General features: G+C 39.1%; 72 protein-coding genes and 2 other annotated features (1 of these 74 only partly in view). Of the genes, 70 read left to right on the top strand and 2 right to left on the bottom strand.

All coding sequences use genetic code 11. The features are described 5' to 3' along the window. The 68 genes from mcsB to B5P42_RS28870 all read left to right on the top strand — a co-directional run. Window positions 1-205, top strand: the end of a protein-coding gene (gene mcsB, locus B5P42_RS29205; RefSeq protein ID WP_002169332.1) for a protein-arginine kinase McsB. 860 nt of this gene lie to the left of the window's left edge; only the last 205 of its 1,065 coding nucleotides appear in the window; the start codon falls outside the window, past its left edge; it ends in the stop codon at window positions 203-205. 22 nt (window positions 206-227) lie between these two features. Beyond that, window positions 228-2,663, top strand: a complete 2,436-nt coding sequence (clpC, locus tag B5P42_RS29200) for an ATP-dependent protease ATP-binding subunit ClpC (RefSeq protein WP_002009819.1) — start codon at window positions 228-230, stop codon at window positions 2,661-2,663. A 94-nt stretch (window positions 2,664-2,757) separates the two neighbouring features. Next, window positions 2,758-4,134, top strand: a complete 1,377-nt coding sequence (gene radA / locus B5P42_RS29195; protein ID WP_002009817.1) for a DNA repair protein RadA — start codon at window positions 2,758-2,760, stop codon at window positions 4,132-4,134. A 3-nt stretch (window positions 4,135-4,137) separates the two neighbouring features. Continuing rightward, on the top strand, window positions 4,138-5,211 hold the full coding sequence (disA, locus tag B5P42_RS29190) for a DNA integrity scanning diadenylate cyclase DisA (protein WP_000392162.1): 1,074 nt from the start codon (window positions 4,138-4,140) through the stop codon (window positions 5,209-5,211). 160 nt (window positions 5,212-5,371) lie between these two features. After that, the gene (locus tag B5P42_RS29185) at window positions 5,372-6,475 is read left to right on the top strand and encodes a PIN/TRAM domain-containing protein (RefSeq protein ID WP_002063406.1); all 1,104 of its coding nucleotides are present in this window, start codon (window positions 5,372-5,374) and stop codon (window positions 6,473-6,475) included. 16 nt (window positions 6,476-6,491) lie between these two features. Further along, entirely contained in the window at window positions 6,492-7,172 is a 681-nt protein-coding gene (ispD, locus tag B5P42_RS29180; protein ID WP_002009811.1) for a 2-C-methyl-D-erythritol 4-phosphate cytidylyltransferase, read from the top strand. A gap of 113 nt (window positions 7,173-7,285) precedes the next feature. After that, window positions 7,286-7,762 (top strand): 2-C-methyl-D-erythritol 2,4-cyclodiphosphate synthase, encoded by a 477-nt coding sequence (gene ispF / locus B5P42_RS29175; protein WP_000488386.1) that lies wholly within the window; start codon window positions 7,286-7,288, stop codon window positions 7,760-7,762. Window positions 7,763-7,851: 89 nt separating this feature from the next. After that, window positions 7,852-9,309: a glutamate--tRNA ligase gene (gene gltX, locus B5P42_RS29170; protein ID WP_002091496.1), complete on the top strand. Its 1,458-nt coding sequence runs from the start codon at window positions 7,852-7,854 to the stop codon at window positions 9,307-9,309. A 47-nt stretch (window positions 9,310-9,356) separates the two neighbouring features. Next, window positions 9,357-9,602 (top strand) — a binding site (T-box leader). Window positions 9,603-9,739: 137 nt separating this feature from the next. Then, window positions 9,740-10,405 carry a serine O-acetyltransferase gene (gene cysE, locus B5P42_RS29165; protein WP_002091498.1) on the top strand — a complete coding sequence of 222 codons (666 nt, stop codon included), beginning with the start codon at window positions 9,740-9,742 and terminating at the stop codon, window positions 10,403-10,405. Then, entirely contained in the window at window positions 10,386-11,783 is a 1,398-nt protein-coding gene (cysS, locus tag B5P42_RS29160) for a cysteine--tRNA ligase (RefSeq protein ID WP_113735879.1), read from the top strand. The genes cysE and cysS overlap by 20 nt, the downstream gene beginning before the upstream one ends. 2 nt (window positions 11,784-11,785) lie before the next feature. Further along, window positions 11,786-12,193, top strand: a complete 408-nt coding sequence (locus tag B5P42_RS29155; protein WP_002063411.1) for a Mini-ribonuclease 3 — start codon at window positions 11,786-11,788, stop codon at window positions 12,191-12,193. Continuing rightward, window positions 12,190-12,933, top strand: a complete 744-nt coding sequence (gene rlmB, locus B5P42_RS29150) for a 23S rRNA (guanosine(2251)-2'-O)-methyltransferase RlmB (RefSeq protein WP_002091503.1) — start codon at window positions 12,190-12,192, stop codon at window positions 12,931-12,933. Before B5P42_RS29155 ends, rlmB begins: the two co-directional genes overlap by 4 nt. 3 nt (window positions 12,934-12,936) lie before the next feature. After that, entirely contained in the window at window positions 12,937-13,449 is a 513-nt protein-coding gene (locus B5P42_RS29145) for an NYN domain-containing protein (RefSeq protein WP_002009801.1), read from the top strand. A gap of 67 nt (window positions 13,450-13,516) precedes the next feature. Further along, window positions 13,517-14,176, top strand: coding sequence for an RNA polymerase factor sigma-70 (locus tag B5P42_RS29140; protein WP_002009799.1), 660 nt, complete (start codon window positions 13,517-13,519; stop codon window positions 14,174-14,176). A gap of 128 nt (window positions 14,177-14,304) precedes the next feature. Further along, the gene (gene rpmG, locus B5P42_RS29135; protein WP_012260172.1) at window positions 14,305-14,451 is read left to right on the top strand and encodes a 50S ribosomal protein L33; all 147 of its coding nucleotides are present in this window, start codon (window positions 14,305-14,307) and stop codon (window positions 14,449-14,451) included. A 32-nt stretch (window positions 14,452-14,483) separates the two neighbouring features. Beyond that, on the top strand, window positions 14,484-14,663 hold the full coding sequence (secE, locus tag B5P42_RS29130; protein ID WP_002009797.1) for a preprotein translocase subunit SecE: 180 nt from the start codon (window positions 14,484-14,486) through the stop codon (window positions 14,661-14,663). A 131-nt stretch (window positions 14,664-14,794) separates the two neighbouring features. Next, entirely contained in the window at window positions 14,795-15,328 is a 534-nt protein-coding gene (nusG, locus tag B5P42_RS29125) for a transcription termination/antitermination protein NusG (protein WP_002009795.1), read from the top strand. 168 nt (window positions 15,329-15,496) lie between these two features. Next, window positions 15,497-15,922 carry a 50S ribosomal protein L11 gene (gene rplK, locus B5P42_RS29120; RefSeq protein WP_001085872.1) on the top strand — a complete coding sequence of 142 codons (426 nt, stop codon included), beginning with the start codon at window positions 15,497-15,499 and terminating at the stop codon, window positions 15,920-15,922. A 180-nt stretch (window positions 15,923-16,102) separates the two neighbouring features. Then, window positions 16,103-16,795, top strand: coding sequence for a 50S ribosomal protein L1 (rplA, locus tag B5P42_RS29115; RefSeq protein ID WP_002009792.1), 693 nt, complete (start codon window positions 16,103-16,105; stop codon window positions 16,793-16,795). A 49-nt stretch (window positions 16,796-16,844) separates the two neighbouring features. Continuing rightward, window positions 16,845-16,990 (top strand) — a sequence feature (ribosomal protein L10 leader region). Between the two features lie 39 nt (window positions 16,991-17,029). Next, on the top strand, window positions 17,030-17,530 hold the full coding sequence (rplJ, locus tag B5P42_RS29110; protein ID WP_002009790.1) for a 50S ribosomal protein L10: 501 nt from the start codon (window positions 17,030-17,032) through the stop codon (window positions 17,528-17,530). Window positions 17,531-17,597: 67 nt separating this feature from the next. Then, window positions 17,598-17,957, top strand: a complete 360-nt coding sequence (gene rplL / locus B5P42_RS29105; RefSeq protein WP_002009788.1) for a 50S ribosomal protein L7/L12 — start codon at window positions 17,598-17,600, stop codon at window positions 17,955-17,957. A 76-nt stretch (window positions 17,958-18,033) separates the two neighbouring features. Continuing rightward, complete coding sequence (locus tag B5P42_RS29100; protein WP_113735878.1) at window positions 18,034-18,633, top strand: class I SAM-dependent methyltransferase; 600 nt, start codon at window positions 18,034-18,036, stop codon at window positions 18,631-18,633. A 291-nt stretch (window positions 18,634-18,924) separates the two neighbouring features. Beyond that, a complete protein-coding gene (gene rpoB, locus B5P42_RS29095) occupies window positions 18,925-22,458 on the top strand; it encodes a DNA-directed RNA polymerase subunit beta (RefSeq protein WP_002113316.1) in 3,534 nt (1,177 codons plus the stop codon). Between the two features lie 37 nt (window positions 22,459-22,495). Then, a complete protein-coding gene (rpoC, locus tag B5P42_RS29090; RefSeq protein ID WP_002009783.1) occupies window positions 22,496-26,107 on the top strand; it encodes a DNA-directed RNA polymerase subunit beta' in 3,612 nt (1,203 codons plus the stop codon). Between the two features lie 113 nt (window positions 26,108-26,220). After that, window positions 26,221-26,469, top strand: coding sequence for a 50S ribosomal protein L7ae-like protein (locus tag B5P42_RS29085; protein WP_016089671.1), 249 nt, complete (start codon window positions 26,221-26,223; stop codon window positions 26,467-26,469). 114 nt (window positions 26,470-26,583) lie between these two features. Beyond that, the gene (gene rpsL, locus B5P42_RS29080) at window positions 26,584-27,006 is read left to right on the top strand and encodes a 30S ribosomal protein S12 (RefSeq protein ID WP_001142341.1); all 423 of its coding nucleotides are present in this window, start codon (window positions 26,584-26,586) and stop codon (window positions 27,004-27,006) included. Window positions 27,007-27,035: 29 nt separating this feature from the next. Continuing rightward, the gene (gene rpsG, locus B5P42_RS29075; RefSeq protein WP_001137492.1) at window positions 27,036-27,506 is read left to right on the top strand and encodes a 30S ribosomal protein S7; all 471 of its coding nucleotides are present in this window, start codon (window positions 27,036-27,038) and stop codon (window positions 27,504-27,506) included. 206 nt (window positions 27,507-27,712) lie between these two features. Beyond that, window positions 27,713-29,791, top strand: a complete 2,079-nt coding sequence (gene fusA, locus B5P42_RS29070) for an elongation factor G (protein ID WP_002113318.1) — start codon at window positions 27,713-27,715, stop codon at window positions 29,789-29,791. Window positions 29,792-29,908: 117 nt separating this feature from the next. Then, window positions 29,909-31,099, top strand: coding sequence for an elongation factor Tu (tuf, locus tag B5P42_RS29065; protein WP_002009778.1), 1,191 nt, complete (start codon window positions 29,909-29,911; stop codon window positions 31,097-31,099). A 400-nt stretch (window positions 31,100-31,499) separates the two neighbouring features. Next, window positions 31,500-31,808, top strand: coding sequence for a 30S ribosomal protein S10 (gene rpsJ / locus B5P42_RS29060; RefSeq protein ID WP_001040595.1), 309 nt, complete (start codon window positions 31,500-31,502; stop codon window positions 31,806-31,808). 34 nt (window positions 31,809-31,842) lie between these two features. Then, entirely contained in the window at window positions 31,843-32,475 is a 633-nt protein-coding gene (gene rplC / locus B5P42_RS29055; RefSeq protein ID WP_000160209.1) for a 50S ribosomal protein L3, read from the top strand. Window positions 32,476-32,500: 25 nt separating this feature from the next. Beyond that, a complete protein-coding gene (rplD, locus tag B5P42_RS29050) occupies window positions 32,501-33,124 on the top strand; it encodes a 50S ribosomal protein L4 (protein WP_001127261.1) in 624 nt (207 codons plus the stop codon). Further along, window positions 33,124-33,414 carry a 50S ribosomal protein L23 gene (rplW, locus tag B5P42_RS29045; RefSeq protein ID WP_001205557.1) on the top strand — a complete coding sequence of 97 codons (291 nt, stop codon included), beginning with the start codon at window positions 33,124-33,126 and terminating at the stop codon, window positions 33,412-33,414. Before rplD ends, rplW begins: the two co-directional genes overlap by 1 nt. A 28-nt stretch (window positions 33,415-33,442) precedes the next feature. Next, the gene (gene rplB / locus B5P42_RS29040; protein ID WP_000511584.1) at window positions 33,443-34,273 is read left to right on the top strand and encodes a 50S ribosomal protein L2; all 831 of its coding nucleotides are present in this window, start codon (window positions 33,443-33,445) and stop codon (window positions 34,271-34,273) included. A gap of 60 nt (window positions 34,274-34,333) precedes the next feature. Continuing rightward, the gene (rpsS, locus tag B5P42_RS29035) at window positions 34,334-34,612 is read left to right on the top strand and encodes a 30S ribosomal protein S19 (RefSeq protein ID WP_000124452.1); all 279 of its coding nucleotides are present in this window, start codon (window positions 34,334-34,336) and stop codon (window positions 34,610-34,612) included. Window positions 34,613-34,629: 17 nt separating this feature from the next. Then, window positions 34,630-34,971, top strand: a complete 342-nt coding sequence (gene rplV / locus B5P42_RS29030; protein WP_002009773.1) for a 50S ribosomal protein L22 — start codon at window positions 34,630-34,632, stop codon at window positions 34,969-34,971. A gap of 3 nt (window positions 34,972-34,974) precedes the next feature. Further along, on the top strand, window positions 34,975-35,634 hold the full coding sequence (gene rpsC, locus B5P42_RS29025) for a 30S ribosomal protein S3 (RefSeq protein ID WP_002009771.1): 660 nt from the start codon (window positions 34,975-34,977) through the stop codon (window positions 35,632-35,634). 1 nt (window position 35,635) lies between these two features. Further along, window positions 35,636-36,070 carry a 50S ribosomal protein L16 gene (rplP, locus tag B5P42_RS29020; protein WP_000928969.1) on the top strand — a complete coding sequence of 145 codons (435 nt, stop codon included), beginning with the start codon at window positions 35,636-35,638 and terminating at the stop codon, window positions 36,068-36,070. After that, window positions 36,060-36,260, top strand: a complete 201-nt coding sequence (rpmC, locus tag B5P42_RS29015; protein ID WP_002091523.1) for a 50S ribosomal protein L29 — start codon at window positions 36,060-36,062, stop codon at window positions 36,258-36,260. Before rplP ends, rpmC begins: the two co-directional genes overlap by 11 nt. A gap of 20 nt (window positions 36,261-36,280) precedes the next feature. Next, window positions 36,281-36,544, top strand: coding sequence for a 30S ribosomal protein S17 (rpsQ, locus tag B5P42_RS29010; protein ID WP_002091526.1), 264 nt, complete (start codon window positions 36,281-36,283; stop codon window positions 36,542-36,544). A 43-nt stretch (window positions 36,545-36,587) separates the two neighbouring features. Next, the gene (gene rplN, locus B5P42_RS29005) at window positions 36,588-36,956 is read left to right on the top strand and encodes a 50S ribosomal protein L14 (protein WP_000615912.1); all 369 of its coding nucleotides are present in this window, start codon (window positions 36,588-36,590) and stop codon (window positions 36,954-36,956) included. 38 nt (window positions 36,957-36,994) lie between these two features. Continuing rightward, entirely contained in the window at window positions 36,995-37,306 is a 312-nt protein-coding gene (gene rplX / locus B5P42_RS29000; protein ID WP_000558201.1) for a 50S ribosomal protein L24, read from the top strand. A gap of 26 nt (window positions 37,307-37,332) precedes the next feature. After that, the gene (gene rplE, locus B5P42_RS28995) at window positions 37,333-37,872 is read left to right on the top strand and encodes a 50S ribosomal protein L5 (protein WP_002091528.1); all 540 of its coding nucleotides are present in this window, start codon (window positions 37,333-37,335) and stop codon (window positions 37,870-37,872) included. 33 nt (window positions 37,873-37,905) lie between these two features. Continuing rightward, window positions 37,906-38,091 (top strand): 30S ribosomal protein S14, encoded by a 186-nt coding sequence (rpsN, locus tag B5P42_RS28990; protein ID WP_001085700.1) that lies wholly within the window; start codon window positions 37,906-37,908, stop codon window positions 38,089-38,091. Window positions 38,092-38,120: 29 nt separating this feature from the next. Then, window positions 38,121-38,519 (top strand): 30S ribosomal protein S8, encoded by a 399-nt coding sequence (rpsH, locus tag B5P42_RS28985; RefSeq protein ID WP_002009764.1) that lies wholly within the window; start codon window positions 38,121-38,123, stop codon window positions 38,517-38,519. Between the two features lie 32 nt (window positions 38,520-38,551). After that, window positions 38,552-39,091 carry a 50S ribosomal protein L6 gene (gene rplF / locus B5P42_RS28980; protein WP_002009762.1) on the top strand — a complete coding sequence of 180 codons (540 nt, stop codon included), beginning with the start codon at window positions 38,552-38,554 and terminating at the stop codon, window positions 39,089-39,091. A gap of 31 nt (window positions 39,092-39,122) precedes the next feature. Beyond that, the gene (gene rplR, locus B5P42_RS28975) at window positions 39,123-39,485 is read left to right on the top strand and encodes a 50S ribosomal protein L18 (RefSeq protein ID WP_002009761.1); all 363 of its coding nucleotides are present in this window, start codon (window positions 39,123-39,125) and stop codon (window positions 39,483-39,485) included. Between the two features lie 21 nt (window positions 39,486-39,506). Next, window positions 39,507-40,007, top strand: a complete 501-nt coding sequence (gene rpsE / locus B5P42_RS28970; protein WP_002009759.1) for a 30S ribosomal protein S5 — start codon at window positions 39,507-39,509, stop codon at window positions 40,005-40,007. A 13-nt stretch (window positions 40,008-40,020) separates the two neighbouring features. Beyond that, window positions 40,021-40,203 (top strand): 50S ribosomal protein L30, encoded by a 183-nt coding sequence (rpmD, locus tag B5P42_RS28965; protein WP_002009757.1) that lies wholly within the window; start codon window positions 40,021-40,023, stop codon window positions 40,201-40,203. A 33-nt stretch (window positions 40,204-40,236) separates the two neighbouring features. Next, complete coding sequence (gene rplO, locus B5P42_RS28960; RefSeq protein ID WP_002009754.1) at window positions 40,237-40,677, top strand: 50S ribosomal protein L15; 441 nt, start codon at window positions 40,237-40,239, stop codon at window positions 40,675-40,677. Then, the gene (gene secY, locus B5P42_RS28955) at window positions 40,677-41,978 is read left to right on the top strand and encodes a preprotein translocase subunit SecY (RefSeq protein WP_002091534.1); all 1,302 of its coding nucleotides are present in this window, start codon (window positions 40,677-40,679) and stop codon (window positions 41,976-41,978) included. Before rplO ends, secY begins: the two co-directional genes overlap by 1 nt. A 54-nt stretch (window positions 41,979-42,032) precedes the next feature. Beyond that, window positions 42,033-42,683, top strand: a complete 651-nt coding sequence (locus B5P42_RS28950; protein WP_002009751.1) for an adenylate kinase — start codon at window positions 42,033-42,035, stop codon at window positions 42,681-42,683. After that, on the top strand, window positions 42,683-43,429 hold the full coding sequence (gene map / locus B5P42_RS28945) for a type I methionyl aminopeptidase (protein WP_000582542.1): 747 nt from the start codon (window positions 42,683-42,685) through the stop codon (window positions 43,427-43,429). Before B5P42_RS28950 ends, map begins: the two co-directional genes overlap by 1 nt. A 68-nt stretch (window positions 43,430-43,497) precedes the next feature. Then, window positions 43,498-43,716, top strand: coding sequence for a translation initiation factor IF-1 (gene infA / locus B5P42_RS28940; RefSeq protein WP_001029884.1), 219 nt, complete (start codon window positions 43,498-43,500; stop codon window positions 43,714-43,716). A gap of 35 nt (window positions 43,717-43,751) precedes the next feature. After that, window positions 43,752-43,865: a 50S ribosomal protein L36 gene (gene rpmJ / locus B5P42_RS28935; protein ID WP_000868344.1), complete on the top strand. Its 114-nt coding sequence runs from the start codon at window positions 43,752-43,754 to the stop codon at window positions 43,863-43,865. 21 nt (window positions 43,866-43,886) lie between these two features. Continuing rightward, window positions 43,887-44,252, top strand: a complete 366-nt coding sequence (rpsM, locus tag B5P42_RS28930) for a 30S ribosomal protein S13 (RefSeq protein WP_002009746.1) — start codon at window positions 43,887-43,889, stop codon at window positions 44,250-44,252. Between the two features lie 24 nt (window positions 44,253-44,276). Further along, window positions 44,277-44,666 (top strand): 30S ribosomal protein S11, encoded by a 390-nt coding sequence (gene rpsK, locus B5P42_RS28925; protein ID WP_002009745.1) that lies wholly within the window; start codon window positions 44,277-44,279, stop codon window positions 44,664-44,666. Between the two features lie 180 nt (window positions 44,667-44,846). Continuing rightward, a complete protein-coding gene (locus tag B5P42_RS28920) occupies window positions 44,847-45,791 on the top strand; it encodes a DNA-directed RNA polymerase subunit alpha (RefSeq protein ID WP_002009743.1) in 945 nt (314 codons plus the stop codon). Window positions 45,792-45,826: 35 nt separating this feature from the next. Next, window positions 45,827-46,189, top strand: a complete 363-nt coding sequence (gene rplQ / locus B5P42_RS28915; RefSeq protein ID WP_000331490.1) for a 50S ribosomal protein L17 — start codon at window positions 45,827-45,829, stop codon at window positions 46,187-46,189. 104 nt (window positions 46,190-46,293) lie between these two features. Continuing rightward, complete coding sequence (locus tag B5P42_RS28910; protein ID WP_002009740.1) at window positions 46,294-47,136, top strand: energy-coupling factor ABC transporter ATP-binding protein; 843 nt, start codon at window positions 46,294-46,296, stop codon at window positions 47,134-47,136. Beyond that, a complete protein-coding gene (locus tag B5P42_RS28905; RefSeq protein WP_002124690.1) occupies window positions 47,112-47,993 on the top strand; it encodes an energy-coupling factor ABC transporter ATP-binding protein in 882 nt (293 codons plus the stop codon). The genes B5P42_RS28910 and B5P42_RS28905 overlap by 25 nt, the downstream gene beginning before the upstream one ends. Beyond that, entirely contained in the window at window positions 47,981-48,775 is a 795-nt protein-coding gene (locus B5P42_RS28900) for an energy-coupling factor transporter transmembrane component T family protein (protein ID WP_016126450.1), read from the top strand. The genes B5P42_RS28905 and B5P42_RS28900 overlap by 13 nt, the downstream gene beginning before the upstream one ends. 14 nt (window positions 48,776-48,789) lie before the next feature. Continuing rightward, the gene (gene truA, locus B5P42_RS28895; protein ID WP_002124694.1) at window positions 48,790-49,533 is read left to right on the top strand and encodes a tRNA pseudouridine(38-40) synthase TruA; all 744 of its coding nucleotides are present in this window, start codon (window positions 48,790-48,792) and stop codon (window positions 49,531-49,533) included. 152 nt (window positions 49,534-49,685) lie between these two features. Further along, complete coding sequence (gene rplM / locus B5P42_RS28890) at window positions 49,686-50,123, top strand: 50S ribosomal protein L13 (RefSeq protein ID WP_002029337.1); 438 nt, start codon at window positions 49,686-49,688, stop codon at window positions 50,121-50,123. 21 nt (window positions 50,124-50,144) lie between these two features. Beyond that, on the top strand, window positions 50,145-50,537 hold the full coding sequence (gene rpsI, locus B5P42_RS28885) for a 30S ribosomal protein S9 (protein ID WP_002009728.1): 393 nt from the start codon (window positions 50,145-50,147) through the stop codon (window positions 50,535-50,537). Between the two features lie 162 nt (window positions 50,538-50,699). After that, window positions 50,700-51,128, top strand: coding sequence for a DUF2521 family protein (locus B5P42_RS28880; protein WP_002029335.1), 429 nt, complete (start codon window positions 50,700-50,702; stop codon window positions 51,126-51,128). 66 nt (window positions 51,129-51,194) lie between these two features. After that, window positions 51,195-51,908, top strand: a complete 714-nt coding sequence (gene cwlD / locus B5P42_RS28875) for an N-acetylmuramoyl-L-alanine amidase CwlD (protein WP_002009721.1) — start codon at window positions 51,195-51,197, stop codon at window positions 51,906-51,908. A gap of 144 nt (window positions 51,909-52,052) precedes the next feature. After that, complete coding sequence (locus B5P42_RS28870) at window positions 52,053-53,120, top strand: Mrp/NBP35 family ATP-binding protein (protein ID WP_113735877.1); 1,068 nt, start codon at window positions 52,053-52,055, stop codon at window positions 53,118-53,120. A 50-nt stretch (window positions 53,121-53,170) separates the two neighbouring features. On the opposite strand, the gene gerD is transcribed toward B5P42_RS28870, so the two are convergent. Continuing rightward, the gene (gene gerD, locus B5P42_RS28865; RefSeq protein ID WP_002091554.1) at window positions 53,171-53,788 is read right to left on the bottom strand and encodes a spore germination lipoprotein GerD; all 618 of its coding nucleotides are present in this window, start codon (window positions 53,786-53,788) and stop codon (window positions 53,171-53,173) included. Window positions 53,789-53,927: 139 nt separating this feature from the next. On the opposite strand from gerD, the gene kbaA reads away from it, so the two are divergent. Next, window positions 53,928-54,539 carry a KinB signaling pathway activation protein KbaA gene (gene kbaA / locus B5P42_RS28860; protein WP_002124701.1) on the top strand — a complete coding sequence of 204 codons (612 nt, stop codon included), beginning with the start codon at window positions 53,928-53,930 and terminating at the stop codon, window positions 54,537-54,539. A gap of 124 nt (window positions 54,540-54,663) precedes the next feature. Here kbaA and pdaB read toward each other — a convergent pair whose 3' ends face one another. Beyond that, entirely contained in the window at window positions 54,664-55,428 is a 765-nt protein-coding gene (gene pdaB / locus B5P42_RS28855; RefSeq protein ID WP_002029332.1) for a polysaccharide deacetylase family sporulation protein PdaB, read from the bottom strand. Between the two features lie 192 nt (window positions 55,429-55,620). Here pdaB and B5P42_RS28850 point away from each other — a divergent pair, with 192 nt between their 5' ends. After that, the gene (locus B5P42_RS28850) at window positions 55,621-55,839 is read left to right on the top strand and encodes a hypothetical protein (protein ID WP_113735876.1); all 219 of its coding nucleotides are present in this window, start codon (window positions 55,621-55,623) and stop codon (window positions 55,837-55,839) included. The last annotated feature ends 132 nt before the right edge of the window (window positions 55,840-55,971 follow it).

Genomic DNA, 55,971 nt, shown 5'->3' with positions numbered 1-55,971 from the left:
AGCAGCCACTTGTTTATCAGATGTACGGCTTGGTATTGACTTAGGATATATACAAGGTATATCGAGAAATATTTTAACTGAGTTAATGGTTCTTACTCAGCCAGGCATTTTGCAACAATATGCAGGAGGACCTTTAGGACCAGAAGAAAGAGATTATCGAAGAGCAACCTTAATCCGTGAGCGATTACGAATTGAACAAAATTAAGCGCAAGTAGGAGGCGATTTCTATGATGTTTGGAAGATTTACAGAACGAGCACAGAAAGTATTAGCTTTATCTCAAGAGGAAGCAATTCGCATTGGGCATAATAATATTGGAACAGAACATATTTTACTTGGGCTTGTACGCGAAGGTGAAGGAATTGCAGCAAAAGCGTTAATTGCTCTTGGATTAAGTCCAGAGAAAGTTCAAAAAGAGGTAGAAGCATTAATTGGACGTGGAACGGAAGCTTCTCAAACAGTACATTACACACCTCGTGCTAAAAAAGTTATTGAGTTATCTATGGACGAAGCTCGTAAGCTAGGCCATTCCTACGTTGGAACAGAACATATTTTACTTGGTTTAATCCGTGAAGGTGAAGGTGTAGCAGCACGCGTTTTAAATAATTTAGGTGTAAGCCTAAATAAAGCAAGACAACAAGTGTTACAACTCCTTGGAAGTAATGAAGCTAGTTCAGGTCACCAGGGTGGTTCATCAACAAATGCGAATACACCTACACTTGACAGTCTAGCACGTGATTTAACAGTTGTTGCACGTGAAAATCGTTTAGATCCTGTTATTGGACGTAGTAAAGAAATTCAACGTGTAATTGAAGTGTTAAGCCGTAGAACAAAAAACAATCCAGTATTAATTGGAGAACCTGGTGTAGGTAAGACAGCAATTGCGGAAGGATTAGCACAGCAAATTGTAAATAATGAAGTTCCTGAAACTTTAAGAGATAAGCGTGTTATGACATTAGATATGGGTACAGTTGTTGCTGGAACAAAATATCGTGGTGAATTTGAGGATCGTTTAAAGAAAGTGATGGATGAGATTCGCCAAGCTGGTAACATCATTCTATTTATTGATGAGCTTCATACGTTAATTGGTGCAGGAGGGGCGGAAGGTGCAATTGATGCATCGAATATTTTAAAACCATCTTTAGCACGTGGTGAATTACAATGTATTGGTGCAACAACTTTAGACGAATATCGTAAATATATTGAAAAGGATGCGGCATTAGAAAGACGTTTCCAACCAATTCATGTTGATGAACCAAACTTAGAAGAATCAGTTCAAATTTTAAAAGGTTTACGTGACCGTTATGAGGCGCATCACCGCGTATCTATTACAGATGATGCAATCGATGCGGCTGTAAAACTTTCAGATCGTTACATTACAGACCGTTTTTTACCTGATAAAGCAATCGATTTAATTGATGAGGCTGCATCAAAAGTGCGCTTACGTTCTTATACAACACCGCCAAACTTAAAAGAGCTTGAAGTGAAGCTTGAGGAAATTAGAAAAGAAAAAGATGCAGCTGTACAAAGCCAAGAATTTGAAAAAGCTGCTTCCTTACGTGATATGGAACAACGTTTACGTGAAAAGTTAGAAGATACAAAGCGTCAGTGGAAAGAGAAACAAGGACAAGAAAACTCAGAAGTAACAGTAGAAGATATTGCAAATGTCGTTTCCACATGGACACGTATTCCAGTTTCTAAACTTGCACAAACAGAGACAGATAAATTATTAAACTTGGAATCAATTTTACATGATCGTTTAATTGGGCAGGATGAAGCAGTTGTAGCTGTGGCAAAAGCTGTTCGTCGTGCGAGAGCGGGATTAAAAGATCCGAAACGTCCAATTGGCTCATTTATTTTCCTAGGACCTACTGGTGTAGGTAAAACAGAACTAGCAAGGGCATTAGCGGAATCTATGTTCGGTGATGAGGATGCAATGATCCGCATCGATATGTCTGAGTACATGGAAAAGCATTCTACTTCTCGTTTAGTTGGATCTCCTCCAGGATATGTTGGATATGAAGAAGGTGGACAATTAACAGAGAAAGTTCGTCGTAAGCCATATTCAGTTGTCTTATTAGATGAAGTAGAGAAAGCTCATCCTGATGTGTTTAATATTTTACTACAAGTATTAGAAGATGGCCGTTTAACAGATTCTAAAGGACGTACAGTTGATTTCCGTAATACAATTGTTATTATGACGTCTAATGTTGGTGCAGACGCATTAAAACGTAATAAACATCTTGGATTTAACGTACAAGATGAGAGCCGCGATTATTCAGATATGAAAGGTAAAGTAATGGATGAATTGAAAAAAGCATTTCGTCCAGAATTCTTAAACCGTATTGATGAAATTATCGTGTTCCATATGCTTGAGAAAAAACATATTCAAGAAATTGTAACTCTTATGGTGAATCAGTTAGTGAAACGCTTAAAAGAACAAGAGATTGAATTGCACTTAACAGAAGGAGCAATTTCAGCAATTGCTGATAAAGGATTTGATCGAGAGTACGGTGCTCGTCCGCTTCGTAGAGCAATTCAAAAACATGTAGAAGATAGACTATCAGAAGAACTGTTAAAAGGTGCTATTGAGAAAGGACAAAAAGTTATCTTTGATATAGAAGGAGAATCATTTGTCATTCATAGTGCGGAAAAGGTAAAATAAGTATAGACAAACAAAGAGGGCTACGCGATAGCCCTCTTTCTTGTACGAGAAGGATAAACGTTTGTAGATGAAAGTGAAGTGAACTATAAAAGATATGGCTAAAAAGAAAACAAAATTTACATGTCAAGAATGTGGTTATCAGTCGCCAAAATATATGGGGAAATGTCCTGGATGTGGTCAATGGAATACGCTTGTTGAAGAGATGGAACCAGTTGTATCATCAAGACGCCTTAATTATGCCAATGCAATTCAATCAGAAGTAACAAAACCAAGACGCTTAACAGAGGTAGAAACAAAGTCTGAGGCGCGTATTGAAACGAAATTTCAAGAGTTTAACCGTGTACTTGGTGGCGGGATTGTAGATGGATCTTTAGTACTTATTGGTGGAGACCCTGGGATTGGGAAATCAACATTGTTATTACAAATTTCATCGCAATTAGCAGATTCTTCATATGATGTACTATACATATCAGGTGAGGAGTCAGCAAAGCAGATCAAACTGCGTGCAGATCGTTTGCATGTAAAGGGTAGTAATCTATTTGTTGTAGCAGAGACTGATTTACAGAGAATTGCAGCGCACATTGAAGAGATGAATCCAGCTTTTGTTGTTATTGACTCCATTCAGACGATACATTTACCTGAAGTGACGTCAGCCCCAGGGAGTGTAACGCAAGTACGTGAATGTACAGCGGAATTAATGAAACTTGCAAAGACGAAAGGGATTCCTATTTTTATCGTCGGACATGTGACAAAAGAAGGGGCAATTGCAGGACCACGTATGCTAGAACATATGGTTGATGCAGTTCTTTACTTTGAAGGAGATCGTCACCATACATATCGTATTTTGCGAGCTGTGAAGAATCGTTTTGGTTCCACAAATGAAATGGGTATCTTTGAAATGAAGGAACTAGGTCTTGCAGAAGTACTAAATCCTTCTGAAATTTTCCTTGAGGAACGTCCAGTTGGAGTTGCAGGATCCACAGTGGTTGCTTCAATGGAAGGAACAAGACCGGTTTTAGTAGAAATACAAGCATTAATCTCCCCTACTAGTTTTGGAAATCCTCGAAGAATGGCGACGGGAATTGATCATAACCGCGTTTCACTTATTATGGCAGTGCTAGAAAAAAGAACAGGTTTATTGTTGCAAAATCAAGACGCATATTTAAAAGTTGCGGGTGGCTTGAAATTAGATGAACCAGCAATCGATTTAGCTGTCGCCTTAAGTATTGCTTCAAGTTTCAGAGATAAAGCTACTGCACCAGCCGATGCGGTAATAGGAGAAGTAGGCCTAACTGGAGAAATAAGAAGAGTATCAAGAATTGAACAACGTGTACAAGAAGCAGCGAAATTAGGATTTCAACGTGCTATTATTCCTAGAAAAAATTTGGGAGGATGGACAATTCCAGATGGGATTGAGGTAGTAGGTGTTTCTAATTTAGGAGAAGCGCTTCGTTTGACATTAGGAGGCTAGGCTATGGAGGAAAACAAGCAACGTGTCAAAAGTATGATTAATATTCTACAGCTTGTTGCCCCAGGAACACCACTACGCGAAGGGATAGATAACGTACTTCGTGCGCAAACTGGAGGGCTAATTGTTCTTGGGTATAATGAGCAGATTAAAAGTATTGTTGATGGAGGATTTCACATTAATTGTGCATTCTCACCGGCTAGTTTATATGAATTAGCAAAAATGGATGGGGCACTTATTTTAAATGAAACTGGGAGCAAAATTTTAATTGCAAATGCACAATTAGTTCCAGATCCATCCATTGATTCTATTGAAACAGGTATGCGTCACCGAACGGCAGAGCGTGTAGCAAAGCAGACGGCTAGCCTTGTTGTGGCTATTTCACAAAGACGTAACGTAATTACACTATATCAAGGGAACTTACGTTATACACTAAAAGATATAGGTGTAATTTTAACAAAGGCAAACCAAGCTATTCAAACGTTAGAAAAATATAAAGCTGTATGGAATGATGGGATTACGAATTTGGGCATTCTAGAATTTGAAGAGGTCGTTACAATGTCCGAGGTAGTTCACGTTTTACATAGTGTTGAAATGGTACTGCGTATTAAAAATGAAATAGTGAGCTACATTCATGAGTTAGGAACGGAAGGAAGGTTAATTCGTTTACAACTTACAGAATTACTAGCTGACTTAGAAGCAGAGGCAGCGTTATTAATTAAGGATTATTATCAAGAAAAAACGCAGGATCACCATCAAATTTTGAAAAAGTTACAAGATCTTGCAAATACACAGCTTTTAGAGGATAGCGATTTAGTTAAATTGCTCGGCTATCCAGGACAAATGAGCTTAGAAGAAAGCGTGACACCGAGGGGATACCGAATCGCAAGCAAAATTTCTCGTGTTCCACCACTTATCATTGAAAATTTAATTAATCGATTTAAAACATTGCAAGGTGTTTGTCGTGCAACTATTAATGAATTGGATGATGTGGAAGGAATTGGGGAAGTTAGGGCGAAGAAAATACGAGAGGGCCTAAAAAGAATTCAAGAGCATCTCTATATGAGTAGACACAATTAAGAATATTACATTGATTCCATAATATAACGACACTAGAACATTTTTGTTATATGATATGGTATATTGGTAAATAAAACTATTTACAAAAAAACACATCCGCTTTTGCATTCGGCGTTTTGATTAGCAAAACAATGGTTAATAATGAGTAGGAGGTGGTTGGATGTTAAAAAGGATCGTACAGCTCTTCTTTTTAGTGATTGGGGGAGCGTTAGGGATTTTTCTAATCCCAAAAGTTATTAATGTATTGGACGTCGGTGCTGTTCCTTTGCTTGAGGGATCGTACGTTCGTGCAATTATTGGTGCAATTATTTTATTTTTAACAACATTTTGGCTTGTGGATTATATTGTTCAACTTATTAAACATATCGAAGAAGCCCTTGTAAAGGCACCGGTAGCGGATGTTTTATTTGGTACATTAGGGTTGATCTCTGGTCTTATTGTTGCATATTTAATTTTGATACCAATTCGTGAATTCACGATTCCAGTCATTAGTACAGTATTACAAGTGTTCTTTACTCTTTTACTTGGTTATTTAGGATTCCAAGTAGGATTTAAAAAGAGAAATGAATTGCTAGGATTATTTACATTACCCCAGCGTGGAGGTAAGAAGAAAAACAATAGCGAGAACGAAGAGGTAGAGGTAGAAAAATCTACAACTCATTGGAAAATTCTCGATACAAGTGTAATTATTGATGGACGTATTGCGGATATTTGCCAAACGAAGTTTTTAGAAGGAACAATTGTGATTCCACAATTCGTATTAGAAGAGCTTCAGCATATTGCCGATTCTTCTGATGCTTTAAAGCGTAATCGTGGTCGCAGAGGATTAGACATTTTAAATCGTATTCAAAAAGAGCTACCAATTCCGGTGGAAATTTATGAAGGCGATTTTGAGGATATCCAAGAGGTGGATAGCAAGCTTGTAAAGTTAGCTAAAATCACTGGTGGAACTGTTGTAACAAATGATTTCAACTTAAACAAAGTTTCTGAATTACAAGGAGTAACAGTATTAAACATTAACGATTTAGCAAATGCAATTAAACCAGTCGTACTCCCTGGCGAAGAATTAAGTGTTTATGTTGTGAAAGATGGTAAAGAACAAAATCAAGGTGTGGCATATTTAGATGATGGCACGATGATTGTAGTAGAAGACGGTAGAGAATATGTCGGTTCGCAACTTAATGTACTAGTTACAAGTGTGTTGCAAACATCGGCTGGTCGTATGATTTTCGCAAAACGTAAATTATTAGAAAAAGCATTATAAGTAGAGGATTATTAATATGTATACGTTAATTATTCCAGCAGCGGGTCAAGGGAAACGGATGGGTGCTGGCAAAAACAAGTTGTTCTTACTTATAAATGGAGTACCTATCATTGTGCATACATTACGTGCTTTTGAAAAAGATAAAGCATGTAAACGTATTATCATGGCAATTAACGAAGAGGAACGCCCTTATTTTGAGGAGTTAATGCAGAAGTACCCGGTTGAAAAGCAGGTGCAATTTATTCAAGGCGGGGCCGAAAGACAAGATAGTGTGTATAATGCGCTTCAGTATGTGAGTGGTGTTGAATATGTTCTCGTACACGATGGTGCGCGCCCGTTCGTAACGAATAAGATGATGCAAGATGTATTAACTGCAGCAGAGAAATATGGTGCTTCCATTTGTGCGGTGCCAGTGAAGGATACCATTAAGAAAGTAGAACAGGGTGTTGTTGTTGAAACGGTAGAACGTTCTCAGCTTAAAGCGGTTCAAACACCGCAAGGATTTTCTGTTCCTCTTTTATTAGAAGCTCATAGAAGTGCAAAGCAAAGTTGTTTTCTTGGTACAGATGATGCAAGTCTCGTAGAACGTGTAGGGAAGAAAGTAGGCGTAGTAGAGGGGAGTTACTATAATATTAAAGTGACGACTCCAGAGGATTTACTAATTGCTGAAAGTTTCCTTCATGTTCAGAAGAAATAGAAGTGATGGTATTATAGTAAAGAAAAGCTCGGCAGTTGCCGGGCTTTTCTTTATAGAGATAGCAATATAATATAGAATTCATAAAGTAGTTTAGATTGAGGAGGATGTAAAGAATGTTTCGAATTGGACAAGGTTTTGATGTACATGAATTTGCGGAAGGTAGACCGTTAATTATCGGCGGAATTACAATTCCTCATGAAAAAGGATTAATCGGTCACTCGGATGCAGATGTATTGTTACATACGATTGCTGACGCATGTCTAGGAGCAATTGCAGCAGGAGATATTGGAAAACATTTTCCCGATACAGATCCTGCCTTTAAAGATGCGGATTCAGCTGTATTGTTACAAAAGGTTTGGGAATTTGTGCGTGAACAAGGTTATGAGCTAGGGAACCTAGATTGTACAATTATTGCCCAAAAGCCAAAAATGGCACCGCATATTGAAAGCATGCGTAAACGCATTAGTGAACTATTAGAAACGTCTATTGATAATATTAATGTAAAGGCAACAACAACAGAAAAATTAGGATTTACAGGTAGAGAAGAAGGGATTGCTTCTCAAGCGGTTGTTTTATTACAGAAAAAATAGTGGTTTTTAATTCGTAAGATGGATAATCACGTTTTTTTGGTGTACAATTATAGAATGTGTTGACATTAAGATTGGAAGGTGTACCAACTATGGAAAAGCAAGTGAGAGTGCGCTATGCGCCAAGTCCAACAGGACACTTACATATCGGAAATGCGCGTACGGCATTATTTAATTATTTATTTGCTCGTCATCAAGATGGTAAGTTTATTATTCGTATTGAAGATACTGATGTGAAACGTAATGTTGCTGGTGGAGAAGAAAGCCAATTAAAATACTTGAAATGGCTCGGTATGGACTGGGATGAAGGTGTTGATGTTGGTGGTGAATTTGGACCATATCGTCAAACAGAGCGTTTAGATATTTATAAAAAATTATATAAAGATTTATTAGAGCGTGATTTAGCTTACAAATGTTATATGACAGAAGAAGAGCTAGAAGCAGAGCGTGAAGGTCAAATCGCTCGTGGTGAAACACCGCGTTATGCAGGAAACCACCGTGATTTAACTGAGGAGCAAATTAAAGGATTTGAGGCTGAAGGCCGTATTCCAAGTATTCGCTTCCGTGTGCCGGCTGATAGCGACTACACGTTTAAAGATCTCGTAAAAGATGAAGTTGCATTCCATTCAAATGATTTTGGTGATTTCGTTATCGTGAAAAAAGATGGAATTCCAACTTATAACTTTGCGGTAGCGGTAGATGATCACTTAATGGAGATTACACACGTACTTCGTGGTGATGATCATATTTCAAACACGCCAAAACAAATGATGATTTATGAAGCTTTCGGTTGGGATATCCCGAAGTTCGGTCATATGACTTTAATTGTAAACGAAAGCCGTAAAAAGCTAAGTAAGCGTGACGAATCTATTATTCAATTTATTGAGCAATATAAAGAGCTTGGATATCTTCCAGAAGCAATCTTTAACTTTATTGCATTACTAGGTTGGTCACCAGTAGGTGAAGAAGAAGTCTTCTCTCAAGATGAGTTTATCAAAATGTTTGATGCAGCTCGTTTATCAAAATCACCTGCATTATTTGATTCCCAAAAACTAAAATGGATGAACAACCAATATATGAAAAAACAAGATTTAGATACGGTTGTTGAACTAAGCTTACCGCATTTAGTGAAAGCGGGTCGCGTAGGTGAAAACTTAAGCGAACAAGAACAAGCGTGGGTTCGTGATGTAATTGCTTTATATCATGACCAAATGAGCTTTGGAGCTGAAATTGTAGAGCTTTCTGAAATGTTCTTTAAAGATCATGTTGATCATGAAGAAGAGGGACAAGAAGTATTGAAAGGTGAACAAGTACCTGAAGTACTTCGTGCATTTGCCGATCAATTAGAAGCTTTAGAAGCAATGGAGCCAGCGGCAGTTAAGGCGGCTATTAAAGCAGTTCAAAAAGAAACAGGACATAAAGGTAAAAACCTATTTATGCCAATCCGTGTTGCTACTACTGGACAAACACATGGTCCAGAGCTTCCTAACGCTATTGCTCTTCTTGGAAAAGAAAAAGTTTTAAATCGTATTCAAAAAGTAATTGGTTAACATTTTCTAGGTTTAGCAATATAATAAGTATATCTAAAATCTAATAAGGAAAAGCGACGAGAAGGAGAAGTAGAAAATCAGGCTTTTTACAGAGAGAACCACCCTTAGGCTGGAAGTGGTTTATAAGCGGATTTTTGAAATGCCCCTTCGAGTCTTCTGTTGAACAGCGAAGTATTTCGCGGAACGTCTTAGGGCGCAAAGTAAACAGAAGCGGTGTAAACCGTTATCATGGATGAGTTTGAGGCTTCTTTAGCCTAAACAGAGTGGAACCGCGCTTAAAAGGCGTCTCTGTCTATATGACAGAGGCGTCTTTTTTTTATACCATGTAAATGGTGTGAGTATAAGTTTTATCCCCTTGTATAGAGATTTAGGGGGAAGTGGGGAGTTAGTTCACTCGAAAAAAGCAGCCCATAAAGGGGAGGGAACATCGATGTTTAAGAGGCTTCGGGAAGATATTGAAGTCGTTTTTGAACAGGATCCAGCGGCAAGAAGTTATTTCGAAGTCATTTTAACTTACTCTGGATTACATGCAGTTTGGGCCCATCGAATTGCACATGCTTTTTATAAAAGGAATTTTTTCTTTATGGCACGTTGGATTTCGCAAGTTAGTCGTTTTTTTACTGGCATTGAGATTCATCCAGGAGCAACTATTGGTCGTCGCTTTTTCATTGATCATGGAATGGGGGTTGTAATTGGAGAAACGTGTGAAATTGGCGAAAACGTAACAATTTATCAAGGTGTCACATTAGGTGGTACAGGTAAAGAAAAAGGAAAGAGGCACCCTACAATTCAGGATAATGTATTAATTGCAACAGGTGCTAAAGTACTAGGTTCTATTACTATTGGAGAGAATTCTAAAATTGGAGCAGGATCTGTCGTGTTAAAGGAAGTTCCTGCGCATTCTACAGTTGTAGGTATACCTGGCCGAGTCGTTATTCAAAATGGAGTAAAGATTGGTCAAGAATTAAATCATTCTGATCTTCCGGATCCGATTTTTGATAAATTAAAGGTTATGGAAGTAGAACTTGATAAATTGAGAAAGCAACTCGAAGTAAAGGTAGGAAGGAAGGATAAAAATGACTATTCACATTTATAATACGTTAACGCGTCAAAAAGAAGAGTTTATGCCATTAGAGGAAAATGAGGTAAAGATGTATGTGTGCGGACCTACAGTGTATAACTACATTCACATTGGGAATGCAAGACCACCTATGGTGTTTGATACAGTACGCCGTTACTTAGAATATAAAGGATATGATGTGCAGTATGTATCTAACTTTACTGACGTGGATGATAAATTAATTAAGGCGGCAAACGAATTAGGTGAAGATGTGCCGACAATTGCAGATCGTTTTGTTGAAGCTTACTTTGAAGATGTAACGGCACTAGGTTGCAAACATGCAACGGTTCATCCACGTGTAACGGAAAATATGGATATCATTATTGAATTTATTCAAGAACTTGTGAATAAAGGGTATGCATATGAATCAGAAGGTGATGTGTACTTTAAAACGAAAGAATTCGAAGGTTACGGTAAATTATCACATCAACCGATTGCAGACTTACGTCACGGTGCACGTATTGAAGTAGGAGAAAAGAAACAAGACCCTCTTGATTTTGCTTTATGGAAAGCTGCGAAAGAAGGAGAAATCTTCTGGGAAAGCCCTTGGGGAAAAGGACGCCCAGGGTGGCATATTGAATGCTCAGCAATGGCGCGTAAATATTTAGGGGATACAATTGATATTCATGCTGGTGGTCAAGATTTAGCATTTCCTCATCATGAAAATGAAATTGCGCAGTCTGAGGCGTTGACAGGAAAAACATTTGCACGTTATTGGATGCATAACGGATATATTAATATTAATAACGAGAAGATGTCTAAGTCGCTTGGAAACTTCATTTTAGTTCACGATATCATTAAACAATATGATCCACAGTTAATCAGGTTCTTTATGCTATCGGTACATTACCGTCACCCAATTAACTTTAGCGAGGATTTATTGCAAAGTACTAATAATGGACTAGAAAGAATTAAAACAGCTTACGGTAACTTAAAGCATCGTATGGAAAGTAGTACGGATTTAACGGACCATAATGAAAAATGGTTAGCTGAAATGGAAAAGTTCCAGGTTGCATTCGAAGAAGCGATGGATGATGATTTCAATACGGCTAATGCGATTACTGAATTATATAACGTAGCAAATCACGCAAATCAATATTTGTTAGAAGAACATACTTCTAAAGTTGTAATTGAAGCGTATGTAAAACAACTTGAAACATTATTTAGTATTTTAGGATTAGAATTAGCGCAAGAAGAGTTGCTTGATGAAGAAATTGAAGCACTAATCCAAAAGCGTATTGAAGCTCGTCAAAATCGTGACTTCGCACTATCTGATCAAATTCGCGATGATTTAAAAGGACGTAATATTATTTTAGAAGATACCGCTCAAGGTACAAGATGGAAAAGAGGATAAGAATGATTGATGCAAAGCAATTAAACAGCTTAGCTTTAGCATATATGGGTGATGCGGTATATGAGCAATATATCCGCTATCACCTCCTTCAAAAGGGGAAAGTTCGCCCTAATCAATTACATCGCTTAGGGACGAGCTTTGTTTCGGCAAAAGCACAGGCGAAAGTTGTTTATCATTTATTAGAAACGGCATTTTTGACAGAAGAGGAAGAGGCGGTATTAAGAAGAGGGCGTAATGCGAATTCGGGTACTGTTCCAAAAAATACAGATGTACAAACATATCGACACAGTACAGCCTTTGAAGCGCTAATCGGTTATCATCACTTGTTGAATAATCGTGAAAGATTGGACGAGATTGTATATAAGGCGATTGACGTTTTGGAAGAAAAGGAAGGGAGCACATCATCATGAGTAGTGAATATATTATCGGACGTAACCCTGTAATTGAAGCTTTAAGAGCGGGGCGAGATATTAATAAAATTTTGGTAGCGGAAGGTGCTGCCAAAGGACAAGTGCAAATTGTACTAGCATTAGCAAAAGAGAATAAGGTTATTTTGCAACACGCACCAAAGAAGAAATTAGATCAATTGGTTGAGGGTAATCATCAAGGTGTAATTGCTCAAGTAGCTGCATATCAATATGCTGAGTTAGAGGATTTGTTTAAATTAGCAGAAAAACGCAATGAAGATCCGTTCTTCTTAATTTTAGATGAAATTGAAGACCCACATAACTTAGGCTCTATTATGCGTACTGCGGATGCAACAGGGGCTCATGGGGTTATTATTCCAAAAAGAAGAGCGGTGGGGCTTACAGCGTCAGTTGCGAAAGCGTCGACTGGGGCAATTGAATATATTCCTGTTGCACGTGTAACAAATTTATCGCGTACAATTGATGAATTAAAAGAACGTGGACTTTGGATTGCTGGTACAGATGCCAAAGGGAAAACAGATTACCGTAATTTAGATGGTAATATGCCAATCGGACTAGTAATTGGTAGTGAAGGAAAAGGTATGAGTCGTATTATTGGTGAAAAGTGTGATTTCCTAATTACTTTACCGATGGTCGGTAAAGTTACATCCTTAAATGCTTCAGTAGCCGCAAGTTTGTTAATGTATGAGGTATATCGTAAACGTCACGAAATTGGTAAATAAAAAATGAACGATATTTTAATCGTTGACGGTTACAACATTATCGGGGCTTGGGGAGACTTGAAGAAACTGCGGGATGTAGATTTACAGTCATCAAGAGACGCACTTATTGATAAGATGGCGGATTATCAAGGCTATACAGGCACAAAGGTAATGATTGTCTTTGATGCCTATACAGTCTATGGTATTGAAAAAAAGATGAAACAATCACGGGTGGAAGTAATATTCACGAGAAAAAATCAAACTGCAGATGAAAAGATAGAACAACTTGCGATTGAGCTTAGAAATATAAATACACAAATATACGTTGCAACTTCGGATTATACGGAGCAATGGATTATATTTGCGCAAGGTGCACTTCGAAAATCTGCGCGTGAATTAGAGTTAGAAGTGCAAGCGATGGAACAACAAGTAAGAAGGTGTACAAAAGACACGAAAGAAAAGCAACCCGCCATGCGAAAGATATTTAGTGAAGATATTACAGAAAAATTAGAAAAATTAAGAAGAGGAGAGCGTTGAAGCATTGACGCTCTTTATCTTTTTACTGTATAATATTGCTAAATATATAGCGGTCGGAGGGATCAGGGTGGAAGCAGGCTTCGTAAGTGTAGGCGACGTTACATTTCGTGATTTAGAGGATGAGGCAATCGTTGAGTTAGTTCGAAAAGGTAATACTGACGCTCTAGAATATTTAATTCACAAATATAAGAACTTTGTTCGCGCGAAATCAAGATCTTATTTCTTAGTGGGTGCCGATCGAGAAGATATTGTTCAAGAAGGCATGATTGGATTGTTTAAAGCTATTCGTGATTATAAAGGGGACAAGCTGTCTTCGTTCAAAGCATTTGCTGAACTGTGTATCACTCGACAAATTATTACCGCTATTAAAACAGCAACAAGGCAAAAACATATTCCGTTAAATTCGTATGTGTCTTTAGACAAGCCAATTTACGATGAGGAATCTGATCGAACATTATTAGATGTTATTTCGGAATCGAAAGTAACTGATCCAGAAGAGATGATTATAAGTCAGGAAGAATATACAGACATAGAATCTAAAATATCTGAATTATTAAGCGATTTAGAAAGAAAAGTGCTCTCTTTATACTTAGATGGTCGTTCCTATCAAGAAATTTCAGAACAGTTAAACAGGCACGTGAAATCTATTGATAACGCATTGCAGCGTGTAAAAAGGAAATTAGAAAGATATATGGAGATGAGAGAGAGCACAACTTTAAATTCATAGCAAGTGCCGCAGGTGTAAAATAATTCACCTGTTTTCTTTTTGTTAAGAGAGTGAAAGTCATGACATTGACATTGTCTTTTGTTGTATGATACATTTTTAGGGACAATGTTACAAGGTTGGTGTAACTAATGAGGAAAAAAGTTGTACTCTCATGTGAAGAGTGTAAAAATCGAAACTACTCTACGATGAAAGATACGAGCTCAGTAGAGCGACTTGAGATAAAGAAGTTTTGTAAAACATGCAATAAGCATACAGTTCACAAAGAAACAAAATAAATAATTGAAATAATAAACTGGAGGTCCCGTAGATGCGTTTAACGAACTTTTTCGGCGATGTAGGTCGCGAAATGAAAAAAGTAAGTTGGCCTAAAAAAGATGAATTACTCCGATCAACAACGACTGTTATCGCGACAGTTGTGTTCTTTGCGATTTTCTTCGCAGTGGTTGATATGGGCATTTCTTCTTTAATTCGGTTAATTCTTGGTTAATTCTTGAATAAGAAGCACTTATCCATGATATAATGTTATTTATAAGAACTGTGTAAAAGCCCGGTGAACGGGTTTTTTCATTTGCGCAAAAAAATGTACGTCAGGGAGGGAAGGACGCTCGTCCTAAATGAATGGAAAAAAGTTGGTATGTTGTCCATACTTATTCTGGATATGAAAATAAAGTAAAAGCAAACCTAGAGAAACGTGTAGAATCAATGGGTATGCAAGATAAAATTTTCCGTGTTGTTGTCCCGGAAGAAGTAGAAGTAGAAATGAAAAATGGTAAAGAAAAGATAACGAAAAGAAAAGTGTTCCCAGGTTACGTATTAGTAGAACTAATCATGACTGATGATTCTTGGTATGTTGTTCGTAATACGCCAGGTGTAACAGGCTTTGTCGGTTCTTCTGGTTCAGGATCTAAACCATCGCCTCTATTAGAAGAGGAAGTTGTTACCATCATGAAGCATATGGGAATGGACAATGAAGTGGTTGATTTCGAATTTGAACTTCATGAAACAGTGCGTGTAAATGAGGGGCCATTCGCGGATTATACAGGTGCGATTGAAGAAATTGATGTGGAAAAGAAAAAAGTTAGCGTGCTTGTAGACATGTTCGGTCGCGAGACTCCGGTTGAACTTGATTTCCATCAAATTGAAAAATTATAAAATGAAACTTGAAATGAATTGTAAAAAGTGATAATATCTTTTAAGTCAGTACGTCTTCGGTAACGGAGACGTTTTTTGAAAAAGATTTTATCATTATGATAAAATATGAAGTGGGAGGGCAAATCACTGCCCAATTGACCACATCACGGACTTAAGGAGGTGTGTCTCGTGGCTAAAAAGGTAATTAAAATGGTAAAACTTCAGATTCCTGCAGGTAAAGCTAATCCAGCTCCGCCGGTTGGTCCAGCATTAGGACAAGCAGGTGTTAACATCATGGGCTTCTGTAAAGAGTTTAACGCTCGTACAGCTGATCAAGCTGGTCTTATCATCCCTGTTGAAATTACGGTATTTGAAGACCGTTCATTCACTTTCATTACTAAAACTCCTCCTGCTGCTGTTCTTCTTAAGAAAGTAGCTGGTATTGAGTCTGGTTCTGGTGAACCAAACCGTAATAAAGTGGCAACTGTTAAGCGTGATAAAGTACGCGAAATCGCTGAAACTAAAATGCCTGACCTAAACGCTGCTAGCGTAGAAGCTGCAATGCGTATGGTTGAAGGTACTGCGCGCAGTATGGGCATCGTTATCGAAGACTAATTCGATTTGTTTTTTGTAAAAAAGGTTGCGGGTCTGGAATTCCAATTCGCAACCTTTATTATCGTAAATGATCATCATTTTTAAATAAATGGATGGGCGCACATCCTCGGGGGTTCCCGGAATGAAGGCGTAAACGTGGGAGGTTATTCCGCTAAAACCACATTCAAGGAGGAAACAAACATGGCTAAAAGAGGTAAAAAGTACGTTGAAGCTGCGAAGCTTGTTGATCGTGCATCTGCTTACTCTGCAACAGAAGCAGTAGAATTAGTAAAGAAAACAAACACAGCTAAATTTGATGCAACTGTAGAAGCTGCATTCCGTTTAGGTGTTGACCCTAAGAAAGCTGACCAACAAATTCGTGGTGCAGTTGTTCTTCCACACGGTACTGGTAAAGTACAACGTGTATTAGTATTCGCTAAAGGCGAAAAAGCAAAAGAAGCTGAAGCTGCTGGCGCTGAATTCGTAGGCGATGCTGATTACATCGGTAAAATCCAAAAAGGTTGGTTTGATTTCGATGTAGTAGTAGCAACTCCTGACATGATGGGTGAAGTTGGTAAACTTGGTCGTGTATTAGGACCTAAAGGTTTAATGCCAAACCCTAAAACTGGAACAGTTACTTTCGATGTAACTAAAGCTGTTAACGAAATCAAAGCTGGTAAAGTTGAATACCGCGTTGATAAAGCTGGTAACATCCACGTTCCAATCGGTAAAGTATCTTTCGAAGATGCTAAATTAGTAGAAAACTTCAAAACAATTGCTGACACGCTACAAAAAGCTAAGCCAGCTGCTGCAAAAGGTACTTACATGAAGAACGCAACTGTTGCTTCTACAATGGGACCTGGCGTACGCGTAGACGTTTCTACACTTGCGTAAAAATTGGAAGTTGACTTCATAAAGAAGTTTTAATATAATCATTTATGTTGTGAATTTTAATAGTGTACCGTAGACAGTAGGAGTCGATTCGACTTAATTTCCTACCTAGGTGTTAATATACGAAGCGGAATCTTTTTTCTGTGACTATATGCCTCCATGTCTACAAGTTGGGCATGGAGGTTTTTAGTGCACTTTCGGTACATCTTCTATATAATCTACAGGAGGTGTAATAACATGAGCAAAGTAATCGAAACTAAACAACAAGTTGTAACTGAAATCGCTGAAAAACTTCGCGCGAGTAAATCTACAATTGTTGTTGACTACCGTGGTTTAACAGTTTCTGAAGCAACAGAATTACGTAAAAACTTACGTGAAGCTGGCGTTGAGTTCAAAGTTTACAAAAACTCTTTAACTCGTCGTGCTGCAGAGTCTGCTGAAATGGCTGAGTTAAACGAATTCTTAACAGGACCAAACGCAATCGCGTTCAGTAACGAGGATGTAGTTGCTCCTGCGAAAGTATTAAACGACTTCGCTAAAAATCATGAAGCTTTAGAAATTAAAGCGGGCGTAATCGAAGGTAAACTTGTAACACTTGATGAGGTTAAAGCTATCGCTACTCTTCCATCACGTGAAGGCTTACTTTCTATGCTTCTTAGCGTTCTTCAAGCTCCAATCCGTAACCTTGCACTTGCTACTAAAGCAGTTGCAGATCAAAAGGAAGAGCAAGGCGCTTAATTTTTTAAAAGATAATTACTTGTTATCTATAAAACAATACAAACCTATTTAAGGGAGGATATTTACAATGACTAAAGAACAAATCATTGAAGCAGTTAAATCTATGACTGTATTAGAACTTAACGACTTAGTAAAAGCTATCGAGGAAGAATTCGGCGTAACTGCTGCTGCTCCTGTAGCTGTAGCTGGTGGCGCTGGTGAAGCTGCTGCTGAGCAAACTGAATTTGACGTAGTACTTGCAAGTGCTGGCGCTCAAAAAATCAAAGTTATCAAAGCTGTACGTGAAATCACTGGTCTTGGCTTAAAAGAAGCTAAAGAATTAGTTGACAACACTCCAAAAGCAATCAAAGAAGGCGTTACTAAAGAGGAAGCTGAAGAAATGAAAGCTAAACTTGAAGAAGTTGGCGCTGCTGTAGAAGTTAAGTAATTAACTTTTGGTGCTTTAAAAAAAGCTCGCTCTTATGCGAGCTTTTTTTTTAACTGTAAAGAAAAGAGGTGGCCATATGGCAGACCATTATTTTTCTAACGACCCTTCTAGTAAAAGTGATCGTAAACGATGGGAAGTTACACTTCGTGAATCTCGATTTACTTTTTTATCTGACCATGGGGTGTTCTCGAAAAACGAAGTGGACTTTGGTTCTCGTCTTTTAATTGAAGCGTTTCAAATGCCAGATGTTAAAGGTAATGTGTTAGACGTAGGATGTGGGTACGGTCCAATCGGTTTGTCGTTAGCGAAAGAGTTTCAAAATCGTGAAATTCACATGGTGGATGTGAATGAAAGGGCCTTGGGACTTGCAAAAGAAAATGCCGCTAATAACAGAATTGAAAATATACGTATTTTGCAAAGTAGTGTCTATGAAAATGTAGATGGCAGGTATGCTGTTATTCTATCTAATCCTCCAATTCGTGCTGGTAAAGATATCGTGCATGAGATTTTAGAAAAGGCTGTGGAGTATTTAGTTTCAGGTGGAGAATTGTGGATTGTTATTCAAAAGAAACAAGGTGCGCCATCTGCGATGAAAAAACTAGAAGAAGTATTTTCTGAAGTTGAAGTTGTAGAAAAGAAAAAAGGATATTATATCATAAAATCAAAAAAGCGTTGACGGTTATTTTTGGCTATGTTAACATTATACAATGCCAATATATGATTTTCTGCGTTGAGAAAGATGTATATTTTTGCTTCTCTTGGAAAAGATAGTAAAATCAGCAGATTATGAAACAGAATGATGGTTTTCTTATAGAAGCCATTTTTCTTTTTTGAGCAGGTAGAAAGACTCAACGTATCTATCTTTAAGAGAAAAAAACTACGCTAATAGCAGTAGTTGTATTTATTTGTGATTTTGCACAAATTTTTTTGTGCATTTATAATACTCATGATTTGAGGGGTGAAGCAGTTGACAGGTCAACTAGTTCAATACGGACGCCACCGCCAACGAAGAAGTTATGCCCGTATTAGTGAAGTATTAGAGTTACCAAATCTTATCGAAATTCAAACCTCTTCTTATCAGTGGTTTCTTGATGAGGGTTTGCGAGAAATGTTCCAAGACATTTCTCCGATCGAAGACTTTACGGGAAATCTATCGCTTGAATTTATCGACTACAGCTTGGGTGAACCTAAATACTCTGTAGAAGAATGCAAAGAGCGTGATGTGACGTATGCAGCACCACTTCGTGTAAAAGTGCGTCTAATCAACAAGGAAACTGGTGAAGTAAAAGAACAAGATGTGTTCATGGGAGATTTCCCACTCATGACAGAGACTGGAACATTCGTAATTAACGGTGCAGAACGTGTTATCGTTTCCCAGTTAGTTCGCTCTCCAAGCGTATACTATAGTGGCAAAGTGGATAAAAACGGAAAACGTGGTTTTACTGCTACTGTAATTCCAAACCGCGGAGCTTGGTTAGAGTATGAAACAGATGCTAAGGATGTTGTATATGTGCGTATTGACCGTACGCGTAAACTTCCTGTAACTGTTTTGTTACGCGCATTAGGGTTTGGCTCTGATCAAGAAATCACCGAGCTTTTAGGTGATAACGAATACTTAAGCAATACGTTAGAAAAAGACAACACAGATAGCACTGAGAAGGCATTGCTTGAAATTTATGAGCGTCTACGCCCTGGTGAACCACCAACAGTAGAAAATGCAAAGAGCTTACTTGTGTCTCGTTTCTTTGATCCGAAGCGCTACGATTTAGCAAATGTAGGTCGCTATAAGATCAACAAAAAGCTACACATTAAAAACAGATTGTTTAACCAACGTTTAGCTGAAACACTGGTGGATCCAGAAACTGGTGAAATTTTAGCGGCAGAAGGAACAGTCTTAGATCGTCGTACACTGGATCGCATTCTACCTTACTTAGAGAAAAACATTGGATTCAAAACAGCGAAACCAATGGGTGGAGTGGTAGCAGGCGATGTTGAGCTGCAATCTATTAAGATTTATGCTCCAGAATCAGAAGGCGAACGATCTATAAACGTAATTGGGAATGCAAATATTACTCGTGATATAAAACACATCACACCAGGTGATATTCTTGCTTCTATTAGCTACTTCTTTAACTTGCTATATAAAGTAGGGGATACAGATGATATTGACCACTTAGGAAATCGTCGTCTGCGTTCTGTAGGAGAGTTACTACAAAACCAATTCCGTATCGGTCTTTCTCGTATGGAACGTGTTGTTCGTGAGAGAATGTCGATTCAAGATACAAATGCAATTACACCACAAGCGTTAATTAACATTCGCCCGGTTATTGCATCTATTAAAGAGTTCTTCGGAAGTTCTCAGTTATCTCAGTTCATGGATCAAACAAACCCATTAGCAGAGTTAACTCACAAACGAAGACTATCTGCATTAGGACCCGGTGGTTTAACGCGTGAGCGCGCAGGCTTTGAAGTACGTGACGTTCACTACTCTCACTATGGTCGTATGTGTCCAATTGAAACACCAGAGGGACCAAACATCGGTTTGATTAACTCATTATCTTCGTTTGCGAAAGTAAATGAGTTTGGTTTCATTGAAACGCCATACCGTCGTGTTGACCCAGAAACTGGTCTTGTAACAGGGCAGGTTGATTATTTAACAGCAGATGAAGAAGATAACTATGTTGTAGCCCAAGCGAATATGAAATTATCTGAAGTAGGGGAATTCCTTGATGAAGATATCGTAGCTCGTTTCCGTGGTGAAAACATTGTCACAAATAAAGAACGCATCGACTACATGGATGTATCTCCAAAACAAGTAGTGTCGGCAGCGACAGCTTGTATTCCGTTCTTAGAAAACGATGACTCTAACCGCGCACTTATGGGAGCGAACATGCAACGTCAGGCGGTTCCGTTAATAAATCCGGAATCTCCGATTGTAGGTACAGGTATGGAGTACGTATCAGCAAAAGACTCAGGTGCTGCAGTAATCTGTAAACAGCCTGGTGTTGTTGAGCGCGTAGAAGCACGTGAAGTTTGGGTACGTCGCTATGTAGACGTTGACGGTCAAACAGTAAAAGGCGACTTAGATCGCTACAAAATGCAAAAATTCATTCGTTCTAACCAAGGAACTTGCTACAACCAACGTCCAATCGTAAGTGTTGGAGACCAAGTTGTAAAAGGTGAAATCCTTGCGGATGGTCCTTCTATGGAACTAGGTGAACTGGCGCTTGGACGTAACGTGCTTGTTGGCTTTATGACATGGGACGGTTATAACTATGAGGATGCGATCATCATGAGTGAGCGCCTTGTAAAAGATGATGTGTACACTTCTATCCATATTGAAGAATATGAATCAGAAGCTCGTGATACGAAGCTTGGACCAGAAGAAATTACACGTGATATCCCGAATGTTGGAGAAGATGCACTTCGTAATCTTGACGAGCGCGGTATTATTCGCGTCGGTGCTGAAGTAAAAGATGGAGATCTACTTGTTGGTAAAGTAACGCCAAAAGGTGTAACAGAATTAACGGCAGAAGAACGTCTATTACATGCAATCTTCGGTGAAAAAGCACGTGAAGTACGTGATACATCACTACGTGTACCACACGGTGGTGGCGGTATTATCTTAGACGTAAAAGTGTTTAACCGTGAAGATGGCGATGAATTGCCACCAGGCGTGAATCAACTTGTACGTGCATATATCGTTCAAAAGCGTAAAATTTCTGAAGGTGACAAAATGGCCGGTCGTCATGGTAACAAAGGTGTTATCTCCCGTATTTTACCGGAAGAAGATATGCCTTACTTACCAGATGGTACGCCAATCGATATCATGTTAAACCCATTAGGGGTACCATCTCGTATGAATATCGGTCAGGTATTAGAGCTTCATCTTGGTATGGCAGCACGATACCTTGGTATTCACATTGCAACACCGGTATTCGATGGTGCTCGTGAGGAAGATGTATGGGGCACAATTGAAGAAGCTGGTATGGCAAATGACGCGAAAACAATCCTGTATGACGGACGTACTGGTGAGCCATTCGATAACCGTGTATCTGTTGGTGTCATGTATATGATCAAACTTGCGCACATGGTTGACGATAAACTTCATGCTCGTTCTACTGGACCATACTCACTTGTAACGCAGCAACCTCTTGGAGGTAAAGCTCAGTTCGGTGGACAGCGTTTCGGTGAGATGGAGGTTTGGGCACTTGAAGCTTATGGTGCTGCTTATACTCTTCAAGAAATCTTAACAGTGAAGTCTGATGATGTTATTGGACGTGTTAAGACGTATGAAGCAATTGTTAAAGGTGAAAATGTTCCAGAACCAGGCGTTCCTGAATCATTCAAAGTATTGATTAAAGAACTGCAAAGTTTAGGTATGGACGTTAAAATGATGTCTATCAACGATACAGAAATTGAAATGCGTGATACGGAAGATGACGATGATCATCAATCAGCAGATAAATTGAATGTTGAAGTTGAGACAACTAAGGAATAATTGGGATAACCTGTAGACTAAAAGGGAGGTAGGCCCCTTGATAGATGTAAATAACTTTGAATATATGAAGATTGGACTTGCTTCACCTGACAAGATTCGTTCTTGGTCATACGGTGAAGTTAAGAAACCAGAAACAATTAACTATCGTACGTTAAAGCCTGAAAAAGATGGCTTGTTCTGTGAGCGTATTTTCGGACCACAAAAGGACTGGGAATGTCATTGCGGGAAATATAAACGTGTACGTTATAAAGGTGTAGTTTGTGATCGATGTGGCGTTGAAGTAACGCGTGCAAAAGTTCGTCGTGAACGTATGGGTCATATCGAATTAGCTGCTCCTGTATCTCATATTTGGTATTTCAAAGGTATCCCGAGCCGCATGGGACTTGTCTTAGACATGTCCCCTCGCGCGCTTGAAGAAGTAATTTATTTCGCTTCTTATGTTGTAACAGAAAGTGGAGATACACCACTTGATAAGAAGCAATTACTTTCTGAAAAAGAATACCGTGCATATCGTGATCGATATGGCAGTACATTCCATGCTGCTATGGGTGCAGAAGCGATTAAAAAATTACTGCAAGACATCGATTTAGATAAAGAAGTAGACTTCTTAAAAGAAGAATTAAAAACAGCACAAGGACAACGCCGTACTCGTGCTATTAAACGTCTAGAAGTATTAGAAGCATTCCGTAACTCTGGAAATCACCCATCTTGGATGATCTTAGAGGTTCTTCCAGTTATCCCACCAGAACTACGCCCGATGGTACAGTTAGATGGTGGACGTTTTGCTACTTCTGACTTAAACGACTTATATCGTCGTGTAATTAACCGTAACAACCGTTTAAAACGTCTATTGGACTTAGGTGCACCAAGCATTATCGTTCAAAACGAAAAACGTATGTTACAAGAAGCTGTAGACGCATTAATCGATAATGGTCGCCGTGGCCGTCCAGTTACTGGACCAGGTAACCGTCCATTAAAATCACTATCTCACATGCTTAAAGGTAAACAAGGACGTTTCCGTCAAAACTTATTAGGTAAACGTGTTGACTACTCTGGCCGTTCTGTAATCGTCGTAGGACCGAACTTAAAGATGTACCAATGTGGATTGCCGAAAGAAATGGCACTTGAATTGTTTAAACCTTTCGTTATGAAAGAGTTAGTTGGAAAAGGATTAGCACACAACATTAAGAGTGCTAAACGTAAAATCGAGCGTGTACACCCTGAAGTTTGGGACGTTTTAGAATCTGTGATCAAAGAGCATCCAGTGCTTCTAAACCGCGCACCAACACTTCACCGTCTTGGTATCCAGGCGTTTGAACCTACACTAGTAGAAGGTCGTGCAATCCGTCTTCACCCACTTGTATGTACTGCATACAACGCGGACTTTGACGGTGACCAAATGGCGGTTCACGTTCCGTTATCATCAGAGGCACAAGCAGAAGCTCGTATCCTTATGTTAGCGGCACAAAACATCTTGAATCCAAAAGACGGAAAACCAGTTGTTACTCCATCTCAGGATATGGTATTAGGTAACTATTACTTAACACTTGAGCGCGAGGGTGCAATCGGTGAAGGTATGGTCTTCAAAGATGCAAACGAAGCAATACTTGCATACCAAAATGGATATGTACATCTGCACACACGTGTTGCAGTTGCTGCGAGTTCGGTAAATAATGTAACGTTTACTGAAGAGCAAAAGAGTAAGCTTCTATTAACAACAGTTGGTAAATTAATATTTAACGAAATCTTACCAGAGTCGTTCCCTTATATTAATGAACCAACAAACTCAAACCTTGAAAAAGAAACACCAGCGGAATATTTCGTTGAAAAAGGTGCGAACATTAAAGAAATTATTGCTAGTCGCGAAGAAGTGGCACCATTTAGCAAGAAAATCCTTGGTAATATTATTGCGGAAGTATTCAAACGTTTCCAAATTACAGAAACGTCTCGCATGCTTGACCGTATGAAAAACTTAGGATTTAAATACTCTACAAAAGCTGGTATTACAGTTGGGGTATCAGATATTCTTGTATTAGGTGAAAAAGATGAAATTCTCCATGAAGCACAAGCAAAAGTAGATAATGTAATTAAACAATTCCGTCGCGGTTTAATCACGGAAGAAGAACGTTACGATCGCGTTATCTCTATTTGGAGTAATGCAAAAGATGTTATCCAAGGAAAGCTGATGAAATCCTTGAATAAACGCAACCCAATCTTCATGATGAGTGATTCCGGTGCCCGTGGTAATGCATCGAACTTTACTCAGCTTGCTGGTATGCGTGGTCTGATGGCCAATCCATCTGGTCGTATCATTGAGCTTCCGATCAAATCGAGTTTCCGTGAAGGTTTAACAGTACTTGAGTACTTCATCTCTACGCATGGTGCGCGTAAAGGTCTTGCCGATACAGCACTTAAAACTGCTGATTCTGGTTACTTAACACGTCGTCTTGTAGACGTTGCACAAGATGTAATTGTTCGTCAAGATGATTGTGGAACAGATCGCGGTTTACTAATTGGTGCGATTAAAGAGGGTAATGAAGTTATTGAGTCACTATATGATCGTCTTGTTGGACGTTTTGCAAGAAAAACTGTAAAACATCCTGAAACAGGTGAAGTATTAGTTGTTGAAAATCAATTAATTACTGAAGATATTGCTCATATCGTTGAAAAGTCGGGTGTTGAAACTGTAAACATTCGTTCAGCGTTTACGTGTAATACTCGCCATGGTGTATGTAAGAAGTGTTACGGTCGTAACTTAGCAACTGGTACAGACGTAGAAGTAGGAGAAGCGGTAGGTATTATCGCAGCTCAATCTATCGGTGAGCCAGGTACACAGTTAACGATGCGTACGTTCCATACAGGTGGGGTTGCCGGGGATGATATCACACAAGGTTTACCTCGTATCCAAGAGATCTTCGAAGCTCGTAATCCGAAGGGTCAGGCAGTTATCAGTGAAATTGACGGTGTTATCGCAGCGATCAACGATGTTAAAGATCGCCAAGAAGTAGTTGTACAGGGTGAAGTTGAAGCTCGTACGTATGCTATTCCTTACGGTGCTCGTCTGAAAGTAACTCTAGGACAGCCAATTAGCCACGGTAAAGAGTTAACAGAAGGTTCTATTGATCCGAAGGAATTACTAAAAGTAACGGACATTACAGCAGTTCAAGAATACTTATTACGTGAAGTTCAAAAAGTATACCGTATGCAAGGGGTAGAAATTGGTGACAAACACGTAGAAGTAATGGTACGTCAAATGCTACGTAAAGTTCGTGTAAGTGATGCGGGTGAAACAGATGTATTACCAGGAACATTACTAGATATCCATCAGTTTACTGATGCGAATGCGAAGGTGTTACTGAAAGGTAAACAACCAGCAACGGCTAGACCGGTTCTACTTGGTATTACAAAAGCTTCACTTGAGACAGATTCGTTCTTATCTGCAGCGTCATTCCAAGAAACAACTCGTGTTCTAACAGATGCAGCAATTAAGGGTAAACGCGATGAGCTTCTAGGATTGAAAGAGAATGTTATTATCGGTAAGCTTGTTCCTGCTGGAACAGGTATGAATCGTTATCGCAAAGTGGATCTTGTAAAAACAACACAAGATAACATGAATGTAGAAAACGATGAAGTTTATGTGGAACAGTAAAATTTTCCGTCGTAAATTTTGTATAAAAACAGCTGATCCTAGTTGACATTGTATGAGACAAAATGTTACTATAATCAAGGTTGCTCCTGAACGATGCTTTGGAGGATATTTAAATGTCTTATCAAAAAGTGTCAAATGCTGAAAATGTAGTCGTTGGTCATAAACGAACATTGGAAGCAATCAAAAATGGTATAGTTAAAGAAGTTGTTATTGCGGAAGATGCTGATATGCGGTTAACCCATGTTATCATTCGTACTGCCTTGCAACATAACATACCCATAACCAAAGTTGAATCAGTTCGTAAACTTGGAAAAGTTTCGGGGATTCAAGTGGGAGCTTCAGCAATAGGAATAATAAGTTAAAACTGTTTTTGTGAGGAGAGAGCATTTGCTCTTCCTTGCAAAAACTTTGTTTTCAACTAATAATGAACCACCTGGATATGTGGTCATACAAACATGCGAAGGGAGGATAATCAAATGCCTACTATTAACCAATTAGTGAGAAATGGTCGTACTGATAAAGTATGGAAGTCTAAATCACCTGCGTTAAACAAAGGTTTTAATTCTTTAAAGAAAAAATCAACTGATATCTCTGCACCTCAAAAACGTGGTGTGTGTACTCGTGTTGGTACAATGACTCCGAAGAAACCGAACTCAGCGTTACGTAAATACGCTCGTGTACGTTTAACAAACGGTATTGAAGTTACAGCTTACATCCCAGGTATCGGTCATAACCTACAAGAGCATAGCGTAGTATTAATTCGCGGTGGTCGAGTAAAGGATTTACCAGGGGTACGTTACCACATCGTTCGTGGTGCGCTTGATACAGCTGGTGTTGACAAACGTATGCAAGGACGTTCTAAATATGGTACTAAGCGACCAAAACCTGCTAAAAAATAATAAACTTATAATGAAAGGAGGAACTCAATATGCCTCGTAAAGGACCTGTTGCGAAACGTGACGTGTTACCAGATCCAATGTACAATTCTAAACTTGTAACACGCCTAATCAACAAAATGATGGTTGACGGTAAAAAAGGTAAATCTCAAACAATTCTTTATAACGCTTTCGATATCGTTCGTGAACGTTCAGATAAAGAACCAATGGAAGTATTCGAGCAAGCTCTTAAGAACATCATGCCTGTTCTTGAAGTACGCGCTCGTCGTGTTGGTGGTGCTAACTACCAAGTTCCAGTTGAGGTTCGTCCAGAACGCCGTACAACTTTAGGTCTTCGCTGGTTAGTAAACTATGCTCGTCTTCGTGGTGAAAAAACTATGGAAGAGCGTCTAGCTTACGAAATCTTAGATGCAGCTAACAACGCTGGTGCATCTGTTAAGAAACGTGAAGACACTCATAAAATGGCAGAAGCTAACAAAGCATTTGCTCATTACCGTTGGTAGGATTCAACGTAAAATAAATGTAAGCATAAACCGCTTTATTTGTCGCTTATGGAAGTGTGGAGAGGGAGAATGCCTCTCCCTTTCGTTGGGCGCTCGTTTTACATAATGAGGGTACTGGACACTGGCATATGTAACAATATAAAGTGGCTTTTTTGCTACTTAAAATAAAATAATCCAATCCATATATGGAAGGAGCAAGACACCAAATGACTAGAGAGTTCTCTTTAGAAAACACTCGTAATATTGGTATCATGGCTCACATCGATGCTGGTAAAACAACAGCAACTGAGCGTATTCTGTATTACACAGGACGTATTCATAAAATCGGTGAAACTCATGAAGGTGCATCTCAGATGGACTGGATGGAGCAAGAGCAAGAACGTGGTATCACAATTACTTCTGCTGCAACTACAGCACAATGGAAAGGTCACCGTGTAAATATCATTGACACTCCAGGACACGTAGATTTCACAGTAGAAGTAGAACGTTCTTTACGCGTACTTGATGGCGCAGTAGCAGTACTTGATGCACAATCTGGTGTAGAACCACAAACAGAAACTGTTTGGCGTCAGGCTACTACTTATGGTGTACCTCGTATCGTATTCGTTAACAAAATGGATAAGATTGGTGCAGATTTCTTATACTCTGTAGGAACAATCCACGATCGTTTACAAGCAAACGCACATCCAATTCAGTTACCAATCGGTGCTGAAGATGAGTTCAATGGTATCATTGACCTTGTTGAAGAGTGTGCTTACATGTACGCTAACGATTTAGGAACAGACATCGAGCGTGTCGAAATTCCTGAAGAGCATAAAGAATTAGCTGAAGAATACCGTGGAAAACTTATTGAAGCGGTAGCTGAGCTTGATGAAGAAATGATGATGAAGTACCTAGAAGGTGAAGAAATCACTGTAGAAGAGCTTAAAGCTGGTATCCGTAAGGCTACAACTTCTGTAGAATTCTTCCCAGTAATCTGTGGTTCTGCATTCAAAAATAAAGGTGTTCAAATTCTGTTAGACGCAGTTATCGACTACCTACCATCTCCATTAGATGTACCTGCTATTAAAGGTACTCTTCCGGATACAGATGAAGCTATCGAGCGTAAGTCTAGCGATGAAGAACCATTCGCAGCTTTAGCATTCAAAATCATGACTGATCCTTATGTTGGTAAGTTAACGTTCTTCCGTGTGTACTCTGGTGTGTTAAACTCTGGATCATACGTGAAAAACTCAACTAAAGGTAAGCGTGAGCGTGTAGGTCGTATCCTACAAATGCACGCTAACAGCCGTGAAGAGATTTCAACAGTTTACGCTGGTGATATCGCTGCTGCTGTAGGTTTAAAAGATACTACTACTGGTGATACTCTTTGTGACGAGAAGAGCCTTGTTATCCTTGAGTCTATGGAATTCCCAGAACCAGTTATCTCTGTAGCTATCGAACCAAAATCTAAAGCTGACCAAGATAAAATGGGTACAGCATTATCTAAGCTTTCTGAAGAAGATCCAACATTCCGTGCTCACACTGACCAAGAAACTGGCCAAACAATCATCGCTGGTATGGGTGAACTTCACCTTGATATCATCGTTGACCGTATGCGCCGTGAATTCAAAGTGGAAGCAAACGTTGGTGCTCCTCAGGTAGCATACCGTGAGACTTTCCGCGCTGCTGCGAAAGTTGAAGGTAAGTTCGCTCGTCAATCTGGTGGTCGTGGACAATTCGGTCACGTTTGGATTGAGTTTGAACCTAATGAAGAAGGTAAAGGTTTTGAATTCCAAAACAAAATCGTCGGCGGTGTAGTTCCACGTGAATACATCCCAGCTGTTGGAGCGGGTCTTGAAGACTCACTTAAAAATGGTGTACTAGCTGGTTATCCACTAGTTGACATCAAAGCTGCGTTAGTTGACGGATCTTACCATGATGTCGATTCATCTGAGATGGCGTTCAAAATCGCTGCATCTATGGCGCTTAAAGCTGCGGTTTCTAAATGTAGCCCAGTAATTCTTGAGCCAATGATGAAAGTTGAAGTTGTAATTCCTGAAGAGTACATGGGTGACATTATGGGCGACGTAACATCTCGTCGTGGACGTGTAGAAGGTATGGAAGCTCGCGGTAACGCTCAAGTTGTTCGCGCTATGGTTCCACTTTCTGAAATGTTCGGTTATGCAACGGCATTACGTTCTAACACTCAAGGACGCGGAACATTCTCAATGACATTTGATCATTATGAAGAAGTACCGAAGTCTGTTTCTGAAGAAATTATTAAAAAAAATAAAGGTGAATAATTGATTTTTATCGATTGTTCAAGTATAACTACTTATGTAAGCTTAGAAAGTGAGACGCAAGTTTCACTTTCTAGTCTAAATATAAAATAACCCATATAAACTAAGGAGGAATTTAGAATGGCTAAAGCTAAATTCGAACGTTCTAAACCCCATGTTAACATCGGTACAATCGGCCACGTTGACCATGGTAAAACTACATTAACTGCTGCGATCACTACAGTTCTTGCAAAAGCTGGTGGTGCTGAAGCACGCGGATACGATCAAATCGACGCTGCTCCAGAAGAAAGAGAGCGCGGAATCACAATCTCAACTGCACACGTTGAGTACGAAACTGAAACTCGTCACTATGCACACGTTGACTGCCCAGGTCATGCTGACTATGTTAAAAACATGATCACTGGTGCTGCTCAAATGGACGGCGGTATCTTAGTAGTATCTGCTGCTGATGGTCCAATGCCTCAAACACGTGAGCACATCCTTCTTTCTCGTCAAGTAGGTGTTCCTTACATCGTTGTATTCTTAAACAAATGCGACATGGTAGATGACGAAGAATTATTAGAATTAGTAGAAATGGAAGTTCGCGACCTATTATCTGAATACGGATTCCCAGGCGACGATATTCCTGTAATTAAAGGTTCTGCTCTTAAAGCTCTTCAAGGAGAAGCTGAGTGGGAAGAAAAAATCATCGAATTAATGACTGAAGTTGATGCTTACATCCCAACTCCAGAACGTGAAACTGACAAACCATTCTTAATGCCTATCGAGGATGTATTCTCTATCACAGGTCGTGGTACAGTTGCAACTGGTCGTGTTGAGCGTGGAATCGTTAAAGTTGGTGACGTAGTAGAAATCATCGGTCTTGCTGAAGAGAATGCTACTACAACTGTAACTGGTGTAGAAATGTTCCGTAAGCTTCTTGATCAAGCTCAAGCTGGAGACAACATCGGTGCTCTACTTCGTGGGGTTGCTCGTGAAGACATCCAACGTGGACAAGTTCTTGCTAAAACTGGCTCTGTAAAAGCACACGCTAAATTCAAAGCTGAGGTTTTCGTATTATCTAAAGAAGAAGGTGGACGTCATACTCCATTCTTCGCTAACTACCGTCCACAGTTCTACTTCCGTACAACTGACGTAACTGGTATCATCCAATTACCAGAAGGTACTGAAATGGTAATGCCTGGTGACAACATCGAAATGACTATCGAACTTATCGCTCCAATCGCTATCGAAGAGGGAACTAAATTCTCTATTCGTGAAGGTGGACGTACAGTAGGTTACGGTGTAGTTGCTACAATCGTTGCTGAGTAGTCTTTAATTAGATTATTAAAAACTCAAGGGATTCTTCCTTGAGTTTTTTTATTGCTTATTACTATAGAAGAAAGAGATGTATTTTCTATTTTTGGATGAGTTTCTTCTATAGTATATAAAACGAAAACAACACCCAAAAACTGTAAGGTGAATAAGAGTAGATGAAAACTTGATATTCTTTAAAGTGCCATGTATAATAGCAAAAGTAGAGAAAAGCAGATGCGAACAAAAAGATGCTTGCATCTAGACGAATAACATTGTATAATAGACAATGTTGGTCTTTGACTGCGATGAAGTGGAAGGTTGCTGACACACCCGGCCGCTTTGCCATGGCATGGTGTGGGGAAATTTCCATGGAGAAGGTCTATTTTAGAAATAGGCGAACGAAGGAGGGAAAATAATGGCAAAAGAAAAAATTCGTATCCGTTTAAAAGCTTATGATCACCGTATTCTTGATCAATCAGCTGAGAAAATTGTAGAAACAGCTAAGCGTTCTGGGGCAACAGTTTCTGGTCCGATCCCATTACCAACTGAGAAGACTATTTACACAATTCTTCGTGCTGTTCATAAGTACAAAGATTCTCGTGAACAATTCGAAATGCGCACACACAAACGTCTAATCGACATCGTGAGTCCTACTCCGCAAACAGTAGATTCATTAATGCGTTTAGATTTACCATCTGGTGTAGATATCGAAATCAAACTATAATTCATATAACTTAAAAATGTAGGAGGTGTAACTCATGACCAAAGGAATCTTAGGAAGAAAGATCGGTATGACTCAAGTATTTGCTGAGAACGGTGAGTTAATCCCAGTAACGGTAATCGCTGCTAATCCAAACGTTGTTCTTCAAAAGAAAACAACTGAAACTGATGGCTACAACGCAATTCAGTTAGGATTTGAAGATAAACGTGAAAAGTTAACTAACAAACCTGAACAAGGCCACACTGCTAAAGCATCTACAACTCCTAAGCGCTTCATTCGCGAAATCCGCGATGCAGACGTGGACGGATTAGAGGTTGGTCAAGAGGTAAAAGTTGAAGTTTTCGCTGCAGGTGAAATCGTTGACGTAACAGGAATTTCTAAAGGTAAAGGTTTCCAAGGTGTTATTAAACGCCACGGACAATCTCGCGGACCTATGTCTCATGGTTCTCGCTATCACCGTCGTCCAGGTTCAATGGGGCCAGTTGCTCCGAACCGTGTATTCAAAGGCAAAAAACTTGCTGGACGTATGGGTGGAGACCAAGTTACTATCCAAAACTTAGAAATCGTTCAAGTTGACACTGAGCGCAACTTATTACTAGTAAAAGGTAACGTTCCAGGTGCTAAGAAATCTCTTGTAGTTGTTCAAGGCGCTGTGAAGGTTAGCAAATAATTCACAATAGGAAGGAGGAATTCCAATGCCAAAAGTTACTGTATATAACCAAACTGGTTCACAGGTTGGTGAAATCGAATTAGCTGAAGCTATTTTCGGTATCGAACCAAATGAAGCTGTACTATTTGAAGCTGTAATGATGCAACGTGCATCTTTACGTCAAGGTACACACAAAGTAAAAACTCGCTCTGAAGTTCGTGGTGGTGGTCGTAAACCATGGCGTCAAAAAGGAACTGGACGTGCTCGTCAAGGTTCTATCCGCTCTCCTCAATGGCGTGGTGGTGGTACGGTATTCGGACCTACACCAAGAAGCTATGCGTACAAACTTCCTAAGAAAGTTCGTCGTTTAGCAATCAAATCTGCATTAGCTACTAAAGTAGTTGAGAACAACATTGTAGTTCTTGAGGACCTAGTGTTAAATGCACCAAAAACAAAAGACATGGTAGCAGTACTTAAAGGATTAACTGTTGAGAAGAAAGCTCTTATCGTAACTGCTGATGCAAACGAATCTGTAGAGTTATCTGCTCGCAATATCCCTGGAGTAACAGTAATCACTGCTGATGGCGTAAACGTGCTAGATGTGCTTCATCATGATAAGCTAATCATGACAAAAGCGGCAGTGGAAAAAGTAGAGGAGGTGCTTGCATAATGAGAGATCCTCGTGATATCATTAAGCGCCCAGTTATCACTGAACGTTCTATGGAAATGATGGCTGAAAAAAAATACACGTTCGACGTGGACGTTAAATCTAATAAAACAGAGGTTAAAGACGCTATAGAAGCGATCTTTGGTGTTAATGTAGACAAAGTAAATATCATGAACTACAAGCCGAAAGCAAAACGTGTTGGTCGTCACGCTGGTTTTACTAGCCGTCGTCGTAAAGCAATCGTTAAGCTAACTGCTGACAGCAAAGAAATCGAAATCTTCCAAGGCGTTTAATTCTTACTAAAGAAGGAGGGAAATTGAGATGGGAATTAAAAAGTATAATCCAACTACTAACGGTCGTCGTAACATGACTACGAATGATTTCGCTGAAATCACGACCGACAGACCAGAAAAGTCTTTACTTGCTCCTTTAAGCAAAAAGGCTGGTCGTAATAACCAAGGTAAAATTACTGTACGTCATCAAGGTGGCGGACATAAGCGTCAATACCGTATCATCGACTTTAAGCGTAACAAAGATGGAATTCCAGGACGCGTTGCTACGATCGAATACGATCCAAACCGCTCTGCGAATATCGCATTAATTAACTACGTTGACGGTGAAAAACGTTACATTCTTGCTCCTAAAACTTTAGAAGTAGGTATGGAAGTTATGTCTGGCCCTGAAGCTGACATTAAAATCGGTAACGCATTACCATTAATCAACATTCCAGTAGGTACTGTTGTTCATAATATCGAGCTTAAGCCTGGTCGTGGAGGACAATTAGTCCGTTCTGCTGGTACATCTGCTCAAGTACTTGGTAAAGAAGGAAAATACGTACTTGTACGTTTAACTTCTGGTGAAGTACGTTTAGTATTATCTGCTTGTCGCGCTTCAATCGGTCAAGTTGGTAACGAACAACACGAACTTATCAAAATCGGTAAAGCAGGTCGCTCTCGCTGGTTAGGTAAGCGCCCAACAGTTCGTGGTTCTGTAATGAACCCGGTTGATCACCCACACGGTGGTGGTGAAGGACGCTCTCCAATCGGACGTAAGTCTCCAATGTCTCCATGGGGTAAACCAACTCTTGGATTCAAGACTCGTAAGAAAAACAAAGCGTCTGATAAATTTATCGTTCGTCGTCGTAAAAAATAATGGGATTGTAGTACGGTTCATTTCAAGAACCGTACGCCAATCACGAAGGGAGGCACCAAAATGGCTCGTAGCTTAAAAAAAGGACCATTTGTCGATGATCACTTAATGAACAAAATGGAAAAATTAGTTGCATCTGAGCAAAAACAAGTTGTTAAAACTTGGTCTCGCCGTTCAACAATCTTCCCTCAGTTCATCGGACATACAATTGCTGTATATGATGGTCGTAAACACGTACCTGTGTACATCACTGAGGATATGGTTGGCCATAAGTTAGGTGAATTCGCACCAACTCGTACGTATAAAGGTCACCTTGCTGACGATAAGAAAACTAGAAGATAATGAGAGGAGGCACTTCAATGCAAGCTAAAGCAGTAGTGAGAACAGTTCGTATTGCTCCTCGTAAGGTTCGTTTAGTAGTAGACTTAATCCGAGGTAAGCAAGTGGGTGAAGCGATTGCTATCCTTAACCACACACCAAAAACTGCTTCTCCAGTTGTAGAAAAAGTTTTAAAATCTGCAATCGCAAATGCAGAGCACAATTATGAGATGGATATTAACAACCTAGTTGTTGAAAAAGTCTTCGTTGACGAAGGTCCAACGTTGAAACGTTTCCGTCCACGTGCAATGGGTCGTGCAAGCCAAATTAACAAACGCACAAGCCACATCACAGTTGTGGTATCAGAAAAGAAGGAGGGATAATCGATGGGTCAGAAGGTTAATCCAATTGGTCTTCGTGTCGGTATTATCCGCGACTGGGAATCTCGTTGGTTCGCTGAGAAAGATTATGCTACGTTATTACATGAAGACATCAAAATCCGTGAGTACATTACTGTACGCTTAAAAGATTCTGCTGTTGCTAAAGTAGAAATCGAACGTGCAGCAAATCGTGTAAATGTTACAATTCACACTGCAAAACCTGGTATGGTAATTGGTAAAGGTGGTACTGAAGTTGAAGCACTTCGTAAAGCTCTTAACCAATTAACAGGCAAGCGTGTACACATTAACATTTTAGAAGTTAAGAGAGCTGATCTTAACGCTAAATTAGTAGGCGAAAACATCGCTCGTCAATTAGAAAACCGTGTATCATTCCGTCGTGCACAAAAGCAAGTTATTCAACGTGCTATGCGTGCAGGAGCAAAAGGTATTAAAACACAGGTTTCTGGTCGTCTTGGCGGGGCTGATATCGCTCGTGCAGAATCTTACAGTGAAGGAACTGTTCCACTTCATACACTTCGCGCTGATATTGACTATGCAGCAGTTGAAGCTGATACAACATACGGTAAATTAGGCGTAAAAGTATGGATCTACCGTGGAGAAGTCCTTCCTACAAAAAAGAAAGCTTCTGAGGAAGGAGGAAAATAATATGTTAATGCCAAAACGCGTAAAATATCGTAGAGAGCATCGTGGTAAAATGCGTGGTCGTGCAAAAGGTGGAACTGAAATTGCTTTCGGTGAATTCGGTTTACAAGCACAAGCTGCTTCATGGATTACAAACCGTCAAATCGAAGCTGCTCGTCGTGCAATGACTCGTTACATGAAACGTGGCGGTAAAGTATGGATTAAAATTTTCCCTTCTAAACCTTACACTGCAAAACCTCTAGAAGTACGTATGGGTTCCGGTAAAGGGGCACCAGAAGGCTGGGTAGCAGTAGTAAAACCTGGGAAAATTATGTTTGAAATCGCGGGTGTATCTGAAGAGGTAGCACGCGAAGCATTACGTCTTGCAGCTCACAAACTACCTGTGAAATGTAAGTTCGTAAAACGTGAAGAAAATGGTGGTGAATCTAATGAAAACTAATGATATTCGTGAATTAACCACTGCCGAAATCGAAACAAAAGTTAAAGCTTTAAAGGAAGAATTGTTCAATCTTCGCTTCCAACTTGCTACAGGACAATTAGAGAATCCAACTCGCATCCGTGAAGTGCGTAAAGCGATTGCTCGTATGAAAACTGTAGTTTGTGAAAGAGAGATCGGAATTAATCGATAAATTGAGGGGAGGTTTGCATAGTGAGCGAACGTAACCAACGCAAAGTTTATACTGGTCGTGTTGTGTCTGATAAAATGGACAAAACGATTACAGTTTTAGTTGAAACTTACAAAACTCATTCCTTGTACGGAAAACGTGTTAAGTATTCTAAAAAGTACAAAGCCCATGATGAGCAAAACCAAGCAAAACTTGGCGATATCGTTAAAATCATGGAAACTCGCCCGCTTTCTGCTACTAAGCGTTTCCGTTTAGTTGAAATCGTTGAAGAAGCGGTTGTTATCTAAATAGACGAATCGGAATTTTTAGTCCGAAGGGAGGTTTCATAACATGATCCAACAAGAATCTCGTTTGAAAGTTGCTGACAACTCTGGTGCACGTGAACTTTTAACAATTAAAGTATTAGGCGGCTCTGGTCGTAAATATGCTAATATTGGTGATATTATCGTTGCTACGGTAAAACAAGCAACACCAGGTGGCGTTGTTAAAAAAGGTGACGTTGTTAAGGCAGTAGTGGTACGTACGAAGAGCGGAGCTCGTCGTCCGGACGGTTCTTATATTAAATTTGATGAAAACGCAGCGGTTATCATCAAAGACGATAAGAGCCCACGTGGTACTCGTATCTTCGGACCAGTAGCTCGTGAATTACGTGATAGCAACTTCATGAAGATCGTTTCTTTAGCTCCAGAAGTTCTATAATTTAAGGTATTGCCTTGCTAAGGAGGTGCAGAATTAAGATGCATGTAAAAAAAGGTGATAAAGTTCAGGTAATCACTGGTAAAGACAAAGGAAAACAAGGCGTTATCCTTGTGGCTTTCCCAAAGCAAAACCGTGTTATCGTTGAGGGTGTTAACATCGTTAAAAAACACTCTAAGCCATCTCAATTAAATCCACAAGGTGGAATTATTACGAAAGAAGCACCTATTCACGTTTCTAATGTTATGGTATTAGATCCGAAAACAGGCGAACCTACTCGCGTAGGCTTCAAAGTAGAAGATGGTAAAAAAGTTCGTATTGCAAAAAAATCTGGTGAATTATTAGATAAATAATTTTCTTAAGAAAGGAGGTCACTTCATTGAATCGCCTTAAAGAGAAGTTCCAAAAGGAAATTACTCCTGCTCTAATGAGCAAGTTTAACTATAAATCTGTGATGGAAGTACCGAAAATCGAAAAGATCGTAATCAACACTGGTGTTGGTGACGCGGTATCTAACTCAAAAGCTTTAGACAATGCAGTAGAAGAATTAACGCAAATCGCAGGTCAAAAACCTGTTGTAACTCGCGCTAAAAAATCAATCGCTGGTTTCCGTCTTCGTGAAGGTATGCCAATCGGTGCGAAAGTAACTTTACGCGGACAACAAATGTATGAGTTCTTCGACAAATTAGTATCAGTTTCTTTACCACGTGTACGTGATTTCCGTGGTGTTTCTAAGAAATCATTCGATGGTCGTGGGAACTACACATTAGGTGTTAAAGAGCAACTAATTTTCCCTGAGATTGATTATGATAAAGTAAGTAAAGTCCGCGGTATGGACATCGTAATCGTTACTACAGCGAAAACTGATGAAGAAGCTCGTGAACTTTTAACACAATTCGGTATGCCATTCCAAAAATAATGGAAGCCAACGCTAAGTAGAGGAGGCGAAAACGTGGCTAAAAAATCTATGATCGCGAAACAAAAGCGTACTCCTAAGTTTAAAGTACAAGAGTATACACGTTGCGAACGCTGCGGTCGTCCGCATTCTGTATACCGCAAATTTAAGCTTTGCCGTATTTGTTTCCGTGAACTTGCATATAAAGGTCAAATTCCTGGTGTTAAAAAAGCTAGTTGGTAAAACCCACAAATGGGAAGGAGGTAAAACACATGGTGATGACAGATCCAATTGCAGACATGCTTACTCGCATCCGTAATGCGAACATGGTACGTCATGAGAAATTAGAGGTTCCTGCTTCTAAAATCAAAAAAGAGATCGCTGAACTTTTAAAACGTGAAGGTTTCATTCGTGATGTAGAATACATTGGGGATAACAAACAAGGTATCCTTCGTATTTTCCTGAAATATGGTGCAAACAATGAACGTGTAATCACTGGATTAAAACGTATCAGTAAACCTGGCTTACGCGTTTACGCAAAAGCTGATGAAGTACCACGTGTACTTAACGGATTAGGTATCGCTCTTGTTTCTACATCTAAGGGAGTAATGACAGACAAAGATGCTCGTCAATTACAAACTGGTGGAGAAGTAGTAGCATACGTTTGGTAATATATATTTAAAACGAACGGAGGTGTGACCACATGTCTCGTATTGGTAAAAAGATTCTTGAAATCCCTGCAGGTGTTACTATTACAGTTGCAGAAGACAATACTGTAACAGTAAAAGGCCCTAAAGGTGAATTAACTCGTACTTTCAAAACTGATATGTCTATCAAAATTGAAGAAAATACACTAACAGTTGAGCGTCCATCTGAACAGAAGGAACACCGTGCATTACACGGTACAACTCGTGCTTTAATCGGAAACATGGTTGAAGGTGTAACTACAGGTTTCGTACGCGGACTTGAATTAGTCGGTGTTGGTTACCGTGCTCAAAAACAAGGAGATAAACTTGTTTTAAGCGTAGGTTATTCTCATCCAGTAGAAATGACTCCAGAAGCAGGACTTGAAGTTGAAGTACCTGTACCAACTAAAATCGTAATTAAAGGTATCGACAAGCAACGTGTTGGCGAATTTGCTGCTAACATCCGCGCTGTACGTGCTCCTGAACCATATAAAGGTAAAGGTATTCGTTACGAAGGCGAAGTTGTTCGTCGTAAAGAAGGTAAAACTGCTAAGTAAACCCGTTAGGTGAAAGAAAGGAGTGACAAGAATGATCACTAAAGCTGCTAAAAATGCGACTCGTAAGAAAAGACATGCACGTGTACGTGCTAAACTTACTGGTACTGCAGAACGTCCACGTTTAAACGTGTACCGTTCTAACCAACATATTTACGCTCAAGTTATTGATGATGTAAATGGTGTAACATTAGTAAGTGCATCTACTCTTGATAAAGACCTTGCTCTTAACGGTACTAGCAATACTGAAGCTGCTACGAAAGTTGGAGAATCAGTTGCTAAGCGTGCTGTAGAGAAAGGCGTTAAAGAAGTAGTATTTGATCGCGGTGGTTACTTATACCATGGCCGTGTTAAAGCTCTAGCTGAAGCTGCTCGTGAGGCTGGATTACAATTTTAATGGTCAAAGGAGGGAAAATTGATGCAACGCATTGACCCAAGTAAATTAGAACTTGAAGAACGTGTAGTTACGATAAATCGTGTCGCGAAAGTTGTTAAGGGTGGTCGTCGTTTCCGCTTTGCTGCACTAGTTGTAGTTGGCGATAAAAACGGTCATGTTGGATTCGGTACTGGTAAAGCACAAGAGGTACCAGACGCAATCCGTAAAGCTATCGAAGACGCTAAGAAAAACCTAATCGCTGTACCATTAGTTGGTACAACAATTCCTCACACAATCAACGGTCATTTTGGAGCTGGTGAAGTATTCTTAAAACCTGCTGCTGAGGGTACTGGTGTTATTGCTGGTGGACCTGTTCGTGCGGTACTAGAATTAGCTGGTGTACAAGATATTCTTTCGAAATCTCTTGGTTCTAACACACCAATCAACATGATTCGCGCTACTGTGAACGGATTAAGCGAACTTAAGCGCGCTGAAGATGTTGCAAAATTACGCGGTAAATCTGTAGAAGAGCTACTAGGTTAAGGAGGGAAAACAAATGGCGAAAAAGTTAGAAATTACCCTCACTCGTAGTGTAATTGGTCGTCCACAAGATCAACGTGCGACGGTAGAAGCTTTAGGTCTTAAAAAGTTGAATTCAACTGTAGTTAAGGAAGAAACTCCTGCTATTCTTGGTATGATCAACAAAGTTTCTCACCTTATCTCTGTAAAAGAAGCTTAAGGATAACTCATTAATATAAGGAGGTGCCTGGGAATGAAACTTCATGAATTAAAACCTGCAGAAGGTTCTCGTAAAGTACGTAACCGTGTCGGTCGTGGTATCGGTTCTGGTAACGGTAAAACTGCTGGTAGAGGTCATAAAGGACAAAACGCACGTTCTGGCGGCGGTGTTCGTCTTGGCTTCGAAGGTGGTCAAACTCCACTATTCCGTCGTTTACCAAAACGCGGCTTCACAAACATTAACCGTAAAGAGTTTACTATTGTAAACTTATCAACGTTAAATCGTTTTGAAGATGGTACAGAAGTAACACCTGAATTATTGCTGGAAACTGGCGTTATCAGCAAGTTAAACGACGGTGTTAAAATTCTTGCAAGCGGAGCAGTAGAGAAAAAATTAACTGTTAAAGCGCACAAGTTCTCTTCAAGTGCTAAAGAAGCAATTGAAGCAGCTGGCGGATCAGTTGAGGTGATCTAATGTTTCGTACAATCTCCAACTTTATGCGCGTTGCTGAGATAAGACGTAAAATATTATTCACTTTAGCGATGTTAGTCGTATTCAGGATTGGCACGTTTATCCCAGTGCCATTTACAAATGGAGACGTACTGAAAGCACAAGATCAATTAAATGCCTTAGGTATCCTAAATACATTTGGCGGTGGCGCCTTGAAGAACTTCTCCATCTTCGCGATGGGAATCATGCCGTATATTACAGCATCCATCATCGTGCAATTATTGCAGATGGATGTTGTTCCTAAATTTTCGGAATGGTCGAAGCAAGGCGAAATGGGCCGTCGTAAACTAACGCAATTCACGCGTTACTTTACAATTGTTCTTGCGTTTATTCAGGGGTTTGGTATGTCAATCGGTTTTAACGGTATGGTAGGTGGGCAATTAATTTTGAATCCAGGTTGGAGCACTTATTTATACATTGCTACGGTACTGACTGCTGGTACTGCATTTTTAATGTGGTTAGGTGAACAGATTACATCTAAAGGTGTAGGTAATGGTATTTCCATTCTTATCTTTGGTGGTATTGCCGCAGCGATCCCAAGTGTTATATCTCAAGTGTATCAACAACAGTTTCAAAATATCGGAGATCAATTGTTCATGAGTATCGTTAAAGTTGCATTGATTTTACTAGCTGTGCTAGCGGTTATTGTTGGTGTTATTTTCATTCAACAGGCTGTTAGAAAGATCCCAATTCAATACGCGAAGCGTGTAACAGGAGGGAATGGGAATCATGCTGGAGCACAAAACACTCATTTACCACTTAAGGTAAATAGTGCGGGTGTTATTCCAGTCATTTTTGCTGTTTCATTCTTAATTACGCCTCCAACTATTGCACAGTTCTTCCCGAAACATGATGTGTCGCAGTGGATTATTGCAAACTTTAACTATTCTCACCCAGTGGGAATGATCATATATGTTGCGCTCATTGTAGCCTTCACATATTTCTATGCATTTGTTCAGGTTAATCCAGAGCAAATGTCAGAGAATCTAAACAAGCAAGGTGGATATGTTCCAGGTATTCGTCCGGGTAAGAATACAGAACAATATCTAACAAAAATCTTGTATCGTTTGACCTTTGTGGGATCAATTTTCCTAGCAGCGATTGCAATCTTACCAGTTATCTTTACGAAATTGGGAAATCTTCCTCCATCTGCACAGATTGGTGGAACGAGTATGTTAATCGTTGTCGGCGTTGCTTTAGAAACAATGAAGCAGCTAGAAAGCCAATTGGTAAAACGCCATTACAAAGGGTTTATCAAGCAGTGAGTAAGTGGGAAGAACTGTCTTCCCTACATGCTCATGTACTGAGGGGGAACAAGGATGAACTTGATTTTAATGGGGCTTCCTGGTGCTGGTAAAGGTACACAAGCCGAACAGATTATTGCCAAGTATAACATCCCTCACATCTCAACAGGAGATATGTTCCGTGCAGCTATGAAGGCTGAAACTGAACTTGGTTTACAAGCAAAATCTTTTATTGATAAAGGTGCGCTTGTTCCAGATGAAGTTACAATTGGAATTGTTCGTGAACGTTTAAGCCAAGAAGACTGTATTAAAGGCTTCTTATTAGATGGTTTCCCACGAACTGTTGCACAAGCATCAGCTCTTGAAGAGATTATGAAAGATCTTGGCAAAAAAATCGACTATGTTTTAAACATTAATGTGGATTCAGGGTTGTTATTAAAACGTCTTACAGGCCGTCGCATTTGTAAAGAATGCGGTGCGACTTACCACTTAGAATTCAATCCGCCAGCAAAAGCTGATGTGTGCGATAAATGTGGTGGCGAATTATATCAACGCTCTGATGACAATGAAGAAACTGTAGCAAATCGTTTAGATGTAAATATTAAGCAAACAAAACCTTTGCTTGATTTCTACGAGGAGCTTGGCTACTTACAAAGCATTAATGGTGAGCAAGATATCAATAAAGTATTTGCTGATATCGATGTTCTCATCGGAGACTTAGCGTAATGATCATCTGCAAAACTCCTCGCGAGATAGAAATCATGCGAGAAGCTGGCAGGATCGTTGCTTTAACTCATCAAGAGTTGAAACAACATATTACTCCAGGAATTACAACGAAAGAGCTCGATCAAATAGCGGAAAAGACGATTCGAAAATATGGTGCTACGCCATCTTTTAAAGGATACAACGGATTTCCGGGGAGCATTTGTGCTTCTGTAAATGAAGAGCTTGTACACGGGATTCCAGGGAAGCGTAAGCTCGAAGAGGGCGATATCATCAGTATCGATATTGGTGCGAAATACAATGGGTACCATGGTGATTCTGCATGGACGTATCCAGTTGGAAACATTTCTGAATCTGTTCAAAAGCTACTTGATGTCACAGAAAAATCGTTGTATCTTGGTCTAGAACAAGTAAAACCAGGCGAAAGATTATCAAATATCTCGCATGCGGTTCAAACACATGCTGAAGAGAATGGGTTCTCGATCGTTAGGGAGTATGTTGGTCACGGAATCGGGCAAGACTTACATGAGGACCCTCAAATCCCGCACTATGGTCCACCAAATAGAGGCCCTAGATTAAAGCCGGGAATGGTCATCTGTGTTGAGCCGATGGTGAATCAAGGAAGACGATATGTAAAAACACTATCTGATGACTGGACAGTGGTAACGGTAGATGGTAAATGGTGTGCCCATTTTGAGCACACGATTGCTCTTACAGAAGCAGGATACGAAATCCTTACCACTTTATAAGTAGCTGGCTCTCCGGGATTTCAGAGCAGTGTAAAATGTTACTGATTTGAAGAAGGGAGAACTATTGAATGGCTAAAGATGATGTAATTGAAGTCGAAGGTACCGTTCTTGAAACGTTGCCAAATGCTATGTTCAAAGTAGAATTAGAGAATGGGCATGTCGTATTGGCTCACGTTTCTGGTAAAATCCGTATGAACTTCATTCGTATTTTACCAGGAGACAAAGTTACGGTAGAATTATCTCCGTACGATTTAAATCGTGGTCGTATTACGTACCGTTTTAAATAATATAGCACTCCGTAATCTTTAAGGAGGTTCGAGACATGAAAGTAAGACCGTCAGTTAAACCAATCTGCGAAAAATGTAAAGTTATTCGTAGACGTGGAAAAGTAATGGTTATTTGTGAAAACCCTAAACATAAACAAAAACAAGGTTAATCAGAAGGAGGTGCATTCAAAATGGCACGTATCGCAGGTGTAGATATTCCTCGTGACAAGCGCGTTGTTATTTCTTTAACTTACGTATTCGGCATTGGTCGCACAACTGCTGAAAAAATTCTTACAGAAGCTGGTATTTCTTCGGAAACACGAGTTCGTGATTTATCGGAAGATGAATTAGGACGTATCCGTGATATCATCGATCGTATTAAAGTTGAGGGAGACCTTCGTCGTGAAGTATCTCTTAACATTAAACGTCTAATGGAGATCGGTTCTTACCGTGGTCTTCGTCACCGTCGTGGTTTACCAGTTCGTGGTCAAAACTCTAAAAACAATGCTCGTACACGTAAAGGTCCACGTCGTACAGTAGCAAATAAAAAGAAATAATAAGTAAAGGAGGTTGAACTAACAATGGCACGTAAAACAAACACTCGTAAAAAACGTGTGAAAAAGAATATTGAAGCTGGTATAGCTCATATTCGTTCTACTTTCAACAACACAATCGTAACACTTACAGATACTCATGGTAACGCACTTTCTTGGTCTAGTGCTGGTGCACTTGGTTTCCGTGGATCTCGTAAATCTACTCCATTCGCTGCGCAAATGGCTGCTGAAGCTGCTTCTAAAGTTGCAATGGAGCATGGTTTAAAAACTTTAGAGGTTACTGTTAAAGGTCCTGGTGCTGGTCGTGAAGCTGCAATTCGTGCTCTTCAAGCGGCAGGTCTAGAAGTAACAGCAATTAGAGATGTTACTCCAGTTCCTCATAATGGATGTCGTCCACCAAAACGTCGTCGTGTGTAATTTTTCTGTATAGAATTTTCCCTTTTGTCTATAATGGATATGATGCATTATCGAGAAATTTCGTACAGAAACATCGCTTGTTGTGCACAATCGGGAACTGCCTAAGGGGGACTTTCGGTTAAACAGAGGTTCTTCCTTTGTTTAACCGGGGTTTCGACGTTTTGAAGGAGGGTTTAGTTAATGATTGAAATCGAAAAACCGAAAATCGAAACGGTTGAACTTAACGAAGATGCTAAGTATGGCAAATTCGTGATTGAACCGCTTGAGCGTGGATATGGTACTACTTTGGGTAACTCCTTACGTCGTATTCTTTTATCCTCACTCCCTGGTGCCGCTGTAACTGCTATCCAAATCGATGGCGTTTTACACGAATTTTCAACAGTTGAGGGCGTAGTAGAAGACGTTACGACGATGATCTTAAACTTGAAAAAGTTAGCTCTTAAAATCTACTCTGAAGAAGAGAAGACGTTGGAAATCGATGTACAGGGCGAAGGTATTGTCACAGCTGCTGATATTACTCACGATAGTGATGTTGAAATCTTAAATCCAGATTTACACATTGCGACGTTAGCAAAAAATGCGCATTTCCGCATGCGTTTAACTGCAAAGCGTGGCCGTGGGTATACGCCAGCTGATGCAAATAAAAGCGAAGATCAACCAATAGGAGTAATTCCTATTGATTCTATTTATACTCCAGTATCACGTGTGACTTACCAAGTGGAAAAGACACGTGTCGGACAAGTGGCTAATTATGATAAGCTTACGCTTGATGTATGGACGGATGGAAGCATCGGGCCAAAAGAAGCTATCTCTTTAGGTGCCAAAATCTTAACTGAGCATTTAAATATCTTTGTTGGTTTAACTGACGAAGCACAAAATGCTGAGATTATGGTCGAGAAGGAAGAAGATCAAAAAGAAAAAGTTCTTGAGATGACTATCGAAGAACTAGATCTTTCTGTTCGTTCTTATAATTGCCTAAAACGTGCAGGAATTAATACTGTACAAGAGCTTGCGAACAAAACAGAAGAAGATATGATGAAAGTTCGTAACTTAGGACGTAAATCCTTAGAAGAAGTTAAACATAAACTTGAGGAATTAGGTTTAGGTTTACGTAAAGACGACTGAGGATTTAAACCCATCAACAAAGGAGGGAACTACGAATGGCATACAGAAAATTAGGCCGTACAAGTGCGCAACGTAAAGCTATGTTACGTGATTTAGCTACTGATTTAATTATCAACGAGCGCATCCAAACGACAGAAACTCGTGCAAAAGAACTTCGTTCTGTAGTGGAAAAAATGATCACTTTAGGTAAACGCGGAGATCTTCATGCTCGTCGTCAAGCAGCAGCTTTCATCCGTAATGAGGTTGCTAACGCTGAGACTGGTCAAGATGCACTTCAAAAATTATTCGCTGATGTAGCTCCACGCTATGCTGAGCGCCAAGGCGGATACACTCGTATTGCAAAAATTGGTCCACGTCGCGGAGACGCAGCACCAATGGTAATTATCGAGTTAGTATAATGATGATTAAAAGGGCAGGACAGTTCTTTTCAAGTAACTGGTCATGGCCCTTTTTTTTTAAGTATAAAAATAGGCTAACTTGACGAAAGAAAGGGTGCCTTGTATTGAAAAAAGAGAAACTTCGGACAGAAAATATATCATTTCAATATCCTGGGGCAGCCTCTTATGCATTAAAAGATGTTTCGTTTTCCTTATATGAAGGAGAATGGGTATCTGTTATTGGACAAAATGGTTCAGGGAAGTCTACACTTGCAAAATTATTGAATGGCTTATTTTTACCGGAATCAGGGAAAATTACTTTAAATGATACAATGATTTTATCAGAGGAAACAGTATGGGATGTTCGAAAGCAAATTGGCATGGTATTCCAAAATCCAGATAATCAATTTGTTGGAACGACAGTACAAGATGACGTTGTATTCGGCCTAGAGAACATCGGAATGCCAAGGGAGCAGATGATAGAAAGACTAGAACAAGCTCTGCAACTTGTCCGTATGGAAGATTTTTTAAATGAAGAACCCCATTCGTTATCTGGTGGACAAAAGCAGCGAGTCGCAATAGCAGGTGTTCTAGCACTTCAACCATCTATTTTAATACTAGATGAAGCAACTTCAATGTTAGACCCTCAGGGGAGACGTGAAGTAGTAGAAACGGTCAGACAACTTGTTGATCAAAAGGGTATTACGGTATTATCGATTACGCACGATTTAGAAGAAGCGGCACAGTCAGACCGTATTATTATTTTGAACAAGGGAGAAATACTAGAGGAAGGTACTCCAGAGCAAATTTTCAAATCCTCTCATATGCTCCAAGAGATTGGATTAGATGTACCTTTTTCGGTGAAAATAGCAGAATTATTAAAAAGAAATGAAATTCACTTGCAAAATACGCATCTTACAATGGAAAGCTTGGTGAACGAACTTTGGAGATTACATTCCAAAAAGTAGAACATCGTTATCAATATAAAACTCCATTTGAAAGACGCGCACTTTATGATGTAGACGTGTCGTTTCCAAGTGGGGGCTATTATGCCATTATCGGTCATACTGGTTCAGGTAAGTCGACGATGATTCAACATTTAAATGGTTTATTGCAGCCGACAAATGGTACGGTTCAAATTGGTGAACATTTAATTTCAGCAGGGAAAAAAGAGAAAAAGCTTAAGCCGCTACGAAAAAAAGTAGGGGTTGTCTTTCAGTTTCCAGAACATCAACTATTTGAAGAAACAGTTGAAAAGGACATTTGTTTTGGACCGACTAATTTTGGTGTATCTGAAGAAGAGGCAAAACAAAAGGCGAAAGATGCAATCCAGCTTGTTGGATTGGACATAGAGTTATTAGCACGTTCTCCGTTTGAATTAAGCGGTGGGCAAATGAGGCGTGTTGCAATAGCAGGCGTACTTGCGATGGAACCCGAAGTGCTTGTATTAGATGAACCTACAGCAGGGCTTGATCCAAAAGGACAGCACGAGCTCATGGAGATGTTTTACAATTTGCATAAGGAACAGGGGCTTACAGTCATTCTTGTTACCCATAATATGGAGGATGCCGCTAAGTATGCAGATCAAATAGTGGTCATGCATAAAGGAACGGTCTTTTTGCAAGGAAGAGCAGAGGAAGTATTTTCATATGCTGATGAATTAGAACAAATCGGTGTGGATCTTCCAATGTCTTTAAAGTATAAACGTGCAATTGAAGAGAAGTTTGGTATTTCAATTTCGAAGGCTACCTTATCTTTAGAGGATCTTACTCATGAAGTTGTACAGGTGTTACGAAAAGGTGGTCATGAATCATGCAGCAGTTGATTATTGGGAGATATATTCCAGGTCAGTCAATCATTCATCAACTTGATCCTCGTACGAAGCTGTTGATTGTCTTTTTATATGTATTTGTTGTTTTCTTAGCAAATAATGCGATTTCATATGGATTTTTATTTTTATATGCACTCATTGCTTTATTTTTTGCAAAAGTGCCGATTCGTTATGTACTTTCGGGCTTAAAACCAATTCTTTGGATTTTTCTTTTTACATTTTTCCTGCATATTTTTACAAATAAAGAAGGGGAAGTACTATTCCAGCTTGGTTGGTTTTCGATACATGAAAAAGGATTAGAGCAAGGGATATACATTTCTATACGATTCTTCGTTATTATTTTAATGACGACATTATTAACGTTAACGACGACACCTATTGAAATTACAGATGGGTTGGAGACGTTATTAAAGCCGTTCAAGCGTATAAAAGTTCCTGTTCATGAAATCGCATTAATGATGTCAATTTCACTACGTTTTATCCCGACATTAATGGATGAAACGAGTAAAATTATGAAAGCACAAGCGTCACGGGGCATTGATTTCGCCGGGGGACCTATAAAAGATAGGATGAAAGCTATTATCTCACTACTCGTTCCATTATTTATCAGTGCTTTTAAGCGTGCAGAGGACTTAGCGATTGCGATGGAATCTCGTGGATATAAAAGTGGCGAAGGACGTACTAAATTTAGGCAACTACGCTGGAAAATAAGTGATACAGTAACAATTGTAAGCTTACTTTGTTTAGCTTGTATTTTGGCATGGGTGCGGTCGTAATGGAGAATAGAGAAATGGAAAGAATAAAATGTACAGTTGCATATGATGGCATTCATTTTTGTGGTTACCAAATTCAACCACAGCATCGGACTGTTCAACAAGAAATAGAGAAAGCATTGCAGAAGTTGCATAAAGGAGAACTTGTTCGTGTGCAGGCATCAGGCAGAACGGATTCTACTGTTCACGCCAAAGGACAAGTGATACACTTTGATACACCTTTGTCTCTTGAAGAGTGGCAATGGAGTAATGCTTTAAATACAATGTTGCCGGATGATATTATTATCAGGCAGGTAGAGAAGAAAACAGAAGAATTTCATGCACGTTACGGTGTCGAGAAAAAAGAATATCGCTATCGTGTATTATTATCAAAGACTGCGGATGTATTCCGTAGAAATTACGTATATCAATATCCATATCCACTCGAAATAAACTCTATAAGAAAAGCGATTCCTTATTTTATTGGAACGCATGACTTTACTTCTTTTTGTTCGGCAAAAACTGACAAAAAAGATAAAGTACGAACAATTTATGAAATCGAATTAATTGAGCAAGACGATGAATTAATTTTTCGCTTTGTAGGTAATGGATTTTTATATAATATGGTCAGAATTATTGTTGGTACGTTACTTAGCGTAGGTCAAGGAAAGCTTGATCCGGATAGTATTCCAGAGATTTTAGCGAAGCAAAATCGCCAGTTTGCTGGAAAGATGGCTCCAGGTCATGGACTTTACTTATGGCAGGTAAACTATAACAACTAATCCTGGTGTAACATTTGCTTGACATTAGAAACTCAAAAGTATATCATAACATATGGTATTGTTTCTAAAACCACGATTAGCCCCGGAAGGAAATCGTGTTTAAGATAAACAATAGATTTTTTCTATGGAAAAGATAACGAGGAGGGAAACACATGCGTACGACTTTTATGGCAAAAGCTAACGAAGTTGAGCGTAAATGGTATGTGGTTGATGCTGAAGGTCAAACTTTAGGTCGCCTATCTACTGAAGTAGCATCCATTTTACGTGGTAAACACAAACCAACATTTACACCACACGTTGACACGGGTGATCATGTAATTATTATTAACGCTGAGAAAATTCATTTAACAGGTAATAAATTAAACGATAAAATTTACTACCGTCACACTAACCACCCAGGTGGACTTAAGCAAAGAACAGCTCTAGAAATGCGTACAAACTACCCTGTACAAATGTTAGAGCTTGCAATTAAAGGCATGCTTCCAAAAGGACGTTTAGGACGTCAAGTGTCTAAGAAATTAAACGTGTATGCTGGAGCAGAGCATCCACACCAAGCACAACAACCAGAAGTTTACGAACTTCGCGGATAATTAATTAAAGGAGGGCTTACTTTGGCACAGGTTCAATACTATGGCACTGGACGTCGTAAGAGTTCAGTAGCGCGCGTACGCCTAGTTCCAGGCGAAGGACGCGTTATTATTAACGGTCGTGATTTTGAAAACTATATCCCATTTGCTGCATTACGTGAAGTAGTGAAACAACCTCTAGTTGCAACAGAAACTTTAGGTAACTACAATGTACTTGTAAACGTAAATGGTGGTGGATACACTGGTCAAGCTGGTGCTATTCGTCACGGTATTTCTCGCGCTTTATTAAAAGCTGATCCAGAATACCGTCTAACATTAAAACGTGCGGGTCTATTAACTCGTGACGCACGTATGAAAGAGCGTAAAAAATACGGTCTTAAAGGCGCACGTCGTGCACCTCAGTTCTCAAAACGTTAATTTTTGAGAACTACAAACCCCAACCATTTTGGTTGGGGTTTTTTTATGTTTAATTCTTCTTTTGTAATTTTTTTAGCTTGGAATATTTTAGTGCTACCGTCCTACGTATGCTTCTTCTTTAGAAGTTTAGACTAATACGTATTAGGGAGGTTTATAAGTACTATGAATGTCATTGTCAGCTTACAAGAAAAACAAAAAGAAAAGCAGTTAAAATACGAGCGGAAGATGCTGCGAGAATTATCATTAAAAACATTGCGTTTAAATATTCGTGATGCCTTTCAGATGCAAGAACTTCATCGTCAGTATGAAGATTATTGCATTGAACTAGGGATAGAATCTTATTTATTAGGAGCGAGATACAGTAAATTTGGTTATCATGGCGAATCATTCTTTGATGTAAAATATAGGGCTTTAGAAGAAGAACAACAATTAACTGAAACGTTATTTCAATTTTTAACGAGTATGACTATACGTGAAATTAAGTTGCAAGACGAGGAATTGCTTTTTGAATCTTGCCAGCAGTTTATCGGCTTGTGGTGGCAGGAAGGCTATGAAAAAGGCGAAAGAAGATATCGATTAAAGCTACACTAAGACAAGCATAAACTTTCCTCTTGTCCCATATAAGTAATTAGAGGGACTAGCTGGAGGAGGAAAGGTATGAAGAGAATTCGAATTATCTCTTTTGCGCTCGCTGCGGTTGTTTTGTTTTTTTTAGTTAAACAAGAATTTCAAATTACAAAATCGTGGCGAGCTTGGAATTTACCCTTATCAGGGAAAGTGATTGTACTAGATGCTGGGCATGGTGGGCCAGACGGAGGGGCTGTTGGTGGAAAGGATATTGTAGAAAAAGATATCACACTTGAGATTACAAAAAAGGTACAAGATTATTTACAAGAACAAGGTGCTTTAGTTATTTTAACGCGTGAAGGAGATTATGATTTAGCTAATAAAGATACAAAGTCATATAGTAGACGTAAAGCAGAGGATTTAAAAAAGCGTGTTGAGATCATTAATAAGCCTGATGTAGACTTTTTTGCGAGTATTCATTTAAATGCCCTAACTAGTAGTGGATCTAAGGGTGCACAAACGTTCTACTATCGTTCTTCGATTGAAAATGAACGGGCTGCGAAATTTATACAAGCTGAATTGAGAACAAGCTTAGAAAATACGAATCGTTCTGCTAAAACAATTCCTCACGTGTATTTATTGAAGTATGCCAAAACACCAGGTGCTTTAATTGAGGCTGGCTTTTTATCGAATGTGAATGAAAGATATATGTTAAATTCGGAGAAATACCAACAAAAAGTAGCTGCTGCAATATATCGTGGTATATTACGTTATTTTACGGAAAAAGGAAATCCTCCAGAATAAGGAGGATTTTTTCGAGTTTCTCTCGTTAACGAAGTTTTCCGAAAATATGTTATACTGGAAATGTAAACGCATTTATTTCAAAAATAAAGAGAGATAAATTTAATTAACAATACGTTATTTTTCATACAGGGGGCTGGGCTAATTATGGTAACAAAAGAGCAGGTAGTGGAAGCATTGGAAGGGATTGTAGATCCGTTTATACATAAAACGTTAAAAGAAACAAATGCAATTAAAGAGGTGACAGTCAAGCCTGAGAAGGAACATGTAAGTGTTAAAATTGCAATTGTAAAGACGGGTACAGCGGAACAAATGCAGTTGCAGTCTGGAATTGTAAAGTTAGTAAAAGAACTTGGAGCAACAACAGTTGGACTTCGTTTTGCAGAATTTACAGAAGAGGAATTAGCTCAGTTTGCACCACCGCAAGAGGAAGAGAAAAGTGAATCCTTATTATCACCGAACTCAAATACAACATTTTTAGCAGTGGCAAGTGGAAAAGGTGGAGTAGGGAAATCAACTGTTTCTGTTAACCTTGCAATTGCTTTAGCTCGTTTAGGCAAAAAGGTTGGTATTATTGACGCGGATATTTACGGTTTTAGTGTACCGGATATGATGGGTATAGAAAAACGTCCAATCGTAAGAGGTGATAAGATAATACCAGTGGAGCGTCTAGGCGTGAAAGTAATCTCAATGGGATTCTTTGTAGAAGATAACGCACCTGTTATTTGGAGAGGACCGATGCTTGGGAAAATGTTAAATCACTTTTTCACAGAAGTAGAGTGGGGTGATTTAGATTACTTAGTATTGGACCTACCACCAGGTACGGGTGATGTTGCTTTAGATGTACATTCGATGTTGCCGGCTTGTAAAGAGATTATTGTAACAACGCCGCATCCAACAGCGGCATTTGTAGCAGCGCGCGCTGGAGCCATGGCTTTACGTACAGAACATAGTATTCTTGGTGTTGTTGAAAATATGGCGTATTTTGAAAGTAAAGCAACTGGTGAAAAAGAGTATGTGTTTGGAAGAGGTGGAGGAGATAAATTGGCTACGGAACTCCAAACGGATGTACTTGGCCGAATTCCACTTCAACAACCTGATTGGAATAAAGAGGACTTTGCGCCGTCAGTATATGAAGATACACATCCAACGGGTCTCATTTATCGTACGATAGCTGAGACAGTTATTGATAAAACAGCTGTTACACAAAAGTAAAGTAGTAATGAGTGGACATTATATACATTGTCCACTCATTGCTATAATTTTTATTGTTGTTCTTTGTTCCCATCTTGAGAACCGCCTTCACCACCTGCGCCTTTCTTATCAGACCCACCTTTTTCGGCTTTTTGTACACCTTTACTAATGATGTCAATCATCTTAGCTTGGAAGAGAGGGCTTTCGGCAGTTTCAGTTAGTACTTGCTGTAAATATTGACGATATTCTTTACTCTTCATTGTTTGTAACATAATTTTCTCTACTTCAGGATTTTTCATAATCTCTATAACACCTGATTGGTATTCAGGATCTTTTAGTAAAGTTTTCATTAAGTTTGTTTGTTCTTTTCCCATACTTTTAGCAAATTTCGATGAGAACTCAGGGTCTTTAAAGAGCTTTTCCCAGAATTGTTGCCCTTTTTCAGATACCAGTGCATCTTCAATCGTTTTCTTTACTACTGTTTCATCTAGTATGAGTGCTTGTTTCATTTTTTCATCAGTTAATACATCTTGGATCGCTTTTTTTCCTTGATCGGTTTTTAAAATATCAACAATCATTTTTTTTGTTTGATCATAATCAAGTTCGGATTTTGCTTCTTTTTCTTGTGCACATGCCGCTAGTGCTATAAATAGAAAAGAAGAAATCAAAACGAGCAGCATCCGTTTCATAAGTTGGAGCTCCTTTCAGCAAAGTTCTCTTTTTTTAATATAAATCTCTTTAAGGAATTTATACATTAACATGGCTAGCTTTTTGAAATTGTCATTGTTACAATTTAATTAGAAATATAAGAATAATGGGGGATGTGTTGTGAATAGCCGCAAGTGGGTACGACTATTTTTTACGACGTTGTTTCTTGGTGGGATTAGCACAGTCTTTATTGGTTTTGTTTTAGAGTGGGACAAGTACGCTAAATTTTTTCAAAATTTCGACGGGAAAGAGATTTTAGCAATTTCCTTTTGGTTGATGGGCGTAGGATTTATTTTTAGTGTTATAAGTCAAATGGGGTTCTTTGCGTATTTAACGATCCATCGTTTTGGATTAGGGATGTTTCGGTCATCTTCTTTATGGAATACAGTGCAACTGTTCTTTATTGCGTTCGTATTATTTGATTTCGTTTATTTAAGGTCAGTACTTGTTGCAAATGGGGAAGTTTCATTAGGGAATAACATACTTGTTGCTGGGATGTTATTTGTGTTTGGGGCAATTGTCGCTTATATAAAGAGTAAAGAAACGAATAAAAAAGCATTTGTTCCCGCTCTGTTCTTTATGGTTGTTGTAACAATTCTTGAATGGGTACCAGCGCTCCGGATTAATGATACAGATTGGTTATATTTAATGGTGATACCACTTTTATTATGTAATTCATATCAGTTACTTGTATTGCATCGTTTAATTGGACAAAAGAGTAAGTCAGCTTAATGAGGAGAGTGGATTTTTAATTATCCAGATTCTTATCGTCTGTAAATGCTAGGATAAAAAAGCTCTGCTATCTTAACAAAAGATAGCAGAGCTTTTTATGTGTGAAGAACCGTGTAGAAAGGAACTACTTAATATCTTCACTTTTTGTACTTGTGTTGGAAATAAGTTGTGATACAGATGTTTGTTCATATCCGTCGCTCTTTAATTTTTGTAAGAGTAATGGTAAAGCCTTATTTGTTTGAAGGGCAGAATCAGAAGCATGTAATAAGACGATATCTCCACCCTTTAAATTGCTAGAGACTGTGGAAATGATTTTATTTACGCCGGGATTTTTCCAGTCATTTGAATTGTTACTCCAATGAACGATGGTGTATCCGAGTGATTCCGCTATTTTAAGAGTTGTTTTGTTAAAATCGCCACTAGGTGGACGTAATAGCTTGACTTGTTTTACGCCAAGTTTCGTAAAAACATCTTGTGCCCGCAAAAGATCTCGTCGTATTTCATTTGCTTCTAGTGAAGTGTAGGATGTGTAATTATAGCCCATACTACCAATCTCATGTCCATCTTTCATGATGCGTTCGACAATATCAGGGTGTCTTTCAGCCCATGCAGCAGAGAGAAAGAAGGTTGCATTCTTAATTTCTCTTTCTTTGAGTGTATTAAGGATTGGAATAGCTTTTTTGTCCCCCCAGCTAATGTCAAACGTGAATGCAACTTGTTTTTTTGCAGTGTCCCCTTTGTAAATCACTTTAGGACCAGTAGCAGTTGAAAAAGCAGATTCATGTGAATATGTTTTTAAAAAGAGTAGCCATGCTGTAAATAAGGAAAGTACGACTATTAAGCTAATGTGTTTAAATGTTCTTTTACTCGTAATAAAAAAGAAAAACATAATATTGCGCCCCTTTGTCCAATCCTTTTCAGTTACATATATGCTTTAAATTTAAAAAAGAGAACAAGGGATTAATATCGTAAGTGGTGGATATAATGAGTGATAGAATTTTGTTTTTGGTGATACATTATTGATAATTGAAAATGAGTGGGGCGTTTATCGGTACACGTAAGGAGTTATTGAGGTGATAATTTGTTTGGGATTATGTTGACGAAGGAAGAGAAAAAAGAAATGGAATACATACTGAAGAGAGAGTTAGAGGAACTTTTATTTGATTTTGAAGATGAGCGTATACATAGCGTTGTAAAAAAGGCGATGGAAGAAAGGTATAAAATCATTTTTTGTTTATTTCGGAGAGTTGCTAATAGGGAAGAATGTATTCGTTATGTAAGAAAAAGAATTTTTTATTAAAAAGTGTTGACGCTAAGAGTAAGGATATGATAAATTAATAAACGTCGCTGATGCAGAAACGCAGAAAACGACAAAAAAGAAATTAAAAAACTTAGTTGACATCGAAAAATGAAGATGTTAACATAAGGAAGT

Origin of the sequence: Bacillus sp. SRB_331, from assembly GCF_003264175.1 — a bacterium.
Lineage (GTDB): Bacteria > Bacillota > Bacilli > Bacillales > Bacillaceae_G > Bacillus_A > Bacillus_A mycoides.
Note: the sequence above shows the minus strand (reverse complement) of the source record. Positions and strands in the feature narration are given on the sequence as shown.

Bases quoted from the DNA above. Each gene is read 5' to 3' on its own strand.
- clpC (WP_002009819.1), top strand. From the start codon at position 228: ATGATGTTTGGAAGATTTACAGAACGAGCACAGAAAGTATTAGCTTTA.
- radA (WP_002009817.1), top strand. From the start codon at position 2,758: ATGGCTAAAAAGAAAACAAAATTTACATGTCAAGAATGTGGTTATCAG.
- disA (WP_000392162.1), top strand. From the start codon at position 4,138: ATGGAGGAAAACAAGCAACGTGTCAAAAGTATGATTAATATTCTACAG.
- B5P42_RS29185 (WP_002063406.1), top strand. From the start codon at position 5,372: ATGTTAAAAAGGATCGTACAGCTCTTCTTTTTAGTGATTGGGGGAGCG.
- ispD (WP_002009811.1), top strand. From the start codon at position 6,492: ATGTATACGTTAATTATTCCAGCAGCGGGTCAAGGGAAACGGATGGGT.
- ispF (WP_000488386.1), top strand. From the start codon at position 7,286: ATGTTTCGAATTGGACAAGGTTTTGATGTACATGAATTTGCGGAAGGT.
- gltX (WP_002091496.1), top strand. From the start codon at position 7,852: ATGGAAAAGCAAGTGAGAGTGCGCTATGCGCCAAGTCCAACAGGACAC.
- cysE (WP_002091498.1), top strand. From the start codon at position 9,740: ATGTTTAAGAGGCTTCGGGAAGATATTGAAGTCGTTTTTGAACAGGAT.
- cysS (WP_113735879.1), top strand. From the start codon at position 10,386: ATGACTATTCACATTTATAATACGTTAACGCGTCAAAAAGAAGAGTTT.
- B5P42_RS29155 (WP_002063411.1), top strand. From the start codon at position 11,786: ATGATTGATGCAAAGCAATTAAACAGCTTAGCTTTAGCATATATGGGT.
- rlmB (WP_002091503.1), top strand. From the start codon at position 12,190: ATGAGTAGTGAATATATTATCGGACGTAACCCTGTAATTGAAGCTTTA.
- B5P42_RS29145 (WP_002009801.1), top strand. From the start codon at position 12,937: ATGAACGATATTTTAATCGTTGACGGTTACAACATTATCGGGGCTTGG.
- rpmG (WP_012260172.1), top strand. From the start codon at position 14,305: ATGAGGAAAAAAGTTGTACTCTCATGTGAAGAGTGTAAAAATCGAAAC.
- secE (WP_002009797.1), top strand. From the start codon at position 14,484: ATGCGTTTAACGAACTTTTTCGGCGATGTAGGTCGCGAAATGAAAAAA.
- nusG (WP_002009795.1), top strand. From the start codon at position 14,795: ATGGAAAAAAGTTGGTATGTTGTCCATACTTATTCTGGATATGAAAAT.
- rplA (WP_002009792.1), top strand. From the start codon at position 16,103: ATGGCTAAAAGAGGTAAAAAGTACGTTGAAGCTGCGAAGCTTGTTGAT.
- rplJ (WP_002009790.1), top strand. From the start codon at position 17,030: ATGAGCAAAGTAATCGAAACTAAACAACAAGTTGTAACTGAAATCGCT.
- rplL (WP_002009788.1), top strand. From the start codon at position 17,598: ATGACTAAAGAACAAATCATTGAAGCAGTTAAATCTATGACTGTATTA.
- B5P42_RS29100 (WP_113735878.1), top strand. From the start codon at position 18,034: ATGGCAGACCATTATTTTTCTAACGACCCTTCTAGTAAAAGTGATCGT.
- B5P42_RS29085 (WP_016089671.1), top strand. From the start codon at position 26,221: ATGTCTTATCAAAAAGTGTCAAATGCTGAAAATGTAGTCGTTGGTCAT.
- rpsL (WP_001142341.1), top strand. From the start codon at position 26,584: ATGCCTACTATTAACCAATTAGTGAGAAATGGTCGTACTGATAAAGTA.
- rpsG (WP_001137492.1), top strand. From the start codon at position 27,036: ATGCCTCGTAAAGGACCTGTTGCGAAACGTGACGTGTTACCAGATCCA.
- fusA (WP_002113318.1), top strand. From the start codon at position 27,713: ATGACTAGAGAGTTCTCTTTAGAAAACACTCGTAATATTGGTATCATG.
- tuf (WP_002009778.1), top strand. From the start codon at position 29,909: ATGGCTAAAGCTAAATTCGAACGTTCTAAACCCCATGTTAACATCGGT.
- rpsJ (WP_001040595.1), top strand. From the start codon at position 31,500: ATGGCAAAAGAAAAAATTCGTATCCGTTTAAAAGCTTATGATCACCGT.
- rplC (WP_000160209.1), top strand. From the start codon at position 31,843: ATGACCAAAGGAATCTTAGGAAGAAAGATCGGTATGACTCAAGTATTT.
- rplD (WP_001127261.1), top strand. From the start codon at position 32,501: ATGCCAAAAGTTACTGTATATAACCAAACTGGTTCACAGGTTGGTGAA.
- rplW (WP_001205557.1), top strand. From the start codon at position 33,124: ATGAGAGATCCTCGTGATATCATTAAGCGCCCAGTTATCACTGAACGT.
- rplB (WP_000511584.1), top strand. From the start codon at position 33,443: ATGGGAATTAAAAAGTATAATCCAACTACTAACGGTCGTCGTAACATG.
- rpsS (WP_000124452.1), top strand. From the start codon at position 34,334: ATGGCTCGTAGCTTAAAAAAAGGACCATTTGTCGATGATCACTTAATG.
- rplV (WP_002009773.1), top strand. From the start codon at position 34,630: ATGCAAGCTAAAGCAGTAGTGAGAACAGTTCGTATTGCTCCTCGTAAG.
- rpsC (WP_002009771.1), top strand. From the start codon at position 34,975: ATGGGTCAGAAGGTTAATCCAATTGGTCTTCGTGTCGGTATTATCCGC.
- rplP (WP_000928969.1), top strand. From the start codon at position 35,636: ATGTTAATGCCAAAACGCGTAAAATATCGTAGAGAGCATCGTGGTAAA.
- rpmC (WP_002091523.1), top strand. From the start codon at position 36,060: ATGAAAACTAATGATATTCGTGAATTAACCACTGCCGAAATCGAAACA.
- rplN (WP_000615912.1), top strand. From the start codon at position 36,588: ATGATCCAACAAGAATCTCGTTTGAAAGTTGCTGACAACTCTGGTGCA.
- rplX (WP_000558201.1), top strand. From the start codon at position 36,995: ATGCATGTAAAAAAAGGTGATAAAGTTCAGGTAATCACTGGTAAAGAC.
- rpsH (WP_002009764.1), top strand. From the start codon at position 38,121: ATGGTGATGACAGATCCAATTGCAGACATGCTTACTCGCATCCGTAAT.
- rplF (WP_002009762.1), top strand. From the start codon at position 38,552: ATGTCTCGTATTGGTAAAAAGATTCTTGAAATCCCTGCAGGTGTTACT.
- rplR (WP_002009761.1), top strand. From the start codon at position 39,123: ATGATCACTAAAGCTGCTAAAAATGCGACTCGTAAGAAAAGACATGCA.
- rpsE (WP_002009759.1), top strand. From the start codon at position 39,507: ATGCAACGCATTGACCCAAGTAAATTAGAACTTGAAGAACGTGTAGTT.
- rpmD (WP_002009757.1), top strand. From the start codon at position 40,021: ATGGCGAAAAAGTTAGAAATTACCCTCACTCGTAGTGTAATTGGTCGT.
- rplO (WP_002009754.1), top strand. From the start codon at position 40,237: ATGAAACTTCATGAATTAAAACCTGCAGAAGGTTCTCGTAAAGTACGT.
- secY (WP_002091534.1), top strand. From the start codon at position 40,677: ATGTTTCGTACAATCTCCAACTTTATGCGCGTTGCTGAGATAAGACGT.
- B5P42_RS28950 (WP_002009751.1), top strand. From the start codon at position 42,033: ATGAACTTGATTTTAATGGGGCTTCCTGGTGCTGGTAAAGGTACACAA.
- map (WP_000582542.1), top strand. From the start codon at position 42,683: ATGATCATCTGCAAAACTCCTCGCGAGATAGAAATCATGCGAGAAGCT.
- infA (WP_001029884.1), top strand. From the start codon at position 43,498: ATGGCTAAAGATGATGTAATTGAAGTCGAAGGTACCGTTCTTGAAACG.
- rpmJ (WP_000868344.1), top strand. From the start codon at position 43,752: ATGAAAGTAAGACCGTCAGTTAAACCAATCTGCGAAAAATGTAAAGTT.
- rpsM (WP_002009746.1), top strand. From the start codon at position 43,887: ATGGCACGTATCGCAGGTGTAGATATTCCTCGTGACAAGCGCGTTGTT.
- rpsK (WP_002009745.1), top strand. From the start codon at position 44,277: ATGGCACGTAAAACAAACACTCGTAAAAAACGTGTGAAAAAGAATATT.
- B5P42_RS28920 (WP_002009743.1), top strand. From the start codon at position 44,847: ATGATTGAAATCGAAAAACCGAAAATCGAAACGGTTGAACTTAACGAA.
- rplQ (WP_000331490.1), top strand. From the start codon at position 45,827: ATGGCATACAGAAAATTAGGCCGTACAAGTGCGCAACGTAAAGCTATG.
- B5P42_RS28900 (WP_016126450.1), top strand. From the start codon at position 47,981: ATGCAGCAGTTGATTATTGGGAGATATATTCCAGGTCAGTCAATCATT.
- truA (WP_002124694.1), top strand. From the start codon at position 48,790: ATGGAAAGAATAAAATGTACAGTTGCATATGATGGCATTCATTTTTGT.
- rplM (WP_002029337.1), top strand. From the start codon at position 49,686: ATGCGTACGACTTTTATGGCAAAAGCTAACGAAGTTGAGCGTAAATGG.
- B5P42_RS28880 (WP_002029335.1), top strand. From the start codon at position 50,700: ATGAATGTCATTGTCAGCTTACAAGAAAAACAAAAAGAAAAGCAGTTA.
- cwlD (WP_002009721.1), top strand. From the start codon at position 51,195: ATGAAGAGAATTCGAATTATCTCTTTTGCGCTCGCTGCGGTTGTTTTG.
- B5P42_RS28870 (WP_113735877.1), top strand. From the start codon at position 52,053: ATGGTAACAAAAGAGCAGGTAGTGGAAGCATTGGAAGGGATTGTAGAT.
- gerD (WP_002091554.1), bottom strand. From the start codon at position 53,788: ATGAAACGGATGCTGCTCGTTTTGATTTCTTCTTTTCTATTTATAGCA.
- pdaB (WP_002029332.1), bottom strand. From the start codon at position 55,428: ATGTTTTTCTTTTTTATTACGAGTAAAAGAACATTTAAACACATTAGC.